Genomic DNA, 56,929 nt, shown 5'->3' on the forward strand with positions numbered 1-56,929 from the left:
ACGCGGGTCGGCGTCGAGTGCGGCGGCTTCGACGTGGCTGCGTGTATCGTTCCAAAGAATGCAGGGCCGCAAGACCTTGTCGCTCGCATCGATCAGCGTGGCGCCGTGCATCTGGCCGGAAAGGCCGATGCCCTTGACTGCGGCGAACTCCTTTGGATGTTTTGCCTTGAGCCCGGCGACGGCCTCCTCGGTCGCGCGCACCCAGTGAGCCGGTTCCTGTTCCGACCAGCCGGAATGCGGGCGCGAGACGTCGAGCGCACCGTTGGCCGAACCGACGATTTTCTGGTCCCCGTCGATCAGCATCGCCTTGACGCCGGAGGTACCGAGATCGAGACCGAGATACATGTGGCATTCTCCCTTTGCCGTTACGGCAGATTGTCCTTCAGGAATATGTCGAGGCGGATGCGTTCCTGCGCTTCGATGACGGCGAGCCCGTCCGCCTTGGCCTTCAGCACCCGGATGGCGCTGCGCACCTCATGACCGGCATTCTGATTGAGAATCGCATCAACCGTGTTGTCGATGAGCGCCGCCCGCGTGTGGGCGGTCAGTTCGTGGGCAATGACTGTCAGCGTCCGATCGACGGCCTTCTCCTTCAGCGCCCGGATAAGGCCGCGATTGCCGGCGCCGAGACTATAGATACCGATAATGTCGGCCTTCCCGAGTGCCTCTGCGACGAGCATATGGGCGATCTCCGGATCGTCGCGGCCTTCCAGAACCGGAAGGATCGCAAGATCGGGAAACTCCTCTGTCATGACCGAGGTAAACCCTTCCAGCCGCTCGCGATGGTCGCGCACCAGCATGGAGCCGGCGAGCACGGCGATCTTGCCCTTTCGCGGCCCGAGGAACCGGCCGAGCAGACGGGCCGCCGTGCGGCCTGCCGCGATATTGTCGACGCCGGCGTAGTGATGGCGCAGCGATCCGGTAAGATCGGACACCAGCGTGACGATGGGAAAGCCCGCATGCACCAGCCTGTCGACGACGGCACGCACGTCGGGCGCATCGGTCGCAACCATTGCGATGCCGCAAGGCTTTCCGCGGGAAAGCCCTTCGAGCACGGCGACGAGAGCGGCCGAATCGAAGGCAGGCACCTCGATGGTGCGAATATCGGTGCGTTCGGCCGGCGAGCGGAGGATCGCCTGCCGGATTTCGGCATTGAGCCCGTGCATGAAGGAATTGTCGCTGGCCGGCAGGATGAAGACCAGCGGATAGGTGCGACCCTTGGCGAGATTGGCGGCGGCGACGTCCCTGACATAACCGAGTTCGCGGATTGCGCTCTCGACCTTCTCCCGCGTGACATGACGCACGCCAGGGCGCTGATTGAGAACCCGGTCGACAGTCGCGAGACTGACGCCCGCCGCAGCGGCGATATCGTGAACAGTTGGCCTCATCGTTCCTCCTGACGAGACCATTAGCGCCAAATTTGATGTACGTAAATCAAAAAAACCAGCGGGGCGATTTCCGCATTATTTCTCCGGCATCGCCGGCCCGCTAGCGTCGATTCGATCAGCGATCCCCCATCTGATGACACAGAGGCTGGGAAACCACAACAAAAAGGCCCTCCGGAGAGGGCCTTTTCGAGGGACGGGGCCGGAGGTCAGTGGCCGCCGCCACCTCCTCCGCCGCCTTGCGGCGCGGGTTTCTTGATCATGGCGACACCGAGGATCATCGCAACGAACAGCGCGGTCAGGATCAGGAATACATCGCTGAAGGAAAGGATGACCGCCTGCTTGGTGGCGAGGCCGACCATCTGCTTGATTGCGACTGACGTGCCGTCCATGCCGTAACTGTTGAAATTGGCGGCCATATTGTTCATCTGGTCGATCGCCGCCGAATTGCCCCAGTCGATATTCTCCCGCAGCCGCTCGTAATGCACATCCTGCCGGCTGGTGAGCACGGTATTTATGACCGCGAGGCCGACGGCGCCGCCAAGATTTCTGGTCAGGTTGAACAGGCCGGACGCGCCGCGAATGCGCGACGGCGGCATCGTGCCGAGCGCGATATTGTTGATCGGCACCATGCACATCATCAGCCCGAAGCCGCGCAGGATCTGCGGGATGAACAGCTCGTAGAAATCCCAATCCGCCGTCAGGTGGATCATGATGTATGTGCCGGCGGCGAAGCTGATGAATCCGATCACCATCATCAGGCGCAGGTCCATCTTGGTCGAAAGCCGCCCGGCAATCGGCGCGGTGAAGAACATCGCAAGCCCGGAGACGAACATCGTCTCGCCGATCATCAATGAATCATAGCCGCGGATACGCCCGAGATAGACGGGGTAGATATAGGTAAGGCCGTAGAGCCCGATGCCCATGACGAAGGAAAACACCGAGCCGAAGGAGAAATTCCTGTTCGCAAAGGCCTTGAGGTCGACGACGGGAAACTCCACCGTGAAGGCGCGATAGAAAAAGACGATGGCCGCGACGCCGGAGGCGACGGCAGCCAGCGCAATGGAATTGTCGTTGAACCAATCGTTCGAGTTGCCCTCTTCGAGCACATATTCCAGCGCGCCGAGAAAGACCCCCATCGAGATCAGCCCCCACCAGTCGAACTTTTTGAAGAGCGACAGTTCCGGCTTGTCGAAGTCGATGAAGTTCCAGGTAACCAGCGTGACGATGATGCCCGGAACGATATTGACGAGGAACAGCCAGTGCCAGGAGAAGGCGTGGCTGAGATAGCCGCCGACGGTCGGGCCGATGGTCGGCGCAAGCGTGGCAATCAGGCCGATGATCGGCGAGACGATGCTGCGCTTCGACGGCGGGAAGATGGTGAAGGCGGCCGCGAAGACCGATGGGATCATGCCGCCGCCGATGAAACCCTGGATGGCGCGGTAGACGATCATCTGGTCGATATTCGTCGCCGTCGCCGCAAGCGCACTCGCCATAGTAAAGCCGGCGGCCGAGATCGCGAAGAGGTAGCGCGTCGAGATGATGCGCGCCAGTGTTCCCGAAAGCGGGATCATGATCACTTCCGCGATCAGATAGGCGGTCTGCACCCAGCCGATTTCGTCGGAACCGGCCGACAGGCCGGCCTGGATTTCGGCGAGCGAAGCAGAGACGATCTGGATGTCGAGGATCGACATGAACATACCGAGCACCATCGCGAAGAAGGCGATGAGCTTTCTCGGATCCATGCGATCCGCGGCGTGGGCAGGCGCCGCCGGCATCGTTCCCGCTGTTGCTGTCGCGCTCCCGGCCATCGGACCACCTCCGCCTTTCCTTTTGCTGGAATTGCTCAGAAGGTTTACTTGTTCGGTGCCGTGCGGGTATCGACGTCGACGACGACGCTGAGGCCCGCGCGCAGACGCCCACTGTCGAGCGCATCCTGCGGCAGCGCGATGCGCACCGGCACACGCTGGATCACCTTGGTGAAGTTGCCCGTGGCGTTCTCCGGCGGCAGCAGCGAAAAGACCGAACCGGAAGCCGGCGAGATCGATTCGACAGTGCCGACGATCGGATGGTCGTCATAGGCATCGACATGGACGTTGACCTTCGAGCCAGGAACGAGATGCTGAATCTGCGTTTCCTTGAAATTGGCGTCGATATAAAGTTGGCGCACCGGAACGAGCGCCATCAGGCGCTGGCCGGGCGAGACCAGATCGCCTTCCTGGACGGAACGATTGCCGACGATGCCGTCGTAGGGCGCTTTGAGCACGGTGAAGGAGAGGTCGCGGGCGGCCTTGTCGCGCTGGATTTCCAGTGTGCGGACGGAACCTTCCGCCTCCCTGCGCTGAGCTTCGAGGATGGCGATATTGGCTTGCGCCGCCACGATATTGGCGTCGCCGCCCGCAAGATTGGCCTTGGCCTGATCGAGTGCGGTATTGGCATCATCGAGATCCGCGGTGGTGCCGACCGACTTTGCCTGCAGATCGCTCTGGCGCTTCTGCTTGATTTCCGCGCCACGAACCGTGGCTTCGAGGGCAGTCTTCTGAGCCTGGGCCTGCACGAGGCTCGCCTTGGCGCCTTCAATCTGCGCATCAATACGGCTTAGCGAAAGCTGCTCGGTCGCAATCTGGGCATTCGCCTGATCGAGGGCATTCTGGTAGTCGCCGTTATCAAGGGTGGCGAGAACGTCGCCTGCCTTGACTTCCTGGTTGGCGACAACATTCACCTTCGCGACATAGCCGGTCACCTTCGGTGAGATGGTCGCGATATCGCCTTCGATATAGGCGTCGTCGGTCGACACCATGAACCGGCCGTTCATCCACCATTCGTATCCATACCAGCCGCCGCCCACAAGCAGGGCAAGCACGACGATCGGCAGCACCGGGCTGCGGCGCTTCTTCGCCGCAGGAGGAGCAACCGGGGCTTGGGCCGGCGCCGATTGTGCAGGAGCAGCCGGCTTTTCCAGGGCTTCCGCCGTCGGAGCCTCGGCAACGACCGCGACCTTTGCCTCTTCGACCTCGGCGTTTTCGCTGACGATACGCGCGACGTTGCTCTTCTGGTTGCTCGACATGGCCACTTTACCGATCTTGGAGTAATAATCGAACTGAACGGTTCGGTTCAGTTGACATAAACCTGTTTTATCGTCATATCAAGATGTATAGAACCAATCGGTTCGATTTCTTTAAAGAAAGTACGAAACCGTGAACACGGTTAAGGAGATATGACGCTAAAGCCCGACCATGCCGCCGTCTTCAGCCCACCCGTTGGAGGAGGCCGATTTGCCGCTGGCGAAGATCCGGCAAAACGCCAGCAAATCCTCGCCGGCGCCAAGCGCGTCTTCATGAAGATGGGTTTCGACGCCGCCAGTATGAACGACGTGACGCGCGAAGCCGGAGTCTCCAAGGGCACGCTCTACGTCTATTTCACCAACAAGGAAGAACTGTTTTCGGCAATGATCGAGAACGAGCGCGCCGCTTTCATGGCGGCCGTGCGCACGGCGCTTGCCGAGCATGACGACCCCGAATCCGGCCTGTACGAATTCGGGATGAGCTTCGTCACCCACATGACCGATGAAAAGGTCATCAGCGCGATGCGCACCGTTCTCGGCGTTCGCGACCGCATGCCGGTGCTCTGTCAACGCTTCTTCAAAGGCCCGGTAAACCTGCGCACCATCATGCGCGACTTTTTGGAACAGCATATCGCCGAAGGCCGACTCGAGATCGACGACATCGATCTTGCCGCCGGCCAGTTTCTCGACCTTGCCAGCGGCAGCTTCTTCAAGCTCCGCCTGTTCGGCAGCATGGAAGAACCGCCGACTCGCGAGGAAATCGACCGCGTCATCCGCGGTGCGATCAAGGTCTTCATGGCAGCCTACGGCGTGCGCCGGCACGCGACTGCCTAACCCCGCATCCTTGACTGCCGCTCTCCTTCGGCCAAAACTCCGCAAGAACGATCAAACCCGGCTGCCGGCTTACCTCTAAGGAAGAAGCCGCAACCAGGGGAATGAAGATGAACGCCATCGCACGGGCGATCTGGTTCATAGAGAGCCATTTCGAAAGCGATATATCGCTGGAAGAGATATCGGACGCAGCCGGATTGTCGCGCTACCATCTGTCGCGCGTCTTCGGGCTCGTGACCGGCCACTCGATCAGCAGCTACATGAGAGGGCGGCGCCTCAGCCGCGCCGTGCCCGCATTGGTCAGCGGCTCATCCACCATTCTCGAGGTTGCGCTTTGCGCGGGCTACGGCTCACACGAAGCTTTCACCCGTGCCTTCCGCGACCAGTTCGGCATGACGCCGGATGCTGTGCGCAGACAGGGACACGCCCGCAACCTTGTTTTACTGGAGCCGATCCGAATGGACACCGACCACCTCAACGATCTCGAACCACCCCGTTTCGAAACTCTTCAACCAATGCTCTTTGCCGGTCTGCAGGAGATCTACCCTTATGGCGACAATGCCGCCATCCCCTCGCTTTGGCAGGAGTTCAATACCCATTTGGGGCATATTCCCGGCCAGAAAGGCAATGTCGCCTATGGCATCTGCCGGCATATGGGCGAGGAGGAGAAATTCCGCTACATGGCCGCAGCCGAAATTTCCGATGCCGGCGACCTGCCCGCGGATTTTACGACGCTCAAGCTTCCGGGACAGCGCTACGCCGTCTTCACCCATCGCGGCCATGTCTCCGGCATTTCCCTGACCATGCACCGGATTTTCGGCACATGGTGGCCAACGTCGGGCCTGGAACATGGCGAGACACCTGACATGTTCGAACGTTACGACGAGCGCTTCGATCCCTATACCGGCATGGGCGTCACCGAAATCTGGCTGCCGATTAGAGCATGATGCCGAAACGTGTAAGCGGTTTTCGGACGAAATCATGCCCTAACTCTTTAATTGGAAACAGGATTCAAATTTAAGGCCGACCCGGCCTTAAATCATCCGGTTCTAGGGAATAAAAGTCATATCAGTTTCGTATACCGGCTTGTGGCGCTTGTCTGGCAGGCAGGCGCCATTACATTGCGCGTCGTTTCATCATGTGACGCAAAGAGGGTATAGGCTGATGCAGGAAATCATGACGCTCATTCAGGACCCGGCCGCCTGGGTGGCGCTCATCACACTGGTGGTGATGGAAGTCGTTCTCGGGATCGACAACCTGATCTTCATTTCCATTCTCACCAACAAACTGCCACCCGAGCATCGCGAGAAAGCCCGCCGGATCGGCATCGGCCTTGCCCTCGTCATGCGTCTGGCGCTGCTCGGTACCGTCGCCTGGATCGTGCAACTGACCGAACCGCTGTTTACGGCCTTCGGGCACGGCTTCTCCTGGAAGGACCTGATCCTTATCGCCGGCGGCCTGTTCCTCGTCTGGAAGGCCACCAAGGAAATTCACCACACGGTCGACCCGGTGGATCATCAGGAGGATTTCATCGCGAAGTCCGTCACGACGGGCTTTGCGTCGGCCATCGGCCAGATCCTGCTGCTTGACCTGGTCTTCTCCGTCGACAGCATCATCACCGCCGTCGGCATGACGCCGCATCTGCCGATCATGGTGATCGCCGTTATCGCCGCCGTCACCGTCATGCTGGTCGCCGCGACCCCGCTCGCCAACTTCATCGAGAGAAATCCAACGATCGTCATGCTGGCGCTCGCCTTCCTACTGATGATCGGCACGACGCTGATCGCCGAAGGCATGGGCTTCCACGTGCCGAAGGGTTACGTCTACGCCGCCATGGCCTTCTCTGCGCTGGTCGAGGTGCTGAACATGTTCGCGCGCAACGCCCGCAAGCGGAAACGCGAAGGAGCGCATTGAGCTGATACGGGAGGGCGCGTCGCATTGGCGCACCCTCTCAACGCCGGCAAGCCGTTGCGGACGCGGTTTTTCTTGACGCGCCCGGTTGAATATGGCCTAAGGCCAGCCGAACGGACGATCGGCGAATGGTGCGGGCGAATGCCCTTTTTCGGCCGGTTTGCCGATGAAGATATCTGCATCCTTCCGGCCGAACCTCGCTTTCCCGTGAAAGCAGTCCGGCATTCATTGACGGGCACATACAATGACAAATTCCGGGACAGCTTCCGGCGTCCGCGTCCGCATCGCTCCCTCGCCGACCGGCGAGCCGCATGTCGGCACCGCTTATATCGCTCTCTTCAACTACCTCTTCGCCAAGAAGCACGGTGGCGAGTTCATCCTGCGCATCGAAGATACCGATGCGACACGCTCGACCCCGGAATTCGAGACGAAGGTGCTGGACGCGCTGAAATGGTGCGGGCTGGAATGGAAGGAGGGCCCCGATATCGGCGGCCCCTACGGTCCTTATCGCCAGTCCGACCGAAAGCCGATGTACCAGCCCTATGCACAGGAGCTGCTGGACAATGGCCATGCCTTCCGCTGTTTCTGCACGCCCGCGCGCCTCGAACAAATGCGCGAGGCGCAGCGCGCCGCCGGCAAGCCGCCGAAATATGATGGCCACTGCCTCAACCTGACGGCAGAAGAGGTGACGTCACGCATGGCGGCGGGCGAAGCCTCGGTCGTCCGCATGAAGATCCCGACCGAAGGTTCCTGCGACTTCACCGACGGCGTTTACGGCGACGTGTCCATTCCGTGGGATTCCGTCGACATGCAGGTCCTGATCAAGGCCGACGGCATGCCGACCTATCACATGGCCAATGTCATCGACGACCATCTGATGAAGATCACCCATGTGGCGCGTGGCGAGGAATGGCTGGCTTCGGTGCCGAAGCACATCCTGCTCTATCGCTATTTCGGCTGGGAGCAGCCGGTCTTCATGCATCTGTCGCTGATGCGCAATGCCGACAAGTCGAAGCTGTCGAAGCGCAAGAACCCGACCTCGATCTCCTATTATTCCGCGCTCGGTTATATCCCCGAAGCGCTGATGAACTTCCTCGGCCTGTTCTTCATGCAGATCGCCGAGGGCGAAGAGCTTCTGACGATGGAAGAACTGTCCGAAAAGTTCGATCCGGACAATCTCTCCAAAGCAGGCGCGATCTTCGATATCCAGAAGCTCGATTGGCTGAACGGCCGCTGGATCCGTGAAAAGCTCTCCGAAGAGGAATTCCGGGCGCGCGTCCTGACTTGGGCGATGGAAAACGACCGCCTGATGGCGGGTCTGCGCCTGTCGCAGACCCGCATTTCCAAGCTCGGCGAGCTACCCGATCTCGCCAGCTTCCTGCTGAAGTCCGATCTCGGCCTGCAGCCGTCCGACTTCGCCAAGATCAAATCACCGCCGGAAGAGATCCTGGAGATCCTCAACACTGTCCAGCCGGACCTCGAAAAGATCCTGGAATGGAATGTCGAAACGATCGAGGCGGAGCTGCGCGCCGTCGCTGATCGCTTGGGCAAGAAGCTGAAGGTCGTGGTGGCACCGCTCTTCGTCGCCGTCTCCGGCTCGTCGCGTTCGCTGCCGCTCTTCGATTCCATGGCGCTCCTCGGCCGCTCTGTCGTGCGCCAGCGCCTGAAGCTCGCGGCCCAGGCGGTCGCCGCCCTCGTCGGCTCGAAATGACAGTGGAAGCCCCCTCCCCCTTGTGGGGAGGGGTTGGGGAGAGGCTTTTCCCAGAAAACCCCTCCCCTCCGCTTCTCTCCGACCCTCCCCACAAGGGCGAGGGTTAGCGCAGAGCCAGACGCCGCGCTTCAAACGCTGATTTTTAGAATTCATGCCCATCGACGAGGCAAAAGACATGAGTGACAAGACCGAAAACACCCTCTCCTCCGACGCGACCGAGGTGCGCGCCCAGAAGCTGAAGCTGCTGCGCGAGCAGATCGGCGAGGTCTATCCGGCGCATTTCCACCGGACGCTGACCAATGCCGAGCTTGGCGCCAAGTATGAATCTCTGGAAGCCGACGTCGAGACGCAGGATGTTGTGACCGTCGCCGGCCGCGTCTATTCCTCGCGCAACTCCGGTATGTTCATGGATATCCATGACGCTTCCGGCAAGATCCAGATCTTCAGCCACAAGGACACGACGCCGGAAGAGGCCCGCGGCCTGCTGCCGATGATCGATATCGGCGACATCATCGGCGTCACCGGCATCGTGCGCCGCACCAAGCGCGGCGAGCTGACGATCAACGCCCAGAAGATCGAAATGCTGACGAAGTCGCTGCTGCCGATGCCCGAGAAGTGGCACGGTCTCTCCGACATCGAGCTGCGTTACCGCAAGCGCCATCTCGACATCATGACCAATGAGGATTCGAAGCTGCGCTTCCAGCAGCGCTCGAAGATCGTCTCCGGCATCCGCCGCTTCATGGAAAATGACGGCTTCATGGAAGTCGAGACGCCGATGCTGCAATCGATCTATGGCGGCGCCACCGCCGAGCCGTTCAAGACGCATCACAACACGCTGAAGCTCGACATGTATCTGCGCATCGCGCCGGAACTGTTCCTGAAGCGCACGCTGGTCTCGGGCCTGACCGACAAGGTCTTCGAGATCAACCGCAACTTCCGCAACGAGGGGGTCTCTACCCGGCACAATCCCGAATTCACCATGATGGAGTGTTACTGGGCCTATGCGGATTACGAGGATATGATGGACCTCGTCGAGCGGCTGTTCGAGACCCTGGCGCTCTCCATTCACGACACGACGGAATTCGACTTCGGCGACAAGCGGTTGTCCTTCAAGGGGCCGTTCAAGCGCGTGCCGATGCCTGCTGCCGTCAAGGAAGCCACTGGCATCGATTTCCTCGCCATCAAGACCGATGAGGAAGCGCGCACCGCCGCCAAGGCCGCCGGCTTCGCCGTCGAGAAGGATTGGACCTGGGGCGAGTGCCTTGCCTTCATCTTCGAAGAAAAGGTTGAATCCACCCTGATCCAGCCGTCGCACGTCACGCATTTCCCGAAGGACATCTCGCCCTTCGCCAAGGAAGTGCCGGGCGAACCGCGTTTGGTCGAGCGCTTCGAGACCTATTGCAACGCCTGGGAACTCGGCAACGCTTTCTCGGAACTCAACGATCCCGAGGAACAGCGGCGCCGCATGGTCGAGCAGTTGGAACAGGCGCATGCCCGCGGCGAAAAGGAAAAGCAGCTGGACGACGAATTCCTCGACGCGATCGACCAGGGCATGCCGCCGGCCGGTGGCCTCGGCATCGGCGTCGACCGCCTGATCATGCTTCTGACCAACGCTCCGTCGATCCGCGACGTCATTCTCTTCCCGGCCCGCCGCAACAAGGCCGACTGACAGACAGAACGTGAGAAAAACGAAGCGGAGTGCCGGCCGGCGCTCCGCTTTTTCATGCCGGTGATTCAGCGGGTCTCGGCGCCTTCCGCCGGAGGCTCTTCGGCCGGAGCCTCCGCTACCACATCGGCACTCGCGCCTTCTCTGGCTGGCGCAGGTTCATGAGCAGGCGCGGCTTCGCTTTCGGCCGCCGGCGCTGCGCCGTGCGCGCCGCCCGCAGCCTTCGTTTCCTTGGCCTTTTCGCCGTTCTTCGTCGAGCCCACAGCGACCGGGTCGACGCAATCCTCAGGATCCTTGAAGGCGCTGCTGATCGTGGCGATTTCGTCGAGAGGCAACTCTATCCGCTCGCCGAAGAACAGTCCGTTTTCGCTGGCCTTGCCGTCATAGTAGCGCGCCGTATAGGGCTTGTCGTCGAGGCCGGGAACGGCCTTGTCGGGATGCGGGATATAGACGACGTCGGCGCCGATCGCCCGGCCGCGAATGTCGGAGCGGAGGGTCGGACCGTTCTCGTCGAGCACCACCACCTGCACCAGATCCGGCTTCTGCGCGGCATAAACGGCCTGGGCGACCCGAAGCGCAGTCTTGACGCGTGTCATCCCGTCGGTCGGTTCGGTCTTGATGTACTTGCGCACCCAGACGTGATCCTGCTTCCGGATCGTCACCAGGTTGACGTCGCTGCATTCCAGCCCGTAGCCGCCACCGGCCACACCCATCAGTCTGTCCTTGCCGACATAGACGGCCGCACCGCCGGAAACGCCCGCCAGAAGCGCGACTCCGCCGATGATCATTGCCAATTTCCGGGAAGGCCGGAACATACGCAGTAAGGCCTTCACGCCAACTGCTCCGCCATCTCAAACTCCAACGCAGGACAGGTGCCGAGAATGCTAGGGAAATGACGTTTCCGAAAGTTTAAGTGAACAAGCCAAGCCCGCCCCATTTTGAAAAAGTCCAAAAAAGGTCCGCCTTTTTCAACCGCTTGCCACGGCGCATCCCGCCATGCTCTATACGCCCATGGCCTTCACGCTCCGCCAGATCCAATATTTCGTGGCCGTCGCCGAACAAGGTTCGGTGACACGCGCCGCACAGAACCTGTCGATCTCGCAATCCTCGGTGACGGAAGCGCTGAAAGAGCTGGAAACCGATCTTGGCGTCGAACTCTTCGAGCGCCACCCGCGCGGCCTGACGATCACCCACAACGGACATCAGTTTCTCCGTCACGCGACCAAGATTCTCGCCTCCGTCTCCGATGCGCGGACCAGCTTCTCCGGCCAGCAGAGCACCCTCTCCGGCACATTGAATATCGGCGTCACCTCGCTTGTTGCCGGCTACGTGCTCTCCGATCTGCTGGCGCGATACCGGCGCGCCTGCCCGGGCATCGAAGTCAGCGCCATCGAGGACAATGGCGGCTACCTCGAACATCTCCTGGTCGGCGGCGAACTCGACGTGGCGGTGATGGTGATATCCAATCTGCGTGACCGCATGGCGCTGCAGGCGGAAATTCTCGAAACCTCGCCCTATCGCCTCTGGCTGCCGATGGGCCATCCGCTGGTGTCTGCCGATATCATCTCGGTCGCCGATATCGCCCGCGAACCGCTGATCATGCTGACGGTCGACGAAATCGAGGAGAACACCGGTAAGCTGCTCTCCGCACTCGGCGCCCGCCCGCATGTCGCCTTCCGCACCCGTTCGGTGGAAGCGGTGCGCAGTCTGGTGGCCACGGGCGCCGGCGTGGCGCTGCTTCCCGATCTCGTCTACCGCCCGTGGTCGCTCGAGGGCGACCGCATCGAGAGCCGCGATGTCTCCGGCTCGCTGCCGGTCGTCCAGGTCGGCATGGTCTGGCGCAAGGGCTCCAGCCTTCCGCAGGCGGCGCGCGACTTCGTCGGTATTGCCGAAAGCATGCGCTCCGGCCGCATGCGCTGATATCGGAATTTCCGATATCGACTTTCTGATAAATGAATTTGCGAAAGCGGCTTTTTGGGATCACCTTCTTCTCAGGGAACGAACGCCACAAAAAGTGGCACCAAACCGGGAGACGGATGATGACGAATCTCTTGAAATCCTGCACGGCAGCACTCGCTTGCCTGGGCTTCGCGACGCAGGGGATTGCGGCCGAGCCATTGAAGGCGCTGGGCAAGGGCGAGGGTGCGGTCAGCATCGTCGCCTGGGCCGGCTATATCGAGCGCGGAGAAACCGACAAGAATTACGACTGGGTCACCGACTTCGAAAAAGAGACCAGCTGCAAGGTTTCCGTCAAGACCGCCGCCACGTCCGATGAAATGGTGTCGCTGATGAACGAGGGCGGCTTCGATCTCGTCACCGCATCGGGCGACGCGTCACTCCGCCTCATTGCCGGCAAGCGTGTCCAGCCGATCAATACCGATCTGATCCCGAGCTTCAAAAATGTCGACAAGCGCCTGCAGGACGGCCCATGGTACACGGTCGGCGGCGTGCATTACGGCGTGCCCTATCTCTGGGGACCGAATGTGCTGATGTACAATACCGATGCCTTCAAAGACAAGGCGCCGACCAGCTGGGGCGTCGTCTTCGAGGAGCAGACCCTGCCGGACGGCAAGTCGAACAAGGGCCGCGTCCAGGCCTACGACGGCGCGATCTATATCGCCGATGCGGCCATGTATCTGATGGCCCACAAGCCGGATCTCGGCATCAAGGACCCGTACGAACTGACCGAAGACCAATACAAGGCCGCCCTTGACCTGCTGCGCGGCCAGCGCAAACTCGTCTCGCGCTACTGGCACGACGCGATGATCCAGATCGACGATTTCAAGAACGAAGGCGTCGTCGCCTCCGGCTCCTGGCCCTTCCAAGTCAACCTGCTGCAGGCCGACAAGCAGAAGATCGCCTCCACCTTCCCGGATGAAGGCGTCACCGGCTGGGCCGACACGACAATGCTGCACGCCGACAGCGAACATCCGAACTGCGCCTACATGTGGATGGAACATTCCCTTCAGGCCAAGGTCCAGGGCGACGCCGCAGCCTGGTTCGGCGCCGTGCCCTCCGTTCCCGCTGCCTGCAAGGGCAATGAACTGATGGGCGATACCGGCTGCGCCACCAACGGCTTCGATCACTTTGACAAGATCAAGTTCTGGAAGACCCCGGTCGCCAAATGCGCAACGCAGAGCGAATGCGTGCCCTATCACCGCTGGGTGTCGGATTACATCGGCGTGATCGGCGGGCGGTGAGCCGATCCGATCGTATGCGTAAAATCCCCCCTAACTCTTCTCACAAAGGGAGGGGGTAAGCGTGGCACCGCCAAATCCTGCCGAAACGCCAAGGTATTTGCGAAGGGGTACGGCAGGTTAAACCCCGCCCAGTTGTGGGGAGGGGTCTGGGGCGGGTCTCATTGGCCAGGCCCTTTCTAAACATGCAAGACCCGGAGCCTTCCAATGACCCCAGCCGTCCGTTTCCAACAGGTATCGCGCCATTTCGGCCAGGTGCGCGCCGTCGACGGCGTCGATCTGGAGATCGCGCCGGGCGAGTTCTTCGCCATGCTCGGGCCGTCCGGTTCCGGCAAGACGACGTGCCTCAGATTGATAGCCGGTTTCGAACAGCCGACATCAGGCCACATCCAGATCTTCGGCGACACGGCCGACGGCGTTCCGCCCTATCGCCGCAACGTCAACACCGTATTCCAGGATTATGCACTCTTCCCGCATCTGAACATTCTCGACAACGTCGCTTATGGGCTGATGGTTAAGGGCGTCGGCAAAGCGGAGCGGATGAAGGCGGCGGGCGATGCCCTCGAACTCGTCAAACTGCCGGGTTATGGCGGCCGCCGCCCCGGCCAGCTCTCCGGCGGCCAGCGGCAGCGCGTGGCGCTCGCCCGCGCCCTCGTCAACAAGCCAAAAGTGCTGCTGCTCGACGAGCCGCTCGGTGCGCTGGACCTGAAGCTGCGTGAGCAGATGCAGGAGGAGTTGAAGAGCCTGCAGCGCGCCCTCGGCATCACCTTTGTCTTCGTCACCCATGATCAGGGCGAAGCGCTGTCGATGGCCGATCGCGTCGCGGTCTTCAACAATGGCAATATCGTCCAGCACGGCACGCCGCAGGATATCTATCGCTGCCCGAAGACCCGCTTCGTCGCCGACTTCGTCGGCTCGTCCAATGTGATCGCACCTGATTTGATGGCCGCGCTCGGCGGCGAGAAACGCTGGGCGAGCCTGCGCCCCGAAGCGATCCGGCTGACAAGCGACGGCATCGAGGCGAAGGTCGAGCATGCGAGCTTCCTCGGCGCCGCCACCCGTCTCAGCGTCGACCTCAGAGGCAGCCGGCTGCATGTCACGCTGCCGGCAGGCGCGCTCGTGCCGAATGTCGGCGCCGGCATCCGCCTCGCCTGGCAGCCCGCCGATATCCACTACATGGACGATGCTGCATGACGGCACTCATCATCTCCGACGGCAAGACATCGATCCTTCCGGGACGCAGCGGCGTCTTCGGCCAGCTGTCGGATACCTTCTGGCGGCACCCGAAGCTCTTACTCTTTCTGATGCTGACACCGCCCCTGCTCTGGCTCGGCATCATCTATATCGGCTCGCTGGTCGCCCTGCTTCTGCAGAGTTTCTTCTCGATCGACGATTTTTCCGGACTGGTGAACTACGAATTCACCCTTGCGACCTACGCCCAGCTTCTGAGCCCGACGAATTTCGACATCATCATCCGCACTGTCGTCATGGCCGCACTGGTGACTGTCGCTTCCGCGCTGATCGCCTTTCCGATCGCCTACTACGCGGCGCGTTACGCTCGGGGCAAGTGGAAGGCACTCTTCTATCTCGGCGTCATGCTGCCCCTCTGGTCGAGTTATCTCGTCAAGATCTACGCCTGGAAGCTGATCCTTGCCAAGGAAGGCATCCTCACCTGGATCTTCGAGAAGCTCCATCTCGCCTGGCTGCTCGACGGCATCCTGAACCTACCGGTCGTCGGCGGCAATTCGCTTTCGGTCAGCTATCTCGGCACCTTCATTGTCTTCGTCTATGTCTGGCTGCCCTATATGATCCTGCCGACGCAGGCAGCCCTCGAGCGTGTGCCCAGCAACCTGATCGAGGCTTCCGCGGATCTCGGCGCCACGCCGAGCCAGACTTTCCGCACCGTGCTGTTGCCCTTGGCGCTGCCGGGCATCGTCGCCGGGTCGATCTTCACCTTTTCGCTGACCTTGGGCGATTACATCATCCCGCAGATCATCGGCTCGTCCCGGCTGTTCATCGGCCAGGCCGTCTATGCCCAGCAGGGAACGGCCGGCAACGTGCCGCTGGCGGCCGCCTTTTCCGTCGTGCCGATCGTCATCATGGCGTTCTATCTGACGCTCGCCAAACGCATGGGGGCCTTCGATGCGCTCTGACCTCAAGACATCGCCGCTGCCTCTGAAGATCGCCGCCGCCGGCGGCCTGCTTTTCCTGCACCTGCCAATCCTCTTGATCTTCGTCTATGCCTTCACGACGGAAGAGAAGAGCTACCAGTGGCCGCCGCCCGGCCTGACGCTGCAATGGTTCGCCGTTGCCTGGAACCGGCCGGACGTCTGGTCGGCGCTCGGCCTTTCCGTGCAGGTCGCCATCATCGCCACCGCGATCGCGCTCATCCTCGGCACGCTCTGTGCGGCGGCCGTCAGCCAGACGAATTTCTTCGGCCGCGAGGCGATCTCACTGCTGGTCATCCTGCCGATCGCCCTTCCCGGCATCATCACCGGCATTGCGCTGCGCTCCGCCTTCAGTCTCTTCGACATCCCGTTCTCGGTCTGGACCATCGTGCTAGGCCACGCCACTTTCTGCGTGGTGGTCGTCTACAACAACGCCGTCGCCCGCTTCCGCCGCACCTCCGGCTCGCTGATCGAAGCCTCGATGGATCTTGGCGCCGACGGCTTCCAGACCTTCCGCCATGTCATCCTGCCCAATATCGGCACCGCACTTCTGGCCGGTGGCATGCTCGCTTTTGCCCTTTCCTTCGACGAGGTCATCGTCACCACCTTCACCGGCGGCCAGCAATCGACCCTGCCGATCTGGATGCTCGAAGAGCTCATCCGCCCGCGCCAGCGCCCCGTCACCAATGTGGTCGCCATGGTCGTGGTGCTCGTCACCTTCCTGCCGATCCTGGCAGCCTATTACCTCACCCGCGACGGCGACCAGATCGCCGGCGCCGGCAAATAACAGGGAGAACATCATGGATACGCAAATGCTGATCGGTTCCCGTTTCGAAAAAGGCACGGAGACGGAAGAGCACATCCTGAACCCGAAGACCGGCGAGACGGTGACCGACCTTCCCGAGGCCTCGCTGTCTCAGGTCGACGCCGCCGTCGATGCCGCCGAAAAAGCCTTCAAGAGCTGGTCACAGACGACACCTTCCGAACGCTCGAGTTACCTGCTGAAGATCGCCGACGCCATCGAGAAGGATGCCGCCGGTTTCGCCGCGCTGGAAGCGCTGAACTGCGGCAAGCCGATCAATTCAGTGCTGAACGATGAAATCCCGGCGATCGTCGATTGTTACCGCTTCTTCGCCGGCGCCGTGCGCAACCTGCACGGACCGGCCGCGGGCGAATACCTGCCCGGTCACACCTCGATGATCCGCCGTGATCCAATCGGCATCGTCGGCTCGATCGCGCCGTGGAACTATCCGTTGATGATGATGGCCTGGAAACTGGCGCCGGCAATCGCCGGCGGCAATACCGTCGTCTTCAAGCCTTCTGAGCAGACGCCGCTGACCGCGCTGAAGATGGCGAGGCTGCTTTCCGACATCCTTCCCGAAGGCGTCGTCAACGTCATCCTCGGCCGCGGCGAAAGCGTCGGCAATGCGCTGATCAACCATGCCAAGGTCAACATGGTCTCGATAACAGGCGATGTCGCCACCGGCAAGAAGGTGCTGCAGGCCGCCGCCAAGACCGTCAAGCGCACTCATCTGGAACTCGGCGGCAAGGCCCCGGTCATCGTCTTCGACGATGCCGATATCGATGCCGTCGTCGCTGGCATCCGCACATTCGGCTATTACAATGCCGGTCAGGACTGCACCGCGGCCTGCCGCATCTATGCCGACGCCAAGGTCTACGACAATTTCGTTGCCGATCTCTCTTCGGCCGTCGCCAGCATCCGCTTCAACCAGGCCGACGATACCGAAAACGAGATCGGTCCGCTGATCTCCAGGCGCCAACGTGACCGCGTCGAAAGCTTCGTCGCCCGCGCTTCCGAGCACAAGCACATGGAAATCACCACAGGCGGCAAGGGCTCCGGCGACAAGGGCTTCTTCTTCACCCCGACCGTCATATCAGGCGCCCTGCAGGACGACGAGATCGTCCGCCGTGAGGTCTTCGGCCCGGTCGTCTCGGTCACCCGCTTCTCTGAAGTAGATGACGCCATCGCCTGGGCGAACGACAGCGATTACGGCCTCGCCTCCTCGGTCTGGACCAGGGATATCGGCCGCGGCATGAAGACCGCCGCCCGCCTGCAATATGGCTGCACCTGGATCAACACCCATTTCATGCTGGTCAACGAGATGCCGCATGGCGGCCTCAAACAGTCGGGCTACGGCAAGGACATGTCGGTCTATGCGCTGGAGGATTATACCGCCGTGCGTCACGTGATGATCAATCATGGCTGACCGTGAAACCGGCAGGATATAGAACGCCGACAGCAGATAACGCCGTCCAATTTCGCGCGACGTGGAACAATTTCCCGGTTGCCGCGTCTTTTCAGACAAATGCAAAGGATGATGTGTCATGCTGAAATGGGCTCTGATATTCTTCGTTATTTCGATCATCGCCGGCTTCTTCGGCTTCTCCGGCGTTTCCGCCGCCACCGCGACCATCGCCCGCGTGCTCTTCGGTATCGCGCTGGTGATCTTCCTGATCTTCCTGGTTCTGGCGCTGATGGCCGGCCAGGCGGTCTTGTAAGCGAGCGCCGCACAAGCCGGAGCAATTCCGCGGCTCGGGAAAGCCGCGGAGCTTGTGGCCAATTGGCTACATCATTGCCCTCAGCCAGGGATGAAGGCTGCTACCCCGCTTTCTCAGCAGGCTGTCGATCGATATCGACCCCGCCCCCGAAGCCACCAGGACGAACATGCCGCCGGCAATCGCCAGATCCTTCTCGAAATGCAGGAGCTCGTTCTGGCTGTCAAAATTCGTGTGAAAGAGCAAGGCGGTCGCCAGACAGAAGAAGGCCAGCGCCAATGCGCCAAGCCGGCTGAGGAAACCCGCGGCAACGGAAAGGCCGGCGGCGAGCTGAAGTGCTATGACAGCAAATGCAACCGGCGCGGCAAGTCCCAGTTTTGCGAAAGTGTCGACGGTCGCGCTGATATCTGATGCGAGCACCGAACCTTCATGCAGGAAGATCAGCGACAGGAGCAGCCTGCCAAGGAGAAGAATGAAATCGGCCAGTTGAGACCAGCTTGAGGCGCTATCCATCACACCCTCCGATTTGCAGAGAACAGGCGGCTTGGCGGCCTGTTCTCGCGTTTATGTATTGGTCAGTTGCCACCTTTGGCAGCGATGGCATTTTGCAGGTCTTCGAGTTCTTCGCAGCCGCTTGGGCAAAGTTGCTTCAGCGATGATACCTGCTCCTCCGCCTTTGCCATCTCGCCCGTTTCGACATAGAGCTCGCCGAGATATTCACGCGCAGCCTTGTGATCGGGTTGAAGCTCAAGTGCTTTGGTGTAGTAGGTCAGCGACGTTCTGTAGTCGCCGGTCTTGCGCAGCCTATACCCCATGAGATTATAGACATCTGCCTGTTGGTTGTCTTCGGCAAGACCGCGAAGCTCCGCCAGGGCGCCGGCATAATCCTTGGCATCGATCTTGGCGCGCACCGACGTCAAATCGGGAGCTTCCGTCGATTCCATATTGTCGACAGCAAAAGCGGGAAGCGCCGTCACCGCGGAGAAACCGGCGGATATGGCGCAGAGCCAGATGAATCCGAGAATTAGATATTTCATCATGATGATCTCCATTCGGCCTTTCAGGCCTGGACTGTCGGCGTAAAGCCGTAGGCGCTTCCGTCCTTGACGAAGGTGCCCGAGCCGGGGAAGGGGAAATGCGAGCCGCAAATGGCGATATTGTCGGCAATGATGCGGTCGATGAGACGGCGGCGCGTGTCGATGGCCGCCGGCCCATCCTGATCATAACTGCCCTGCCAGTCGGGGTGCGGCGCAAGCAGCGCCGGCACGTACATGATATCTGCCGAGACAAGCAGTTGCTTGCTGCCGGAGGCGACAAGATAGGTCGAATGACCCGGTGTATGGCCTGGCGCTGCAAGAAGCCGAACTCCGGGCGCAACCTCGGCACCATCGTCCACCAGTTTCCAGTTCTTCCATTTCGGGAAGACCTCGGCGAGGCGTTTGCCTGCGGGTCTGCGGCCTTCCGCAAGTTTCTCGACCCGACCAGGTTCCGTCCACCAGTTATATTCGATGGCATTGACGATGAGTTCGGCGTTCGGAAAGACGGGATCGTTCGTTCCCTTTTCCATCAATCCCCAGACGTGATCCGGGTGGAAATGTGAGATCATGATCGTATCGATTCTCTTATAATCGATGCCGGCGGCTGCCATATTCGCCGGCAGATGTGTGGCATTTGCCTGCCACTGACCGACGCCCGAGCCGGCATCCATCATGATCAGCCGGTTGCCGAGTTTCAGGACGACCACCGTCAGCGGGATCGGCATAAATTCGGTCGTAAGCCCTGCCTTGGAAAGCGCTTCCTTGGTATCCTCGATCGAGGCATTCTTGATAAAGGTCGGGTCATGCGGTTTTTTCCAGATTCCGTCGTAGACCGCCGTGACCTCGACATCGCCGACTTGATATTTGTAGAAGCCGACGGTCGGCTCCAGCGTTGTTGCGGCGAGCGCCGACCGGACGAATTCGAGCTTCGACGACAGCCCGACTGCAGCTGCCGCGGCAGCCGATCCAAGGACGGCGCGACGTGACATGGTAAACATGGATATGCCTCCTCTTGTCGATGAGATTTCAGCTGGCGAGGACCGCAATTGTTCGGATGCCCTCGCTGACGAACTAGATCGCCAGCCGGACTCACTTATTCCCGATCTCGAGCGTCATTTGTTCAAGCGCTTGAAAAGACATCGTCATTTCTATCGTCCGCGGCCGGCTATCCGGCCGCGTGCAAATAAATTGGCTTCGGTTGGAATAAAACTGCGTGCCGGTCAGTCTAGACGGCAAGGGACCGCACTCCATGCCTGCGGATCTCGCTCTTAAATTCGGCTACTATTGAGGCAGGGAGGATGATGACAAACGCTCAGATCACCTATCCCATCGGATCAAACGAGTGGTTGCCGCTGGCGTGGCGACATTGGAAGGACCGTCTTCGACCATCGCCGCTGGCCGTGCTTCTCGACAGCGCAGCGCGGTTGTTCCACCCCATGGTCTCGGAAAAGGCGAGCGGCGAGCGGGTTGCTTCGGCGGCCGATGCGACCGCGCAGCATGAACTCATGCAGCGCTTTCAGAACATTGTCGTTCCGCACCTTGACGCTGCCTATAATTTTGCCCGGTTCCTCAGCCGCGACGCGGATGCGGCACAAGATATCGTCCAAGATGCATTCCTGCGTGCTTTCCGCAACTTCGATAGCTATCGCGGTGGCGATCCGCGCGCCTGGCTCTTTGCCATCGTGAGGAACTGCTGCCATGCCTGGCGCCAGCAGGATCGCCGCAAGGCGCGGTTCGAGCGGCATCTGAGTGATGGCGACGACGACGAAACAGGTGAGAACGAGATCGCCTCGGAGGAGGATTCGCCGGAGGCGGCGACGATCCGGCGAAGCGAACAGCAGCGCGTACGCGCTGTTATTAGCCGGCTCCCCGAGGCAATGCGGGAAATCCTCGTCTTGCGGGAGCTTGAGGATCTCTCCTACCGGCAGATCGCCGAAATCATCGACGCGCCGATTGGCACCGTCATGTCGAGGCTTGCCAGGGCGCGGCGTGAGTTTGGTGAAGCCTGGCACACATGCGACAAAGGCGAGACTGCAGGATGAGCGACGCGCACCAAAAAGGCTGCCCGGAATGGCGTGTCATGCTGCATGGCTTTGTCGATGGCGAACTCGATTCGGTCCACGCGGCACAATTCGAGGATCATCTTGCTACCTGTACGGATTGCAGGGCGGAGATGGAAAGAGTTCAGGCCGTGAGAGAGATCATCGACCAAGATGGCGTCAAATGGCGACCGTCCGAAGCGCTGCGTTCACATGTCCTGTCGATGCTGTCGTTTGAACAGGCGACGACATCCGGCCTGCCGTTGCCACGCCAGGTGCCCGGCTGGCGCCGCGCCCTGGTTTTCATCCGGCAATGGAGCTTCGTCCCTTCACTCGCAGCGTTGGCTGCCGGCGCCTTCCTGTTCGTCAACGCACCGTCTCAGACCGCGCTTCTGCAGGAACAGATCCTTTCAAGCCATATCAGGTCGATGATGGCCGACCATCTGACCGACGTGCTGACCTCGGATCAGCATACGGTAAAACCGTGGTTCAACGGTAAGCTCGATTTTTCGCCGCCGGTCAGCGACCTCTCCAAGGACGGCTTTCCCCTGATCGGCGGGCGTGTCGACTATCTCGGTGGGCGCGCCGTTGCGGCCCTCGTCTACCGGCGCCACGGCCATGTCATCAACCTGTTCGTTTGGCCCGCAGGATCGGCCGCAGAGACGACAGCCGTGCATGACGGCTACAATATGGAGCAATGGTCGGATGGCGGGCTCATTTTCTCAGCGATTTCGGATGTCGCCGCCGGCGACCTGGCCGAGTTCGAGGCGCTCTTCAGGAAGGCGGCAAGGGGTTAAAGCAGGCTTGCCCCGACATTGATCGCCAGCGCCAGGATCGTCGTGTTGAAAAGGAACGACAGCACGGCATGCAGCAGCGTCAGCTTGCGCATGCTGGTCGAACTGACCGCAACATCCGCGGTCTGCGCGGCAACGCCGATGGTGAAGGAGAAATAGAGGAAGTCCCAGTAGCCGGGCTCTTCGATTCCGTCGGGAAATTTGAGGCCGCTCTCTTCGTCCGTCCCGCCATAAAAGTAATGGGCATAGTGGATGGTGAAAAGCGTATGCAGAAAAATCCAGGAGATCAGGATCGTCAGCACCGCGGCACCCGCCCGCGTTAGCGCGACGTCAGGTGGTGCCTCCTTGATCGAATGAAGCTCGGTGCCGATGCCGGCGATGCTCGCAAGCGCAGCACCGATCGAAAGGGCCAGCAAAACGGTATCGGAAAAATCGAGATCGGCGGAGCGTTTCCGGATCGTTTCGACCGTCGCCCGCAGCATCTTGCGCCAGCTGAGCGCGACAAAAACAATGGCGCTGACATTCCAGCCGAACAGGATATTGCCGGCGCTGACCTCCCGCGAGGTCAGAAACAGGAAGACCACCAGTCCGGCAACAGCGGCGATGATGAAGCTTGCGTGCTTGCGGGCAAGTGCGAGTGCCACAAGCGAACTTGCCGGTTCCTCATCCGCCATATCGGTCTCCGACAGCATATGTCATTGATAAGAGCATGAAAAAAGCGCGGTTGCCAGCCGGCATCCGCGCCTTCGATTGTTGGCGTGCTCTATCAGGCGGCGGCGAGCTGCAGTTCCTTCTGCACCATGGTGCGCAGCGTCGACAGGTCCTTGGCGAAAGCGCGGATGCCTTCCGCGAGCTTTTCCGTCGCCATCGCATCTTCGTTCATCATCCAGCGGAAGGTCTTTTCGTCGACCGAGACCTTTGCATCGGGCTTGCGGCTTTCCGGCGAGAGCTTGCGCTCCAGTTTGCCGTTATCCTTGGAAAGTTCGTCGAGCAGCGCCGGGCTGATGGTCAGCCGGTCGCAGCCGGCAAGGGCTTCAATTTCGCCGGCGTTGCGGAAGGAGGCGCCCATGACGATCGTCTTGATATCGTTCGCCTTGTAGTAATTGTAGATCTCGCGGACGGAGATGACGCCCGGATCTTCCTCGGCGGTGTAGTCCTTGCCGGTCGACTTCTTGTACCAGTCGAGGATGCGGCCGACGAAGGGCGAGATCAGGAACACCTTGGCGTCGGCGCAAGCAATCGCCTGGGCCTTGCTGAACAGAAGCGTCAGATTGCAGTCGATACCTTCCTTCTGCAGCACTTCCGCGGCGCGAATGCCTTCCCAGGTGGAAGCGAGCTTGATGAGGATGCGATCCCGATCGATGCCGCGATCCTTGTAGGCGGCGATGATCGAACGTGCCTTGGCAAGCGAAGCCTCGGTATCGAAGGAGAGATCGGCGTCGACCTCGGTCGAGACGCGGCCTGGGACGAGCTTCACCAGCGCGGCGCCGACGGAGATGGCGAGGCGATCGGCGACGGCCGAGGAAACGGATTCCGGATTGCCGCCCTGCTTCTTGCCCCAGGCGACGGCTTCCTTGATGGCGTCGGCAAACATCGGCGTGCCGAGCGCCTTCAGCACGATGCTCGGGTTCGTCGTGCAATCGACCGGCTTCAGGCGCGCGACGGCTTCGATGTCACCGGTATCGGCGACGACGGTGGTGATCTCGCGAAGTTGGTCAAGCTTGGATGTCATGATCAATAATCCTTGTTTGAACTCGGGCTGCAGGGTCGGCGCGTTCCGCCCGGCAAGGGTGATCTTGGGACAGACGGCCTGCATTCAGCGGCGAACAACGGGCGCATCCGTCACGGATAATTCATAAACGTGAAGCACACTGGCCATGTTCCTGATGCAGTCAAACGGATTCTCGAACGCAAGCAGGGCGGCCTGCGGCTCGGAGTCCGGTCGTGACTTTCGGCATGCCCGCACTATGTCCTCCTCGGACGGGACAGGGACGACTTCGTGTCGCGAGGACTATCGCCGTTCGCGCAAGGAAAAGTCAAGGACATTTGTGCATTCCGATTGACATAAGTGTCACACCCGTCATTATCCCGGCGACAAACGCACAGGCGCAGCCTTTCGTCCCACCAGGGATTTAGGCGAAAATCCTGCGGGAGGAGACGTGGTCAAGCTCAAACGCGGCACCCATACCGCCTATTCCGAGGCATCCTCGCTGCGGCTGAGGGCCGCATGGCTCTATTACAATGAAGGCCTGACCCAGAAAGACGTCGCCGAACAGCTCGGCATCAGCCGGACAACGGTGATCCGCCTGCTCGACGAGTCGATGAAACGCAGCGAGGTCCAGATCTGGATCAATGATTCGATCGGCGATTGCGTCGAGCGTTCGGTCAAGCTGGAGCGTGCCTATGGCCTCGACGAGGCGATCGTCGTGCCTGCGCCGGTTCATTGCGACGTCGATTCGCTGGCAAAAAACGTCGGTCTGGCGCTTGGCCAGTTCCTCTCCGAAGCCATTCCTGACGACTATACGATCGGTGTCGGCTGGGGCCGCACCATGACCGCCTCGCTGGCAAGCTTCCGGCCGCCACGCCGCGCCAATTGTAAGGTCGTCTCGCTGCTCGGCGGTATCGTTGCCGTGCACCAGACGAATCCGATCGATTACACCTGGCGGCTGGCAAATCAGCTCGGCGCCGAATGCTACATGTTCCTGGCGCCGCTTCTCGTCGATTCGATCGAAACCAAACGCAATCTGATCGACAAATGCGGGTTGGACACGATCTACCGTCTAGCCGAAAATCTCGATCTCGCGATCGTCAGCTGCGGTGATATCGGGCCGCACTCGACCTCGCTATCGGAAGGCTGGATATCGAAGGCCGAGCTGCAGGAACTGATCAATGCCGGCTGCGTCTGCGACACCATGTTCAACTTCCTCGACAAGGACGGCAATTCGGTCGACCACTCGATCAACCAGCGCGTGATGTCCGTCGACCTCGATATGTTGAAAGAGGCCAAGCACATCGTGCTTTCCTCCGGCGGCGCCCACCGGGCCACCGCCATCCGCGCCACGATCAAGCGCATCGGCTGCAACACCCTGATCACCGATGAAGGTGCCGCGCAGGCGTTGCTTGATCTGGCCGAACAGGCCTGAAGCGCGCCGTGATCTTTCAGATTGGCTTGCCGTGCCCCATGCCGTGCTTTTTGCACGGCATGCTTTACGCATGCGCCGATTCCCAGCCGAGCATCGCCCGTTTGCGGGTGAGGCCCCAGTGGTAGCCCGTCAGCGCACCGTTCTTGCCGAGCGCCCGGTGGCAAGGCACCACGAAGGAGATCGGATTTGCCCCGACCGCAGCGCCCACGGCGCGCTGCGCCGTCGGCCGGCCGATATCGTTGGCGATGTCGGAATAGGTGACCGCCTTGCCGAACGGTATCTTCATGAGGCTCTGCCAGACACGCACCTGGAAGTCCGTGCCGATCAGCACGACGCGGAGCGGCTGCTCGGACGACCATTTTCCGGGTTGGAAGATGCGGGCGGCATAGGGCATCGTCGCCTGCAGGTCTTCGATGTATTCGGCATTCGGCCATCGACAGGTCATGTCCTCGAGGCAAGCCCTTTCACCGCCGGAATCGCTGAAGGCAAGGCCGGCAAGACCGCGATCGGTCACCATGATCAGCGCCACGCCGAAGGGGCAGATGTGAAAACCGTAGCGGATGGTGAGGCCGCCGCCTTTTGCCTTCCATTCGCCGGGTGACATCGCCTCATGGGTCACGAAAAGGTCGTGCAGGCGGCTCGGCCCGGAGAGGCCGACTTCGATCGACGTCTCGAGCAACGGCATGTCTTCCTTGCGCAGCAGCCGCTTGGCGTGGTCGAGCGTCACCGCCTGCAGAAAACCTTTCGGCGAGAGGCCAGCCCAGCGGGTGAAGGTCTTCTGCAGCTGCGTCGGCGACTGGTTGAGCCTAGCGGCGATCGCCTCCAGCGACGGCTGGTCGCGATAATCCTCGGTGATAAGTTCGATGACCCGACGGACGATATCGTAATCAGGGCCGTCAGGCGTGATGTCGGTCTGCAGGTTCGCGATCATATCCATGGTCTTTCTCCTTGTAACAAGGAGATAATCAATAGGCGGAGCGTAAACCACCCGATTCTTGCGCGCTCGCCTGATACGCTCAGATACGCTGCTTGACGGTGGCGAGCGCGCCCTTGAAGGCCTTGGCGAAACTTTCGCGGTCGTCAGGATTGAGGAAGGAGCCGATATCCGTGCGCCGGCCCTCGCCGAAAATATGCATGGAGAGGATGCCGATCTCCTGGTGCCTTCGGACGAGGAACCGCGCCCAGAACGGGTTGAAATGATGCTCCACCATCCGCCCCGATGGGGCAAACTTGCGCACCGATACGTCCGTGCGCGACACGGTGACCTGTTCGCGCACCCGTCCGGAGCGGTAATTCAGCCAGAAGGCGCCGTAAAGAAGCGCGAAATCCAATCCGAAGAAGAAGCCGATCGGCCAGGCGCCGGTGGCGATGAAGAACATCCCATAGAGGAAGCAGACGGCGCCGGACAGAATGAGCAGCATCTTGAAGCCCCGGCGGCCGAGCGACCGGTGGGGGAAGAGCTCGGCGGCGAAAACAGGCTGCTCGTTGGAGCTGTTGGCGTTGCTTTCCGTCATGACCGCTGAGTATAGAGTTTCTATGGCGAATCCGAAACTCAAATCCCTGCCGCAAGGCACGAATGTGATCACCCGCCGCAAACCGGCGGCGGCGGTCAAGACCGCCTATTCGCCGGCTGAACGCGAGGAAATCTTCCGTCGCTTTTCGGTGCAGCGGCCCGAGCCGCGGGGCGAGCTGGAGCACACCAACCCCTTCACCCTTGTCGTGGCGGTGGCTCTCTCCGCCCAGGCCACCGATGCCGGTGTCAACAAGGCGACGCGGGCGCTCTTCAAGGCGGCCGATACGCCGCAGAAAATGCTCGATCTCGGCGAGGACAAGCTTCGCGATTACATCAAGACGATCGGCCTTTACCGCAACAAGGCGAAAAACGTCATCGCGCTCTCGCAAATGCTGGTCGACGACTTCGCCGGCAAGGTGCCGGAAACGCGCGAGGAACTGGTTCGCCTGCCCGGCGTCGGCCGCAAGACTGCCAATGTCGTGCTGTCCATGGCCTTTGGCCAGGCCACCATGGCCGTCGACACCCACATCTTCCGGATCGCCAATCGCATCAGGCTTGCTCCCGGCAAGACGCCTGATGAGGTCGAAGCGCGCCTGATGAAAGTGGTACCGAAACACTACCTCTACCATGCTCATCACTGGCTGATCCTGCACGGGCGCTACACCTGCAAGGCACGCCGCCCCGAATGCGAGCGCTGCGTCATCGCCGATATTTGCAAATCGCCGGAGAAAAGCTCGGACGTGCCGGCCCCTCTCGTCGAACTGCCGCCGCAAGCGATCGGCGAGGCTGTCGAGTAGAACAGTGATCGCCTGCTCATCACTCCGCCGTTCGGCGTCCGCCACGATGATCGACCTCATCACGCCAATCCCACCGCGCGCCAAGTTCGCGCTAATGTACGAGACTTCAGCCTTAGCTGGCTGAGCCTCAGGCGCGGAAACCGGCGTCCTTTGCGGAAATCAGCTTGTGCAGATGCACCATCATGCCCGCCGCAAAGAGGGGCGTGAGCAGGTTGACCACGGGGATCGCCAGAAAGAGGGCGATCACCAGCCCGCCGAGAAAGACCGTCGGCGCATGTTTGGTGCGGAAGAGCCGTGCCTCATGAGGCGGACGGAAGCGCATGGCGGCGAATTCGAAGAATTCTCGTCCGAGCAGGTAGCCGTTCACCAGAAAGAAAGCGACCAGATTGACGCCGGGAATGAACAGCAGCAACAAGGCCACGATATTGCCAAGGATCACCACTCCGAGGAATTTGATCGAGCTCGCCATCGCCGGGCCGAGCGGCATGGCGGCGCCCGGCGCGTCGGCGGGATAGTCACGTTTTTCGATAACGTCGGCGACATCGTCGAGGAAAAGGCCTGCGATCAGCGCCGTGACCGGAGAAAGCAGCAGCGCCAGCACGAGCGCAAGGCCGATCCCGGCCAGGATTGCGAAGATCAGAGCAAACCATCCGGCCCAATCCGGCATATCGGGAAAGAAGCTGGTGAGCCAGGGAAAGAGAAAGGCCATGAAGGCCCCGCGTAGCGCGAACCAGAGGCCGACGAGCACGAGAAGCGTCAGGCCGAGCACTTTCCAGAAGACCGAGCGTGTCTCCGGCGCGAACAGATTGGCGAGCGAAAGGCGTGCGGCATCAAGAATCATTTCTTCAGCGTCTCCGGTTACGCAGAAGATGTAGGAAAGGCGAATGCTACCGACAAGAGAGAATAAAATTGCATGCTGTAATAGAAACTTGTCGCAATATTAGAACGAATATAATATTATCAGACGCAGAAATACGAGCCTGAGAAGCAGCTTCCGAAAATAGTTGCAAAGACAAAGGGGCGCGTTAGCGCATCCACGGAACGCCTCTGAGGAAATACGGGGAGGCTGATGTGGAAGACTTTGTGCACAAACTCAGGCAATACGTAAAAAGCGGCACACCGGCCGAGCGTCGCATTGCGAAATATTTCTCCGAGCACCTGAACGACCTGCCGTTTGAGACGGCAGCATCTGTCGCCGACAGGCTGGATCTCTCGCCGATGACCGTCGGGCGCTTCCTGCGCGCGCTCGGCTACCAGGGTTTGGACAGCGTCAAGGTGGAAATTCGCGAGACCGTGACCACATCGCCGGCGCAGCTGCAGAGCGCCATGAGCGAACTGCACGCGGACGCCGCGGAGGGCAAGCCGCTTGCCGTGCTGGTTGCCGAGCAGATCCAGGCCCTACATCACATCTATCATCTGACGGCGCAGCCGCTTTGGGCCGAAGCCGTCCGCCTGATCAGCACGGCCCGCGAAGTATCGATCGCCACGCATGCGCGGCTCGCAAGCCTTGCCAATCATTTCTGCCAGCGGCTGACGCAAGCCCGTGATGGTGTTCGCACGCTCGATGCCACCGACAACCGTTTTGCCGAACTCTTCGCCAGGCAGGCCGTCGACGACGCTTTGCTCGTCATCATCGACTGCCGCCGTTTCGCCAAGGCACGGCTGCTTGCCAGAACCGCCCGGCGCTACGGCTACAAGGTCGTGCTGATTTCGCCTCAGCAAGCAGACTGGATGGCAGATCAGTCAAACGTCATGCTGTCCTTGCCGCCGGCACGCGCCCCTGATCTCGACAATCTTCCGCCGCTGATCGCGCTGCTCGATTGCCTGTCCGAATCCGTCATTCTCGAAGTCGGAGAGGAGGCAACCCTCCGCCGCCGCCGCATGCTGGAATTTGCGACCGTGCTCGGTGAAACCGCAAACCACTAGATGTGAGCTTTCAGAACATCGCTTCCAGTTCGGCACGGTGCCGATGCATGGCCAGAAGACGGCGGTAGTCGCGGTCGTAAAGCGCCTGTTTCGCCTTGTCGGGAAGCCGTTCGTCGCCGCCCGGATACATCGCCTCGCCGGCTGCCGCCAGATCCTCATGCAGGCCGCAGGCCACGGATGCCGCAATCGCCGTGCCGAGCAGCACCGCCTCGTTCATCTTCGGCACCACGACCTTACAGCCGGTGGCGTCGCTATAGAGTTCCATCAGCACCGGGTTCTTGACGTGTCCGCCGGCGATATGCAGCGTATCGGGCACGTAGCCATATTCCTTCATCGTCTCCAGGATATGGCGGATGCCGAGAGCGATCGCCACCGCCGACCGCCAATAGAGCGCGCAGAGCCCGTCGAAGGAGGTGTCGAGCGTCAGCCCGCTGATCACACCGACGGCATGCGGATCGGCAAGCGGCGAGCGATTGCCGTGAAAATCCGGCAGCACAAAAATCCGCTCGCCGAAAACATCGCCCTCCTCTGCCCGCAATTCGGCGATGCGCGCGACGATCTTCCGGTGCAGCGCCGCCGTCGGCTCACCGCCGGCCGCATGCATGCGCACGATATGGTCGAGCAGCGCACCGGTCGCAGATTGCCCGGCCTCGACCAGCCAGGACTGCGGGAAGACAACCTCGTAATAAGGCCCCCACATGCCGTGACTCGGCTTGCACTCCTGCGAGAAGGCGACGATGCAGCTCGATGTCCCGGCGATCAGTGCCAGCTGGCGCTCGCGTGCTACGGGATCGGCGGCATAACCGCCGAGCGCCCCGAGTGCCCCGGCATAGGCGTCGATCATTCCCGCGGAGACATGGCACTCCGTTGTCAGCCCCAGCGCCTCGGCCGCATCAGCCGTCAGCCGGCCTATACTGCCGCCGACCGGCACAGTCTCGTCCGGCAGCCCGCCGCGGGCCTGAAGATCGTCGAGCCCGATCCGCTGCAGGAAATCCTGCTGCCATCCCTTTTCGAGATGGGCGAGATAGTTCCATTTTGCCGTCAGCGTGCAACGAGAACGAGCAGTCGACCCAGTTGATTTCCAGGTCATGAAATCGGCGAGATCGAAGAAATAGCCCGCCTTTTCCCACGTTGCCGGCAGCTTCTTCTTCAGCCACATCAGTTTCGGCATTTCCATTTCCGGCGACATGACGTGGCCGGAATGTTCGAGCACCCTGTGCTCCGTCGCCGTGCAGAAGTCGGCTTCCTTCAGCGCCCGATGATCGAGCCACACGATGGTGTCGAAACGCCGCTCGCCTGTTGTGGACACACTGATCTGCCGGCCTTCGACGTCGCGGACGACAAGCGAACAGGTCGCGTCGAAGCCGATTGCTCCGACCGAGGCGGCAGCGATACCGGATTGCTCCATTGCCCTGCGCACCGCCGTACAGGCGGCCGACCAGATGTCTTCGGAATCGTGCTCAGCGTGGTTTTCACGCGGCCGGTTCATGACGATCGGATGTTCGGCCTTGGCCAGCAGACGGCCGCTGGCATCGAAGACGCCGGCGCGCGCACTGCCGGTGCCGACATCCACCGCAACCACATGATCACGCATCAAATCGCAGTCCCGTCCAGCTTATGGTTGCGGACAAGGTGTATCAAATCCGGCATGGCGTCAAACACCACATCAGGCGAAAGTCGGTCGAGTTCGGCGCGGTATCCAGCGAAATTCGCATGCGATCCGCCGGTGAAGGCAAAGACCGTCATGCCCGCCGCCTTGGCGGCGGCAATGCCAGCCGGACTGTCCTCGATGACAAGGCAGGATCCGGGCTCGACATGCATCTGCCGCGCCGCGTGGAGGAAGAGATCGGGGGCCGGTTTGCCGCGCTTGACCATTGTCGCGCTGAAGATGTCGGGCAGTTTGTCGAGAAGTCCGGTGACAGAAAGCGACAGCCGGATTCGCTCCATCTGGCTTGAAGAAGCGACACAACAGGGAATGCCGAGCCCGTCTATCGTCGCCGCGATGCCGTCTATCGGCTTCAGCTCGGTGCGGAACCGAGCGTAGAGATCGGTGCGGATGCGCTCGAGGAATTCCTCGCCGGCGTGAATATTGAACTCGATTTCGAGCGTATCGATGAGGGTTGCCAGGCTGCGGCCGAGGAAGCGCTCATAGGCCTGGTCTTCGGTGATTGAAACCCCGAGATCGCTCATCGCCCGGACGAGTACGCTGATCGAGATCGGTTCGCTGTCGACGAGCACGCCGTCGCAATCGAAAATGACCAGCCGTGGTTCAGCATCAGCCATGAAAGACCCAACCTGACTTCAATTCGGACGCATGATTGTCCCGCTTCGTCCGCAAGACGTGATTGGATGGCCAGCCGATGCCGCCACCCGCATTCCCTTACACTGCGAGCTTGCCGTCGAGATAGAGCTGCAGCGTTTCCCGCGTGCCCTTTTCCCACAAGGTTTTAAGAGCACGAGCGAAACGTTTTCGGAAAAGGTCCGATTTCGCCACCTCGCCGAAAATATCATCGAAGACGAGGAAGGCCGACGGATCGTCCTTTGCCTTCAGCGCCGCCGCGTGCAGGCGCTCGGCGCTGGCGTCGTTGAAGACGATTTCCTTGCCGCTGTCGGTCTTGCCGGCGAAATAACGGCACCAGAGCGCCGAGACCAGCGCCAGGCCAATGACATCCCTGCCCTGGCGCAGATTGTCGAGCGTCGACGGCAGGATGAATTTCGGCTGGCGGTTCGAGCCATCCTGCGCCAGACGCGGGATGGTGTCGGCGATCTTCGGATTGAGAAGCCGATGCTCGATGAGAGCAAAATAATCCGTCAGCGAGGTATTCGGCACCGGCGGCACGATCGGAATGATCTCGTCCTTCTCGAGCTTGGCCAGGAAAGCCCGGATCAGCGGATCTTCCATCGCATCGTGCACGAAATGAATGTCCATCAGCGCCGCCGGATAGGCGATCGCGGCATGTCCGCCGTTGAGGATGCGGATCTTCATATGCTCGTAAGGCGTGACATCCGGAACGAAGGTGACGCCAACCTTTTCCAGGGCCGGGCGGCCGGCCGTGAACTTGTCTTCGAGCACCCACTGCTTGAATTCTTCGCAATAAACCGGCCAGTTGTCCTCGATACCGAAATTGTCCCTGAGGAAATCGATCTCCCGCTGGCCGGTCGCCGGCGTAATGCGGTCGACCATCGCGTTTGGGAAGGCGACGTTGGCCCTGATCCAGTCGGCAAGGCCGAGATCCGAAAGGGCTGCCGTGCCGATCACGGCATTGGCGGTGACGACGCCGTTATGGGGGATGTTGTCGCAGGACATCACGGTGAAGGGTCCGATGCCCTTGTCCTTGCGCGCCTTCAGGCCGGCAACGATCAGACCGAAGACCGTCTTCGGCGCACCGGGATTTTGTCCATCGGCGGCGATAGCAGGATGGGCCGGATTGAATGTGCCTGAAGCATCGATAAAATATCCGCCTTCGGTGATGGTCAGCGAGACGATGCGGATCTCGGGATCGGCAAGCCTGGCGATGACGGCGGCGGGATTGCCGACCGGCAGAATGTCGATCATCGGGCCGGTGACCCGCGCCGCCGTCTTGTTGTTGTCCTGCTCCACCACCGTCGTCAGGAAATCCTGCGCCGCAAGCTTCTCGCGCATGGCGGCATCCGATAGCAGAACGCCGGCACCGATAATTGCCCAGTCGTGATCGGCGCCCTGATTGAAGAGATCGTCGAGATAGATCGCCTGATGCGCGCGGTGGAAATTGCCGACGCCGAAGTGCACGATGCCGGCTTTCAGCGACGCCCTGTCATAGGAAGGGATTGCGGCAGTGCGCGCCGCGTCCGAAAGCGTTGCCAGCGATAATTTGCACGTCATGTTTCAGTCCTCTTGAAGGTCTTGCCGAGACGGCCGGGCGCCATCGCCCAGCTCGCATGCCTGCCCCCAGCCGGCCGCCTGCTCAGATCGCAAGGCCGCCCTCGTTGAATTTGTGAATGCGCGAACGGTCCGGCGTCAGATAGACCGTATCGCCCGCTTGCGCGGCAAAATCGCCGGTGCCGCGCGCCGTCAGCATGCCGATCCCCTCGACATCGATATGCAGGAACGTATCGGAGCCGAGATGCTCGGCGACCACGACCCTGCCCTTCCAATCGCCGCTCTCCATCGACAGCAGCATGTGTTCGGGACGGATGCCGAGCGTATGCGCGCCGAGCTCGGCGGCGTTCTGGCCCTTGATGAAATTCATCTTCGGCGAGCCGATGAAGCCGGCGACGAAAAGATTGCGCGGGCGGCTGTAGAGTTCGAGCGGCGAGCCGACCTGCTCGATATTGCCCCTGTTCAGCACGACGATCTTGTCGGCCATGGTCATGGCCTCGACCTGGTCATGGGTGACATAGATCATCGTCGTCTTCAGCTGCTGGTGCAACTCGCTGATTTCGAGGCGCATGTTGACGCGCAGCGCCGCGTCGAGGTTCGACAATGGTTCGTCGAAGAGGAAGGCCGAAGGCTGGCGCACGATGGCGCGGCCGATGGCGACGCGCTGGCGCTGACCGCCGGAAAGCTGGCGCGGCTTGCGCTCGAGATAGTCGGTCAGGTTCAACACGCGGGCGGCGTCGGTCACCTTGCGGTCGATTTCCGCCTTGTCGACGCCCGCCATCTTCAGCGGAAAGGCGATGTTGTTGCGCACGCTCATATGCGGATAAAGCGCATAGGACTGGAACACCATGGCAAGGCCACGTTCCGACGGCGCTTTTTCCGTGGCGTCCTTGCCGTCGATGACGATCTTGCCGCCGGACACGTCCTCGAGACCGGCGATCAATCTCAGCAGCGTGGACTTGCCGCAGCCGGATGGACCGACGAAGACGACGAATTCGCCGTCGTTGATATCGAGATCGATCGAAGGGATGACCTTGGCTTCGCCGAAGACCTTGGAAACCTTCTGAAGGGTAATGCTGCCCATGTTTGTCTCCCTTTTCTTATTTCACTGCGCCGAAGGTAAGGCCGCGGACGAGTTGCTTCTGGCTGAACCAGCCGAGGATCAGGATCGGCGCGATCGCCATGGTCGAGGCCGCCGAGAGCTTGGCGTAGAACAGGCCTTCCGGGCTGGAATAGGAGGCGATGAAGGCCGTCAAGGGCGCCGCCTTCGAAGCGGTGAGGTTAAGCGTCCAGAACGCCTCGTTCCAGGCAAGGATGATGTTCAGAAGCAGCGTCGAGGCAATGCCGGGCACCGCCATCGGCGTCAGCACGTAGACGATCTCCTTCATCAGCGACGCGCCGTCCATGCGGGCTGCTTCGAGGATCTCGCCGGGGATTTCCTTGAAATAGGTGTAGAGCATCCAGACGATGATCGGCAGGTTGATCAGCGTCAGCACGATCACTAGCCCGGTGCGCGTGTCGAGCAGGCCCGAATTGCGGAACATCAGATAGATCGGGATCAGCGCGCCCACAGGCGGCATCATCTTGGTCGAGAGCATCCACATCAGCACATCCTTGGTCCGCTTGGTGGGCGCGAAGGCCATCGCCCAGGCGGCCGGAATGGCGATGACCAGTCCGATCAGCGTCGAGCCGAAGGAAATGACCACCGAGTTCATGAAGTGGCTGAGATAGTTCGAGCGGCTCTGCACTTCCGCATAGTTCTCCGTCGTCCAGTGGAAGAACAGGAACTGCGGCGGCGAGGCGATGGCGTCGGCTTCCGATTTGAAGCTGGTCAGGAAGGTCCAGAGGATCGGGAAGAAGATCAGGATGCCGAGCGTCCAGGCAATCGCAGTCATGATGACCTTGCGCTGAGTTGTGACTTTTCTGGCCATCTCAAGCCTCCAGATTCTTGCCGACGAGGCGGACGAGGAAGATCGCGACGATATTGGCAAGCACGACCGCGACGATGCCGCCTGCCGAAGCGCCGCCGATATCAAACTGCAGGAGCGCCTGCGCATAGACGAGATAGGTGAGATTGGTGCTGTCGGTGCCCGGCCCGCCATTGGTGGTGACGAGGATTTCGGCGAAGACCGAAAGCAGGAAGATCGTCTGGATCAGGATCACCACGGTGATGGCGCGCGCCATGTGCGGCAGGATGATGTAAATGAATTTCGAGATCGCGCCGGCGCCGTCCATTTCAGCCGCCTCCTTCTGCTCCTCGTCGAGCGACTGCAGCGCCGTCAACAGGATGAGGGTGGCGAAGGGCAGCCATTGCCAGGCGACGATGAGGATGACGGAAACCAGCGGCGCATTCGCCAGCCAGTCGATCGGCTGCAGGCCGAGCGCCTTCGCAAGATGCGCAAACAGGCCGTTGACCGGGTTCATGAACATGTTCTTCCAGACGAGTGCAGCCACTGTCGGCATGACGAAGAACGGCGCGATGACAAGGATGCGCACGATGCCCTGGCCGTACATCGGCTGGTCGAGCAGCAGTGCAAAGGCGATGCCGCCGACGACGGTGACGACAAGAACGCCGGCAACAAGCAGCAGCGTATTGATCAGCGCGGCGATGAAGGCCGGATCGGAGAGGAAATATTCGTAGTTCAGCAGGCCGACAAAGCTCTCCATGCCGGGGCTGAGCAGATTGTAGTTCAGCAGCGAGAAATAGATCGTCATCGCGAGCGGGACGATCATCCACGCAAAGAGGAACAGCACGGAGGGCGCAATCATCAGGCGCGCCGCGGAGCGAGTATGTGTTGTTGCCATGGCAATCACCGATCTGATCTGATGCAGGGAGCGGCCGCAAGGCAGCTTTAATCTGGAAAAGAGGCCGCCGATGCGGTTGGGCAATCGGCGGCCCAGAGAGGCGGATTGTCAAGGATCCGCCTCTTCTCAGGAGGTTTATTTAATGTAGCCGGCCTTGGTCATTTCCCGGGTTGCCAGCTGCTGTGCGCTCTTTAACGCCTGATCGACCGAAATCTGGCCGGCAAGGGCTGCCGAGAACTGCTGGCCCACAGCCGTGCCGATACCCTGGAATTCCGGGATCGCCACGAACTGAACGCCGACATAGGGGACCGGCTTGACGGTCGGCTTGGTCGGATCGGCCGAGTTGATCGAGTCGAGCGTCATCTTGGCGAACGAAGCCGCCTTCTGGTAATCCGCATTCGCATAGAGCGACTTGCGGGTGCCCGGAGGTGCGTTCAGCCAGCCTTCCTTCTCGGCGACGAGATTGGTGTATTCCTTGCTCGTAGCCCAGGCGACGAACTTCTCGGCAGCTTCGACCTTCTGCGAGCCTGCCGGGACGGCGAGGCTCCAGGCCCAGAGCCAGTTGCCACGCTTGCCGAGGCCCTTGTCCGGGGCGAGCGCAAAGCCGACCTTATCGGCGACCTGCGACTGCTTCGGATCGGCGACGAAGGAAGCGGCAACCGTTGCGTCGATCCACATGCCGCACTTGCCGGTCTGGAAGAGCGCCAGGTTCTCGTTGAAGCCGTTGGAGGAGGCGCCCGGAGGGCCGGCATCCTTCATCAGCTTGACGTAGAAGTCCAACGTGTCCTTCCACTCAGGCTGATCGAACTGCGGCTTCCACTTCTCGTCGAACCAGCGCGCGCCGAAGGAATTAGACATGGCCGTGAGGAACGCCATGTTCTCGCCCCAGCCGGCCTTTCCACGCAGGCAGATGCCGTAGATTTCCTTGTCCTTGTTGGTGACCTTGCGGGCTGCGTCCGCGATGAAATCCCAGGTCGGGGCGTCGGGCATCTTCAGCCCGGCGGCGTCGAACAGGTCCTTGCGGTACATCACCATCGAGCTTTCGCCGTAGAATGGCGCCGCATAGAGCTTGCCGTCCACGGTCAGGCCGCTGCGGATCGCCGGCAGCAGGTCGTCGACGTCATAATTGGCGCCGAGATTGTCGAGCGGCAGCAGCCAGCCCTGTTTTGCCCAGATCGGAACTTCATAGGTGCCGATCGTCAGAACGTCGTACTGGCCGCCCTTGGTCGCGATGTCGGTCGTGACCTTCTGGCGCAGCACGTTCTCTTCGAGGGTGACCCATTCGAGGTCGATGCCGGGATTCTTCGCCTTGAAATCATCCGTCAGCTTCTGCATCCGGATCATGTCGCCGTTGTTGACGGTCGCGATTGTCAGCGTCTCGGCCGAAGCCATGCCGGCAAACGCCAGTGCTGAGCAGGCGCCCAGCAGGAAAGTTCTCAATGTCATATCTTCCTCCCAGAAGACGAGATGTGAGCATTCGCTTTGCTCATGAGCAATTACTCACCACTCCATGAAAAAAGTCAATCGGCAATCGTTGCTGCGATGCCGAAGACAACGGTCTTCCTTTTGATTTAATTGCGATATTTTTTGCTCAGCTTTTGAGCAAAAATTCGGCCGTCTCTTCGTCGGTGATCAGCGCGTTGATTTGATGGCCGACGACGGCGGCTCTGATCGCCTTGAATTTGCGTTTGCCTTTGGCGAGCCCGATGACCATCGATGCCTCGCGGGACGGGATCGGCGCCGAGGCGACGCGCTCGTTGATCGGGTTGTCGAGCAGCTTGCCGTCGACATCGAAGATCCAGCCGCAGATTTCACCGACGGCGCCCCCACGCATAAGCTCCATCATTTCGTCCTTCTCGAGAAAGCCGTCGACGCAGAGGGGCCCGTCGATGCCGAGCTCGCCGATGCCGACGAAGGTGACGTCTGCCTGCGCGCTCATGTCGAGCGTCGAGCGCACCAGTTGCTGGCCATGCAGCAGCTCCCGTTCTTCGGCCGAGGTGACGAGCACCGGCAGCGGCATCGGATAGTGCCGCGCCTTGACCGCATCCGCCATGCTGAAGATGACGTTGTAATAGGCGGCCGAACCGTCCGGCGCGATATTGCCGGTCAACGAGACGATCCGGTGATTGGGACATTCGATCGCCGGAAGCTGATCGACCGCCGCCTTCAGCGTGCGGCCGGTGCCGACCGCCAGCACGATCGGTTCCGGCCGCTTCAGCCAGCGCTCGATCTCGGCCGCACCCGCCTCGGCGATGCCGACGGTGGTCGATGAGGAACCCGCATCGCTCGGCACCACTTCCACATGTTTCAGCCCGAATTTTCGCCGCAGCTGGTTCGCAAGCTCGAGGCAGGCAGCGATCGGATGGTCGAGCCGCACTTTGATCAGACGCTCGGCGACCGCAAGCGACACCAGCCGCTGCGCCGATTGCCGCGAGATGCCCATCGCGGCAGCGATTTCATCCTGCGTGCGTCCGGCGACGTAATAAAGCCAGCCGGCACGGGCTGCATCGTCGAGCCGTGCAGGGGTCTCTGATCTTTTTGCCATCTACTGCCTACCGCGCAAAATGAGCCGGCTTGCCGCCGCCGGCTTGATGTGAGTCTCTATGCGCCAGATCAAAACAAAATTCCCGAAAATGTCGAGCCTGTTGACGCCACCGCTCAGGCGAACCATTGCATGACGAAATAAATCGACGCCTTGGCGAGACCGTAAATCACACTGCCGGCAATGACGAGCGACACGGTCGTCATGATAAAGCCGATGAGCGCGAAGAGCCCGTCACGGCCCATAATGCCGAAAGCGAACACCGAAATGGTGATTGCCGGCAGGATGTTGCCGAGCGGAACCGGCAGAACGAGCACGATCGAAAGCAGCAGACAGGCAAGGCCGGCGAAATATTCCGCCGGCGGCTCGGCGAAGATCGCAAGCCGCGGCTTCAGCATGCGCTCCGCCCAGGCGAGCCAGCGGTGGATGCGGCCGACAATGGTCTCGAAGTCTTCCCGCCGCATCGAACGGTTTGCGATCGCCTTCGGCAGCCAGGGTTTCAGCCCGAAGGTCAATTGCACCGCCAGAAAAACCAATGGCGCGCCGAGCACGGCCGAGGTGCCGGGCGGGGTGGGAAAGGCGTTCGGCAGCGCGAAGATCAGCATCAGCGCACTGATCGCTCTGTCACCCATCGTCTCGAACAGATCGCCGATCGAAATCCACTCCCGGCTTCGGTCGCCTGCCAGCTGCCGCAGGACCGCTGAGAGGCGGCGGCCTTTGGGACGTGGCGGACGGGGTCTTCTGCGTCTGTTGGAATCGGCGTTTTCGATGCTCATGATACCGGTAGATGATGGAAGTGCAGGGTCCGAGTTTGGCCGCGCAATATGCCAATTGAATGACTTAAGGGACAGGAAATCAATGAGAAGACCTGTCGGCGGCTATTTGCGTTCGACCATCGCTCCTTTGCGCCGCAAGCCCATGGCAGGCAGATGCATCAAGGCTTGTAATTCTTGGCCAACAGTGCGAGCAGACGCTGAAGGCCAGAGAAACGGCAGGCAGGCAATGATTATTTCATTCGATATCGGCGGCTCCGCCATCAAGGGCGGCATCGCCCGCTCCGAGACAGACATCGTCCCCCTCGGCCGCCGGCCGACGCCGAAGGATGATTTTGCCGCTTTCGTCGAGACCCTGCGCGACATCATCGCCGAAATCGGCGAACAGCCGAGCCGCGTTGCTCTGTCGATCGCCGGCGTCGTCGATCCCGATACCCAGCGGCTGACCTGCGCCAACATTCCCTGCATCCACGGCCGCACGCTCGCAGCCGACCTCGAAGCCGAACTTGCTCTGCCTGTTTTGATCGCCAATGACGCTGACTGTTTCGCCATGGCTGAAGCCGGTCTCGGCGCCGGCCGCGGCCACCGTATCGTGTTCGGCGCCATCCTCGGCACCGGCGTCGGCGGCGGCCTGGTCGCCGACGGGCGCCTTGTCAACGAATCCGGAGGCTTTGCCGGCGAATGGGGTCATGGCCCGATCATCGCATCGACGGCCGGCAATCCGCCCGTCGCCATTCCCGCCTATGCCTGCGGCTGCGGCCAGAAGGGCTGTGTCGACACCGTCGGCGGCGCCCGCGGCCTCGAGCGCCTGCACAAGACGCTGCATGATCTCGACCGTGCGAGCGAAGAGATCATCGATCAGTGGCGGCGCGGCGAGGAGAAGGCGACGCGCACCATCGATGTCTATGTCGATCTCGTCGCCTCGCCGCTCGCCCTGACGGTCAACATAACAGGCGCGACCATCGTGCCGGTCGGCGGCGGACTTTCCAATGTCGCGCCGCTGCTCGCCGAGCTCGACCAGGCGGTGCGCACCCGCATCCTGCGCAAGTTCGACCGTCCGCTGGTGGTGCCGAGCGAATGCCGCATCGAACCCGGCCTGATCGGCGCAGCGCTGCTGGGTCTGAAAGCCGATGCCGCTGCCTAAAGCACCGGCCACATCCGCACGATCGCTGCGAACCGGTTCCAGTCTTTGCGTTCCAACGGCGTCCATCCGGCTTCGGCGACTGCCGAAAGGCGCGGGAAGACCAGCCGGTTGAAGTAGGCGCGAGAAAGGAAATTTTCGGTCCAGATGCAGGCCTGAACCCCACGCATCCTGTCCCGCAATGCTTCCGACAACTCGCCCTCGGCCTCGTAAGCATAGGTATGTTCCGGCGGTGCGTGGCCCGCCCAGCTCGCACCTGGCTCATCCCAGGCTTCCGCCTGCGCCATGTCGAGATAATAGGCTTGGCCCGGCGTCATCACCACATCATAGCCTTGCTGCGCCAGCGCGAGGCCGACAGCGGACTTTTCCCAAGCCATCAGCAAAGTGCCGTCGCGGTCGATGCCGCCACCATGTGAAACCTCGTTCCAGCCGGCGAGCTTCTTGCCGCGCTCCCACAACATGGCCTTGATCCGTTTCAGGAAATAGGATTGCAGCTCGGCCGTGCCGGCAATTTTCTCCCGCTCCATCAGCGCCTTGCAAAGCGGCGACGAAAGCCAGGCGCCACTTGCGACCTCGTCGCCGCCGATATGAATATATTTACCGGGGAAGAGCGTGATCATCTCGTCGAACACCTTGCCGAGAAATTCATAGGTGAATTCGACCGCCGGATTGAGGGCATTGTTGGGATAACCCTGGACGGCGCGATAGCTGTCCGGCGCCTCCTGCCCGTCGACGAGCGCGGGCAGCGAGAACAGCGTCGCGGTGCTGTGGCCGGGAACGTCGATTTCCGGCACTACCTCGATATGCAGCGCGGCGGCATGCGCGACGATCCGCCTGACGTCCTCCTGCGTGTAATGGCCGGAGCGCGGTTCCGCCCCGTCACCAAGCTGCGGCACGAGCACCTCGTCCGGGCCATGCCGCGCGCCGATCTCCGTAAGCTGGGGATAGGCCTTGATCTCCAGCCGCCAGGCTTCGTCGTCGGTCAGATGCCAATGGAAGATGTTGAGCTTGTTCCAGGCGAGGATATCGATCAGCCGCATGACGTCAGCCACCGGATGGAATTGTCTGGCCACATCGAGATGGCAGCCGCGCCAGTCATAACGCGGCTGGTCGGCGATCGTGCCGAAATCAGGAAATCTGAAGCTCTCCCGATCGGCATGCGCGCCGTGTATAAGATGCGCGAGACTGATCAGGCCATAGTGCCGACCCGTCGCATCCGCGCTGGAGAGCACGACCTCATGCGCGGTAAATCGTATTTCATAGGCGAGCGCAGCGATCGATGATTCGGTGACGAAACGAATAGCGCGCCCGCCCTTTACGCCGCAGAGCGAGAACGGCACGTTTTCGGCCGGATAGAGCCGCTGGTAAAGCGAAAGAACCAGGGACAATGCCTTGACCGCTTCGGGTCGTGTGCTCTCGGCCGGATAAAGAACGACCGGCAGCTCTCCCGCCTTCAGCGCGAGCGCCAGCGGCCAGGGCAGCAGCGAATAAGGCTCCTCCACCCGGCCCGGCGGCAGAAGTGGCGGCGAAATGCCGCCATCCCGGCCTTCGAGAAGGAGATCGCCGAAACCGACGGGAACATGGCGCCCGTCGGCAAGTGTCAGATAGGCCGATTTGACCCCTGATGTCACATGTTTCGGTTCTCGGGTCAGCCCCTCGACGGTGAACCGCCAGTGGCCGCCCGGCGGCACGCTCAGCCCGTCTGGCGGCCGGAACTCATGCAGATGCGCGACTTGTCGCTTCAGGCTGCCACCATCGCAGACATATTTGTCGGCAACCCGCGTCTCCGACGTATAGGCGAGCGAGAAGCCGGAAAGCGGCTCGGCTGAAAGATTAAAGAGCGTGAAAGTCAAGCGCCCCAAACTGCTTTCGACGGGGCGCCAGCTTGTTTCCAGACGATAATCGGCCATGGTCGCGCCTCCGCTGTCAATGGACGGCCGAGATCACGTTAGCGCCCCGGCGTGCTTTCAAAAGCTTAGCTTTTTCCAGGCAGCAATGGAATCGGCGCGAGTCGAGGCGAAGCGGACAATGATGAGAATTCGCGAGATTGCGACTTGCAAGGAAAACGGCGCGGCTTTCGCCGCGCCGTCCTCACTCGGCTGCCAACGCCGGCGGATCTCTGTCATCCGCCTCTTCCTGGATGGCGTCGGCATCCCGGCCTGGCTCGTCCTTTGCCTTCGGCTCGCGGCCGAAGAAAAGGGCGTAACCGGCGGGCAGAACCAGAATGGTGAGCACTGTCGCAACCAGGATGCCGCCCATCATTGCGAAGGCGAGCGGACCCCAGAAGACGCCGCGCGAGATCGGGATCAGCGCCAGCACGGCGGTCAGCGCCGTCAGCATGATCGGCCGGAAACGCCGAACGGCCGCACCGACGATCGCTTCCTGCCGGTGCATGCCGGCCTTGATGTCCTGGTCGATCTGGTCGACCAGGATGATCGAATTGCGCATGATGATGCCGAGCAGCGCGATGACGCCGAGGATCGCCACGAAGCCGAAAGGCGCGCCGCTGATCAGCAGGGCGGCCGCCGCCCCGATGATGCCGAGCGGCCCGGTGGCGAGCACCAGCATCGCTTTGCCGAAATGCTGCAGCTGCACCATCAGCAGCACGATGATGACGGCGAGCATGATCGGCGCCTTGGCGGCGATCGACATCTGGCTTTCCGCCGCATCCTCGGCGCCGCCCTGGATCTCGACATTATAGCCGGCCGGCAGACTGTCGCGCAGGTCCTTCATGTCGGCATACATCTTCATCACGACGTCGTTCGGTTGCACGCCGTCGGGCAGCGTCGCGCGCACGGTGATCGTCGGCAGCCGGTCGCGCCGCCATTCGATGCCCTGCTCCATCACTGGCACGACCTTGGCGACCTGCGAGACCGGCACGAAGCCGCCGAAATCCGTCGGGACATAGACGGAATTCACCGCCGACAGCAGCGAGCGGCTGGCGTCCGGCTCGCGGACGACGATCGAGACCGTCTCCTCGCCGTCACGGAAATCGTCGAGCGGCGCCCCGGACATGGCGGTTTGCAGCATCTGACGCACGCGCTGCGAGGTCACACCAAGCGCCCGGGCGCGATCCTGGTCGATCACCAGTTTCATCGCCGGCACCGGCTCCAGCCAGTCGTCGTGGATGGCTCCGAGCATCGGGTTGGCCGTAAACCGCGCCTTCACCTGATCGGCGATCGCTCGCACCTCCTGGCGGTCAGGTCCCATGATGCGCATCTGCACCGGCCAGCCAGTGGGCGGACCAAGGAACAGGCGGTCGACCTTGCCGCGGATCGATGGGAAGTCTTCGGCAAGAATGGTGCGCAGCTTGACGATCAAGCGTTCGCGCGCCGGTTCGTCCTTGGCCATGACGAGCAGCTGGGCGAAATTCGGATTGCGCAGCTGCTGATCGAGCGGCAGGAAGAAGCGCGGTGCGCCTTCGCCGATATAGGTGGCGATGAACCGCTTGTCGGGATCATCCATCATCTTCGCTTCGAGCGCCTTTGCCTGCACCTCGACTTCTTTAATGCTGGTGCCCTCGGGCAGCCACAGATCGACGAGAATCTCAGGCCGCGACGACTGCGGGAAGAAATTCTGCGGAATGAACTGGAAGGCCCAGAGGCTGGTAACGAAGGTCCCGAGCGTCAACAGCAGGACGATGACCCGATGGCGAACCGCCCAGCCGACCGTACCGCGCAGCCGGCGGTAAAAGCGGGTGTCGAAAGCATCGTGATGCTCGCCGGCATGATGGCGCTGCTTGAGGATCATGTAGCCGAGCCACGGCGTGAAATAGACCGCGACGAACCACGAGGTAACAAGCGCGATGCCGACGACGTAGAACAGCGAGCGCACATATTCGCCCGCGGTCGATGCGGCGAAACCGACGGGAATGAAACCGGCCGTGGTGATGAGAGTGCCAGTCAGCATCGGGAAGGCGGTCGAGGAATAGGCAAAACTTGCCGCCTCGATCTTGACCAGCCCCTCCTCCAGCTTTCGCTCCATCATTTCGACGACGATCATCGCGTCGTCGACCAGCAGGCCGAGCGCAATGATCAGCGCTCCGAGCGAGATGCGCTGCAGGTCGATGCCGAGTTCGTACATCAGCGCGAAAGTGGCGGCGAGCACGAGCGGAATGGCGATGGCAATGACGAGGCCAGAGCGCCAGCCGATCGACAGGAACGAGACAACAAGCACGATGACAAGAGCTTCGCCGAGCGCATGCATGAATTCGCTGATCGCGTCCGTCACCACGTCGGGCTGGTTGGCGATCTGGTCGACCGCAACACCGTAAGGCAGTGCTTCTTCGAAGCGCTGATAGGTTGCCTCGACGCCCTTGCCGACGTCGGTGACGTTGAAGCCTTTGGCCATGACGACGCCGACCTGAACGCTGTCATGGCCGTTGAAACGGTACTTGCGCTGGTAGGGATCCTCGAGCCCGGAACTGACGGTCGCGATATCGCCAAGGCGGGTCACCTGGCCGCCGGCGCGAAGGCTGAGATCGCGGATATCGGCCACCTTCTTCATGTCGCCTTCGACCGAAATGCGGACCGAGCGCAGACCGGTATCGACCGAGCCTGCCGGATCGACATTGTTCTGGCCCTTGATGGCGTTCTGCAGGTCGAGGATCGTCAGGCCGCGCTCGGCAAGCGCCTTGGACGAGACGTCGATATAGATTTTTTCCGGCTGATCGCCGATGATGACGGCCTTCTCGACGCCCGGCGTCGTCAGCAGCATGTCGCGCGCCTGGATCGCGAATTTCTTCAGTTCCGGATAGGAATAACCCTCACCGCTGATCGAATGCAGCGTGATGAAAGTATCGCCGAATTCGTCGTTGAAATAGGGACCGAGCAGGCCCTGCGGCAGTTCGCTGGAGATGTCACCGACCTTCTTGCGTACCTGGTAGAAGGCATCCGCCACGTCCTTCGAATTCGTGTCGCCCTTGACCTGCAGGGTGATGATCGCACTGCCCGCCCGCGTATAGGACTTGACCCAGTCGATATGCGGCGTCTCCTGCAGCTTGCGTTCGATCTTGTTGACGACCTGATCTTCCATTTCCTGGATGGAAGCGCCTGGCCAGATCGCCTGGACGACCATGACGCGGAAGGTGAATTCGGGATCTTCGCGCTGGCCCATGCGCATCAGGCCGAGCACACCGGTGATGATGATCAGTCCGAAGAGGAAGCGCGCGATGCTCGGATGTCCGATCGCCCAGCGCGATAGATTGAAGGGCCGCTTCTCGGTGTTTGCGTCCATGGTCTTGTTTCCTTTCGACGCGGTCAGCGCACGGTCTGATCCGTATCAACCAGGGCCGATTGCTGATCCGGCACCTTCACCTTCAGGTTCTCGCTCATGAATTGGGTGCCGGCGGCAACGACGAGATCGCCGCTATCGAGGCCTTCGGTCACATGCACGCCGTCGCCGGTGAAATCGGCGACCTTGATATCGCGGCCATGTACCATCGTCGTGTCGCGGTCGACCGTCCAGACCATTTGCCTGCCGTCCTTCTCCGCCAGCGCGGTGAGCGGGATCGAGACATAGCCGTTATCGTTGTTGACATCGGCTTCGATCGTCGCGGTCATGCCGAGCAACACGCGAGGATCGTTCGGCAGGCTCACGCGAACTGCAAAGGTGCGCGACTGCTGGTCGGCGCTGCCGGAAACCTCCCGCACCTTGCCGTCGAGCACCAGCCTGTCGTCCGCCCAGAAACTGGCCTTGACGGTTTTGCCGGGCTTGAATTCGGCAATGTCGTTTTCCGGAACCGCGATCTGCACTACCTTCTCGCCGTCGACGGCAACGGTGACGACGGGGCTGCCGGAGCCGACGACCTGGCCGATATCGGCATTGATCGATGTCACGATGCCGTTCTGCCCGGCCTTGAGCTCGGTATAGCTCACCTGGTTCTTCGCCTGGTCCAGCGCCGAGAGCGCTGCGTCGCGCTGCGAGATCGCCTGGTCATGGCTGAGCGCGGCCTGTTCGAGCTGCGACTTCGGGGCGACGCTCTTGTCGAACAGCTGCTCGGCGCGCTTGTTGGCGAGATCGGCGGTTTCGACGCCCCTTTCCGCGGCTGCGAGATTGGCCTCCGCCGTCTTGACCGCGAGCTGATAGTCGGTGGCGTCGACGCGGGCGAGAACGTCGCCGGGCGTCACCCGATCACCAATATCGACGAGACGCTCGGTGATCTTGCCCGCCACCCGAAAGCCGAGGTTCATCTCCGTGCGCGCCTTGACCGACCCTGAATAATCGAGCTTGCGAGTATCATCGGCCTTGGCGATCTCGACGACCTTCACCGGCCGGATGACTTCCTTGACCTCAGCTTTTTCCTCCGAGCAGGCGGAAAGGCCGATGCCGATGGCGCCGACGAGCGCGAGGCTGGCAACGGACGGCATGCGATTGCTGAGGGTCTTGAGCGAAAACATCTTCCGCACTCCTGGAATGTTTCGGGGGATCGACGACGGCTGCCGTCGGTTATTTCTTGAGCGCCCTGATGACGTAGTCGATCAGTTCGTCGACGCTTGCGCGGTTGGTTTTGGCAAGACATTGCGCCACCATCTGCGGATGACAGAGATTGATCGTCGCCGCGCCGAAACAGCGCGAAGCGACGACCGGGTCCTGCTCGGCGAATTCGCCGGCTGCGATGCCTTCGGCGATGATTTCGGCGATGAGATCATGGACGCGATCGATATGTTTTTCGATGACATGCCAGTCGCGCTCGATCGCGACCACGATCATCTCGTGCACCTTCATCTCGTCGAGCATCGTATCCATCGTCCATTGATACTGGGTCTCGACATAGAGGCGCAGCCGCTCGCTGGCGCTGAGCGGCTGGTGGCGGATGTCATAAGCAAGCTGATAGCAGGTCGCGAGCATGCGCCCACAAAGCGCCTGATGGATCTCCACCTTGGAGGCGAAGAAACGATAGATATTGGCGGGAGACATGCCGAGATCGCGGGCGATGTCGGCCACCGTCGTCTTGCTGTAGCCGTAGTGACGGAACAGCCGCTCGGCCGCGTCGAGAATGCGCGTGACATTCTCCTGCCGCGTGACGTCGAGCGTATTTTCCGCGATGTCGTTCATGAGTTTTGGTGCCTCGGGTTACGACTGACGATTTTCGAATTTCGTCATTCATAAAATATCAGGCGTCATTTGTCAATGCCGCCTGCGTTGCACGAGCGGCTGAGCCTGATGAATTCGAAACGATGTGACGATGAGCGTCGGCCACAATTGAAAGTGCCGCGACGTCAGACGCGCGGCACTTCGTCGGCGACAGCAGAAAAATCAGGCGAGCTTGACGTCGAGCGTGATCGGAACGGCGGCGAGCGCCTTGGAAATCGGGCAGCCGGCCTTCGCCTTGTTGGCGAGCTCGGTGAAGGTCGCCTCATCGGCACCGGGGATGCGGCCGGAAAGTGAGAGATGGATGGCAGTGACGGCGAAGCCACCCTCGACGCTTTCGAGCGTCACCTTGGCCGAGGTTTCCATATGCTCGGCGGTGAAACCGGCTTCGCCGAGGATGAGCGACAGCGCCATGGTGAAGCAGCCGGCATGGGCAGCACCGATCAGCTCTTCCGGATTGGTGCCGGGAATACCTTCGAAGCGGCTGGCAAAGCCGTAGGGATAGTCTGTCAGGGCGCCGCTCTGAGTCGAGATCAGGCCCTTGCCGTCCTTGAGGCCGCCGCTCCAATGAGCCGAAGCCGTGCGATTGATCTGCATGCCGTCCTCCTGTTTCGATGGTTTTGAGGAAGCGGCAGGGCGCCGCTCCATGCCTGAGGGAGATTGGATAGGCTCCCCGCGAGACAATATAACGCTCTATCCTGAGAAGACGACAGGCTCGTAAAAATCGGCGGAATAGAAAGCTCTTTCAGGCGGGATGCTGCTGCACGCTGAGACCGCCGTCGATCGTCAGGCAGGTGGCGTTCATGAACGGGCATTCGTCGGAGATCATGAACACCGCCGCCATGGCGATCTCTTCCGGCGTTGCGATCCGCCCGCCGGGATGCAGCTTCATCGTCTCGGCCTTGGCGGCCTCCGGATCGGGGAAGCTGTTCCAATAGTCGATCACCTTCTGCGTCGAGACATAGCCCGGCGCCAGAGCGTTGACCCGGATATTGCGGGGCGCGTACTCCAGCCCCAGGGATTTCGTCATGCCGAGCAGCGCATGTTTGGCCAGCGGATAGGGAAAGGTGTGCGGAATGATCGTGAAGGCGTGCGTGGAGGCAATGTTGAGGATGACGCCGCCGCCGCGTTCGATAAACCCGGGTAGCACCGCCTTGCAGCAATTCCATGCTCCCTTCAGATTGATATCGAAGCAGCGGTTCCACTCCTCGTCGGTCGTATGGAGCGGTTCGGCAAAGACATTGACCCCGGCATTGTTGACGAGCGCATTCAATGGGCCGATCTCGTCGTTCGCATGAGCAACCGCCCTGGTGATCGTCCCGGCATCGGTTATGTCGGCCGGCAGATAACCAACCTGGCCGCCGGTGCTTGCGAGTTCTGCCGCTGCCTGCGCCAGCAGCGCTCCATCGCGATCGACGAGATAGACCGCAGCATTCTCCCTGAGGAATGCCCTGGCGATCGCAAGGCCGATACCCTGCGCAGCGCCGGTGATCAGAATATTTTTGCCCTGCAGGCGATCGCTCATCTATCTCCCCTCCGATGGAAGCGGCAGCGCCGACAGATCGATCGTCATCTTGCCGGCAAAGGCTTCAACCGGCGCAAGCGGCGTCAGCCCGCCGAATTCGGGCAGGTGATGGCCGTTTGGAAGGTGGCTCATCGGCTCGAGACAGAAGAAGTCGTTCCGGTCGGTCGGCATATAGAGCATGAAGCGGTCAAGCGCACCCTCGGCTTTCAGCGCCGCCTGAATTCCTAGCTCCGGCCAGGCGATTGTCGCCCGCCTGTTCCAGCCCTCGAAGGCATTGTTCATCCATTTCTGCGGCAACAGTTTGCCGGACCTGAAATCGAAATCGTCAGGCACAGGGCCGGGCACATCGGGAAGATGGTCGGGCCGCTCGTTCCAGTAGCGGTCGGCCGCAATCGTCAGCTTCGTCTCCGGCGTCCGAACAAAGAAAGGATGTTGACCCAATCCGAAGGGAAGCGTGGTTTCGCCCCGGTTTTCCACGGAAAGCGTCAGCACCAGGCTATCGCCGGCGACACGGATCTGCTGCCGGGTCAGATAGGCATAAGGTGAAACCTTGTCGGCGATGCGGGAAAAGGAGAACTTCGCATGCTCCACGCTGGCCTCGTCCAGCTGCCAGAAGCCGAGCCAGCCGTCGCCGTGCCGATAGAGCGGATCGGAAGTATTCGGCTGGAAGGTATAGGCACGTCCGGCAAAGGACATGGCATTGCCTTCCACACGATTGCCGAACGGCACCATCGCAAAATTCGCCATAACACCATCCGGCCCGCCGGCCGCGACGAGAAAGGGCGTCTCCCGATAGGTCGCGGCGGTGACGGCAGCACCCCGGCGGCTGACCCGAACGGCGAGGTCGCCGTGCCTCAGTTCGATTTCGTCCCCTGCCCGCTCATGGCTCATCCGCGTCGCCCCGCAGCCGAAGATCTCAAATTGTCGAGCAACACGGCGATCAGCAGGATCAGCCCGCGCACGACATACTGATAGAATGCCTGAATATTCAGCAGGTTCATAACGTTTTCGGCAATGCCCATAATCAGCACCCCGACGATGACACCGCTCATTGCCGCCCGGCCGCCGGCCAGCGAAACGCCGCCGAGGACGCAGGCCGAAATCACCGAGAGTTCGAGCCCCGTCGCCGCATTCGGCTGGCCGGAAGTGATGCGCGAGGCAAGCAGGATGCCGGCAATGCCGCAGACGAGACCCTGCAGCGCAAAGATCCAGATCCGCATGGTGACGACGTTGACGCCGGCAAGCCGCGAAGCTTCGGGATTGCCGCCGATCGCCAGCGTGTTCTTGCCGAAAACGGTGCGGTTGAGCACGAAGCCGAAGAAGAAGAAAAGGATGAGCATGATCCAGATCGGCGTCGGCACGGTGAGGAATCGCGACAACGCAAGCTGGTAGAAAGCCGGATCGTTGATGCCGACCGCGCGGCCGTCCGAAGCGATCAGCGCCAGGCCGCGCACGATCTGCATGGTCGCAAGCGTCGTGATCAGCGCATTGATGCGGAACCGGGCGATGACGATGCCATTGACGAAACCGACGACGGCGCCGCAGAGCAGGGCGGCCAGCAGACCGACGGGAATGGAGCCTGTCGCGTTCGAGACCATCACCGCGGCCATGCCGGAGAAAGCGACGATCGATCCGACCGAAAGATCGAAATCGCGGGACGCCAGGCAGAACATCATTGTGCAGGCGACGATGCCGATCGTGACGACCGATTGCAGCAGCCCCAGCATGTTCCGCTCGGTCAGGAAATTCGGAACGAAGAGGGAGACGATCACGAAGGCGGCGGCGAAAATCACCACCAGCCCCTGTTCGCCCAGAAGGATTTTTTTCAACGAAGTCATCGCCCATGTTCCCAGTCTTAAATGATGCCCGCGGCCTTCTTGTCAGGGAGTGCCGCCGTCAGGATGCTGCGCTCGTCGAAATCCGGGCGGGCGACATTGGCTGCCACCCTGCCCTGACACATCACCATGATGCGATCGGAGATGCCCATGACCTCGGGCAGCTCGCTTGAGATCACCACGATCGCCATGCCGCCGGCCGCCAGCTCATAAAGGATTTCATAGATTTCCGACTTCGCCCCGACGTCGATGCCGCGCGTAGGCTCGTCGATCACGAGAACCTTGATGCCCTGCTCGGAGAGCCAGCGGCCAAGGATGACTTTCTGCTGGTTGCCGCCGGAGAGATTGATGATGTCCTGCTTGCGCGACGGCGTGCGCACCCGCAGCCGGGCAATGAACTGATCGGCCAGCGCCGCCTCCTTCTTCGGGTTCAATATGCCGAAGGGCGAAAAATGCCGGCGCGACGAGATCGCGATATTCTCTTCGATCGATCGGCCCTGGACGATGCCGTCGAACTTGCGGTCCTCCGGGCAGAGCACCATGCCGGCGCTGATAGCCGCTTTCGGATTGCTCGGCGAAACCGCAATGCCGTCGATCGTAACCTCGCCCTGATGTCTGTTGTCGGCGCCGTAAAGCAGTCGCGCCATCTCGCTGCGGCCGGCGCCGATCAGGCCGAAGAAGCCGAGAATCTCGCCTTGGCGGACGGAAAAACTGATTGGCATACGCAGCCGCGGCCCCGACAGGCCCTTGACCTCGAGCCTGACGCCGCCGAGCGGGCGCTCACGCCATCCCCAGACATTGCTGATCTCGCGCCCGACCATTTCGGCAATGATCTGCTCGCGCGTCGTTTCGCCGATCCGAGGATGATGGGCGGCAAGCCTGCCGTCGCGCAGCACGGTCAGGCTGTCGCAAAGCCGAAAAATCTCGTCGAGGCGGTGCGAGACGTAGAGAATGACCGTTCCCTTCGCCTTCAGCCTATCAATGAGCGAAAACAGAATTTCGCTTTCGCGCGAGGAAAGCGAGGAGGTCGGCTCGTCGAGCGCGATCACCCGCGCCTCGAGCATCACCGCCTTGGCGATCTCGACCATCTGCCGCGCCCCTATCGAAAGCGAGGCGACCTTGGCCGACGGATCGACATCGATGCCGATCTCTTCGAGTTTCGATCGCACCGTCTCGATCAGTGTTTTGGCATTAATCACTCCGCCCTTCCCGGGGAAGCGGCCAAGCCAGAGGTTTTCGGCCACCGTCAGCTCCGGAACGAGCTGCAGTTCCTGATGAATGACGATGACGCCGGCATGGAAGGCGTCGCGCACCGAGGCATAATTCTGTTCTTCGCCATCGATGAGAATGTTGCCGGCATCGGCGGCCTGATCGCCTGACAATACGCGGATCAGCGTCGATTTGCCCGCGCCGTTCTCACCCATCAGGCCATGGACGGCGCCCTTCTCGACCGCGAAGGAGACGTCCGACAGCGCCTGCACGCCGGGATAACCCTTGGAGATATGTTTGAATTCGAGAAACGCCATCGCCGCTCCGCCGACAAGGATCCAGCGGCACGCGGAGCGGCCGCCGGAGGTTGATCATTTTGGAAGCATGATCACTCGATGCCAAGATCCTTGCGGACCTTCTCGTAATCGCCGCGCAGCGCCAGCGAACCGGAGGTCAGCGTCAGCTTTTCAGGCTCCTTGTCGTTGGCGATCCAGTCGTACATGTTGAGCGCCGTTTCATAACCGTGACGCTTCGGCGAGATGATGACGGTGCCGAAGAAGCCCGTCGCGACCGGCTTCTTGAACTCATTGATCGCCGATTCCGCGCCGCCGATGCCGACGCCGATCACGTTGGTAGCCGGAATACCGACCGATTCCGAGGCGCGGACGGCGCCGAGAACGGCTTCGTCGTTGAGGCCGAAAGCCACCCAGTATTTCACGTCGGCATGCTTGTTGAGGACGGTGGTCGCCGCGTTGAGTGCTGCCTCGGTATCCGTCTTCGCCTGCGGCGCATCATAGATGTTCTCGGCCGGGAACCCGGCAGACTTCAGGACCGAGATCGCACCTTCGACGCGATCGACAGCGGTCGGCAGCTGATCGTAGGAAACCCGGATCGCGCCGACGTTCTTCATGTCCCAGCCGCGCTTCTTGATTTCGTCGACGATCGCCTGTCCGACGGTCTCGCCGATCTTGGTGGCCGAAATGCCCATGTGCGGCACGTCTTCCAGCGGCTTGCCGTCGGCACTGACGAGGCGATCGTCGACCGTCATCAGCTTCAACTGGTTGGCTTCGGCCTTGGCGACGATGCCGGGACCGAGTTTGACGTCGGGCGTGCAGATGATGAAACCCTGCGCGCCCTGCGCGCCGAGATTGTCGATCGCCGACTGGACCTTCTCGCCATCTTCAGCGCCGATCTTGACGACGGTGAAGCCTTTTTCCTTGGCGGCCTGGTCGGCGAATTTCCATTCGTCCTGGAACCAGGGCTCTTCCGGCTGCTTGACGATGAAACCGATCTTGACGTCTGCGGAAAATGCCGAGCCGGCTGTCAGAATGGCGAAAGTGCCAGCCAGAATAGCTGCTTTGAACAAGCGCATGTCTCTCTCCCTAAACTCTAAAATCGAGCAACTGCCTCCCAGGCAGCGCCCAATGAATTATGTTAAATCATCATACCAGTCAATTGCCAATGTATGATGATTGGAATAATAGGATAGGAACGGGAGTCGGATGGAGCGTCGCAAACTGCATCGAATTCGGATAATCAGGTTCGGTTGCAGCCCGGGAGAGAGCGTGGAGAGGTGAAGTTGGAATCGACTGAGGAACATGGCCGAACGGAAAGCTCCCGCAGCGAACGCCGACCGCGGGTACGCCGCAACGTGACGGCAGCGATCGCTCAGCACATCTGCGCGGACCGCTATCCCTCGGGCTCACCGTTGCCCCGCGAGAACGACCTTTGCGAACTCTACGGCGTCAGCCGCACGGTGATCCGCGAATCATTGAAAGTCTTGGAATCAAAGGGGCTCGTACGCGGCAAGCCGCGGGTCGGGACGACCGTTTGCGACCGGGATGAATGGAACATCCTGGACGCCGAGGTGCTCGACTGGATGGGGCCTTACATCAAAGACTTCGACCTTTTGGGATGCATTCTCGAAGCCCGGCGCACCATAGAACCGGCAGCCGCCGAATATGCCGCCGAACGTGCCGGCGCCCAGGAGATCGCCGATCTCGATAAGGCCTGGCGGCAGATGCGCGACAGCGCAGGCGATCCGGAAAGCTTCACCGACGCCGACGTGATGTTTCATACGGTGCTGCTGACCGCCAGCCACAACCAGGTGTTCCGGCGTTTGTCCAGCGCCATCCATGCTGCCCTGAAATATGCGCTGCATGCCTCCAACATCGCCGTCGAAAACCGGGAGGATGCGGTGCTCGTTCACGGCGAGCTGGTCGAGGCATTGCGGATGCGAGACAAGGCCGGCGCCCGCGAATGCGCCAATCGCATGCTCGACCTTGCGGTCCGTGACCTTGCCGCCGCAGAGAAGGCGATCGGCAGGACGAAATGATCAATCACGAAAAGCCGTGAACGCGCTGTCCCATCGCAAATCCGAGAAGAGATTAAGACCTAAGATGAAGATCACCAAACTCACCACCTATATCGTTCCGCCGCGCTGGCTGTTCCTGAAGGTCGAGACCGATGAGGGCATCGTCGGCTGGGGTGAACCGGTCGTCGAGGGGCGCGCGCTGACGGTCGAGGCCGCCGTCCACGAATTGGAAGATTACCTGATCGGCAAGGATCCCTTCCTGATCGAGGATCATTGGACGGTGATGTATCGCGGCGGTTTCTATCGCGGCGGCGCTGCCCATATGAGCGCGATCTCGGGCATCGACCAGGCGCTCTGGGACATCAAAGGCAAGGCGCTCGGCCAGCCGATCCATTCCCTGCTCGGCGGCCAGTTGCGCGACCGCATCAAGGTTTACTCCTGGATCGGCGGCGACCGTCCTTCCGACGTCGCCAACAATGCCAGGGACGTGGTCGCGCGCGGCTTCAAGGCGATCAAGCTCAACGGCTGCGAGGAAATGCAGATCGTCGACACCAACGAGAAGGTGGAAAGGGCGGTCGAGACCATCGCCGCCATCCGCGAGGCGATCGGTCCGCATATCGGCATCGGCGTCGATTTCCACGGCCGCGTGCACAAGCCGATGGCCAAGGTGCTCGCCAAGGAGCTCGAGCCCTACAAGCTGATGTTCATCGAGGAGCCGGTGCTGTCGGAGAACAAGGAAGCGTTGCGCGATATCGTCAACCATACCTCGACACCGATCGCGCTCGGCGAACGGCTCTTTTCGCGCTGGGATTTCAAGCAGGTCCTTTCGGACGGCTATGTCGACATCATTCAACCGGATCTTTCCCACGCCGGCGGCATTACCGAATGCCGCAAGATCGCGGCCATGGCCGAAGCCTATGATGTGGCGCTCGCACCGCATTGCCCGCTCGGCCCGATTGCGCTCGCTGCCTGCCTGCAGGTCGATGCCGTCAGCTACAATGCCTTCATCCAGGAACAGAGCCTCGGCATCCATTACAACACCGGCAACGACATCCTCGACTACATCTCCAACAAGGAGGTGTTCCGCTATGCCGACGGTTTCGTCTCGATCCCGCAGGGGCCGGGCCTCGGCGTCGAGGTCGACGAGGCCTATGTCATCGTGCGCGCCAAGGAGGGACATCGCTGGCGCAACCCGATCTGGCGGCATGCCGATGGCAGCTTTGCCGAGTGGTGAGAGAGCGAAGGGTCGCGCAAGCGGCCCTTTTTCATTCGCAGTGTAGGATATAAGCCGTCTCTTGCGTCATAATGGAAGCTCAAGAGGAGGTTCCCATGGCCAGAGCAATCGCAATCATCGTCGCCCGCATCATCTTCAGTTTCATCTTCTTCATGGCCGCCGGCTTCAAGTTCGCCGATATCGGCGCCACGGCGAGCTACATTGCCGCCGCCGGCTTCCCGATGGCGACCTTCCTCACCTGGGTCGCAGCCTTTTTCGAGATCGCCTTGGCCGTTGCCTTCATATCGGGCGCCTTCTTCATCGAGGCGAGCCTGCTGGCAGGCATCTACGTGATCTTCCTTGCCTTCGCCTTCCACGGACCGTCCCACTGGCAACAGAACCAGGCCGAATTCGGCTTCTTCGTCGATCACTTCACCTTCCTCGCCGGCCTGCTCTTCGCCGCCGTCCATGGGCCGGAGAAATGGGCATTGCGGCAAACGCTCCTGAGATAGTCAGCCATCCGCTGCTTCCGGAACCAACGGCCGCGCCGAACATTGCCTATCGGCAGAAGCTCAAGGAGGCAGCCATGGAGCTTGAGGGAAAGATCGCATTGGTGACGGGTGCCGGTTCCGGTATCGGCAAGGCGGCCGCGTTAAGGCTCGCTGCCGAGGGAGCAAGGGTTGCAGCACTGAGCCGCACCGCCGACGAGGTCGAAAAGACTTGCGCCGAAATCAACGCCGCCGGCGGTCAGGCGATCGCCCTGACGGCCGATACCAGCGACGAAGCGCAAATGCGAACCGCGGTGAAGAAGCTGACGGACACCTTCGGCGGCCTCGACATTGTCATTGCCAATGCAGGGATCAACGGAGTTTGGGCGCCGATCGACGATCTGAAACCGGATGAATGGGACAGGACCATCGCC

Annotated in this window: 55 protein-coding genes (2 of these 55 running past the window's edge); 22 read left to right on the forward strand and 33 right to left on the reverse strand. The window is 61.2% G+C overall.

Going from position 1 to position 56,929, the window contains the following annotated elements; translation table 11 throughout:
• The 4 genes from xylB to Tal182_RS19875 all read right to left on the reverse strand — a co-directional run.
• Positions 1-345: the 5' portion of a xylulokinase gene (gene xylB, locus Tal182_RS19860; RefSeq protein WP_085860500.1), read on the reverse strand. Its footprint begins 1,110 nt before the window's first position; 345 of the gene's 1,455 nt are visible here — the first part of the coding sequence; it begins with the start codon at positions 343-345; its stop codon lies beyond the left edge, outside the window.
• A 20-nt stretch (positions 346-365) separates the two neighbouring features.
• The gene (locus tag Tal182_RS19865) at positions 366-1,388 is read right to left on the reverse strand and encodes a LacI family DNA-binding transcriptional regulator (RefSeq protein WP_064811381.1); all 1,023 of its coding nucleotides are present in this window, start codon (positions 1,386-1,388) and stop codon (positions 366-368) included.
• Between the two features lie 206 nt (positions 1,389-1,594).
• Complete coding sequence (locus tag Tal182_RS19870) at positions 1,595-3,196, reverse strand: DHA2 family efflux MFS transporter permease subunit (RefSeq protein WP_064805062.1); 1,602 nt, start codon at positions 3,194-3,196, stop codon at positions 1,595-1,597.
• 44 nt (positions 3,197-3,240) lie between these two features.
• Complete coding sequence (locus Tal182_RS19875) at positions 3,241-4,452, reverse strand: HlyD family secretion protein (protein ID WP_085860501.1); 1,212 nt, start codon at positions 4,450-4,452, stop codon at positions 3,241-3,243.
• Positions 4,453-4,602: 150 nt separating this feature from the next.
• Between Tal182_RS19875 and Tal182_RS19880 the strand changes: the two genes are divergently transcribed.
• The 5 genes from Tal182_RS19880 to lysS all read left to right on the forward strand — a co-directional run bounded on the left by Tal182_RS19880 (position 4,603) and on the right by lysS (position 10,571).
• Complete coding sequence (locus Tal182_RS19880; protein ID WP_064811384.1) at positions 4,603-5,283, forward strand: TetR/AcrR family transcriptional regulator; 681 nt, start codon at positions 4,603-4,605, stop codon at positions 5,281-5,283.
• Positions 5,284-5,390: 107 nt separating this feature from the next.
• Positions 5,391-6,227 carry an AraC family transcriptional regulator gene (locus Tal182_RS19885; RefSeq protein WP_085860998.1) on the forward strand — a complete coding sequence of 279 codons (837 nt, stop codon included), beginning with the start codon at positions 5,391-5,393 and terminating at the stop codon, positions 6,225-6,227.
• Positions 6,228-6,444: 217 nt separating this feature from the next.
• A complete protein-coding gene (locus tag Tal182_RS19890; protein ID WP_064805067.1) occupies positions 6,445-7,194 on the forward strand; it encodes a TerC family protein in 750 nt (249 codons plus the stop codon).
• 241 nt (positions 7,195-7,435) lie between these two features.
• Positions 7,436-8,902 (forward strand): glutamate--tRNA ligase, encoded by a 1,467-nt coding sequence (gene gltX / locus Tal182_RS19895; protein WP_085860502.1) that lies wholly within the window; start codon positions 7,436-7,438, stop codon positions 8,900-8,902.
• 175 nt (positions 8,903-9,077) lie between these two features.
• Positions 9,078-10,571 (forward strand): lysine--tRNA ligase, encoded by a 1,494-nt coding sequence (gene lysS / locus Tal182_RS19900; protein WP_085860503.1) that lies wholly within the window; start codon positions 9,078-9,080, stop codon positions 10,569-10,571.
• Positions 10,572-10,636: 65 nt separating this feature from the next.
• On the opposite strand, the gene Tal182_RS19905 is transcribed toward lysS, so the two are convergent.
• Positions 10,637-11,401 (reverse strand): hypothetical protein, encoded by a 765-nt coding sequence (locus Tal182_RS19905; protein ID WP_085860504.1) that lies wholly within the window; start codon positions 11,399-11,401, stop codon positions 10,637-10,639.
• 178 nt (positions 11,402-11,579) lie between these two features.
• Between Tal182_RS19905 and Tal182_RS19910 the strand changes: the two genes are divergently transcribed.
• The 7 genes from Tal182_RS19910 to Tal182_RS19940 all read left to right on the forward strand — a co-directional run bounded on the left by Tal182_RS19910 (position 11,580) and on the right by Tal182_RS19940 (position 18,453).
• Positions 11,580-12,488: a LysR family transcriptional regulator gene (locus tag Tal182_RS19910; RefSeq protein ID WP_085860999.1), complete on the forward strand. Its 909-nt coding sequence runs from the start codon at positions 11,580-11,582 to the stop codon at positions 12,486-12,488.
• 119 nt (positions 12,489-12,607) lie between these two features.
• Positions 12,608-13,768, forward strand: coding sequence for an ABC transporter substrate-binding protein (locus Tal182_RS19915; protein WP_085861000.1), 1,161 nt, complete (start codon positions 12,608-12,610; stop codon positions 13,766-13,768).
• Between the two features lie 204 nt (positions 13,769-13,972).
• Positions 13,973-14,959 (forward strand): ABC transporter ATP-binding protein, encoded by a 987-nt coding sequence (locus Tal182_RS19920; protein WP_085860505.1) that lies wholly within the window; start codon positions 13,973-13,975, stop codon positions 14,957-14,959.
• Entirely contained in the window at positions 14,956-15,918 is a 963-nt protein-coding gene (locus Tal182_RS19925; protein ID WP_085860506.1) for an ABC transporter permease, read from the forward strand. Before Tal182_RS19920 ends, Tal182_RS19925 begins: the two co-directional genes overlap by 4 nt.
• The gene (locus tag Tal182_RS19930; protein WP_085860507.1) at positions 15,908-16,720 is read left to right on the forward strand and encodes an ABC transporter permease; all 813 of its coding nucleotides are present in this window, start codon (positions 15,908-15,910) and stop codon (positions 16,718-16,720) included. The genes Tal182_RS19925 and Tal182_RS19930 overlap by 11 nt, the downstream gene beginning before the upstream one ends.
• Before the next feature lie 13 nt (positions 16,721-16,733).
• A complete protein-coding gene (locus tag Tal182_RS19935) occupies positions 16,734-18,161 on the forward strand; it encodes a gamma-aminobutyraldehyde dehydrogenase (protein WP_064805079.1) in 1,428 nt (475 codons plus the stop codon).
• A gap of 118 nt (positions 18,162-18,279) precedes the next feature.
• Positions 18,280-18,453 carry a DUF1328 domain-containing protein gene (locus Tal182_RS19940; RefSeq protein ID WP_004678026.1) on the forward strand — a complete coding sequence of 58 codons (174 nt, stop codon included), beginning with the start codon at positions 18,280-18,282 and terminating at the stop codon, positions 18,451-18,453.
• 66 nt (positions 18,454-18,519) lie between these two features.
• Here Tal182_RS19940 and Tal182_RS19945 read toward each other — a convergent pair whose 3' ends face one another.
• From Tal182_RS19945 to Tal182_RS19955, 3 genes are all read right to left on the reverse strand, one after another.
• Entirely contained in the window at positions 18,520-18,963 is a 444-nt protein-coding gene (locus Tal182_RS19945; protein ID WP_085860508.1) for a DoxX family protein, read from the reverse strand.
• A 62-nt stretch (positions 18,964-19,025) separates the two neighbouring features.
• Positions 19,026-19,490, reverse strand: a complete 465-nt coding sequence (locus Tal182_RS19950) for a tetratricopeptide repeat protein (RefSeq protein WP_206426540.1) — start codon at positions 19,488-19,490, stop codon at positions 19,026-19,028.
• A 20-nt stretch (positions 19,491-19,510) separates the two neighbouring features.
• Complete coding sequence (locus Tal182_RS19955) at positions 19,511-20,485, reverse strand: MBL fold metallo-hydrolase (protein WP_085860509.1); 975 nt, start codon at positions 20,483-20,485, stop codon at positions 19,511-19,513.
• A 300-nt stretch (positions 20,486-20,785) separates the two neighbouring features.
• Between Tal182_RS19955 and Tal182_RS19960 the strand changes: the two genes are divergently transcribed.
• Complete coding sequence (locus Tal182_RS19960; RefSeq protein WP_085860510.1) at positions 20,786-21,529, forward strand: sigma-70 family RNA polymerase sigma factor; 744 nt, start codon at positions 20,786-20,788, stop codon at positions 21,527-21,529.
• The gene (locus tag Tal182_RS19965; RefSeq protein ID WP_085860511.1) at positions 21,526-22,323 is read left to right on the forward strand and encodes an anti-sigma factor; all 798 of its coding nucleotides are present in this window, start codon (positions 21,526-21,528) and stop codon (positions 22,321-22,323) included. Before Tal182_RS19960 ends, Tal182_RS19965 begins: the two co-directional genes overlap by 4 nt.
• Here the strand turns inward: Tal182_RS19965 and Tal182_RS19970 are convergent.
• Positions 22,320-22,994 (reverse strand): DUF1345 domain-containing protein, encoded by a 675-nt coding sequence (locus tag Tal182_RS19970; RefSeq protein WP_085860512.1) that lies wholly within the window; start codon positions 22,992-22,994, stop codon positions 22,320-22,322. The genes Tal182_RS19965 and Tal182_RS19970 overlap by 4 nt on opposite strands.
• Positions 22,995-23,086: 92 nt before the next feature.
• Positions 23,087-24,052, reverse strand: a complete 966-nt coding sequence (gene tal, locus Tal182_RS19975; RefSeq protein ID WP_085861002.1) for a transaldolase — start codon at positions 24,050-24,052, stop codon at positions 23,087-23,089.
• Positions 24,053-24,479: 427 nt separating this feature from the next.
• On the opposite strand from tal, the gene Tal182_RS19980 reads away from it, so the two are divergent.
• On the forward strand, positions 24,480-25,463 hold the full coding sequence (locus Tal182_RS19980; RefSeq protein ID WP_085860513.1) for a sugar-binding transcriptional regulator: 984 nt from the start codon (positions 24,480-24,482) through the stop codon (positions 25,461-25,463).
• A gap of 64 nt (positions 25,464-25,527) precedes the next feature.
• On the opposite strand, the gene Tal182_RS19985 is transcribed toward Tal182_RS19980, so the two are convergent.
• Both Tal182_RS19985 and Tal182_RS19990 read right to left on the reverse strand, forming a co-directional pair.
• Positions 25,528-26,400 carry a bifunctional helix-turn-helix domain-containing protein/methylated-DNA--[protein]-cysteine S-methyltransferase gene (locus Tal182_RS19985; RefSeq protein WP_085860514.1) on the reverse strand — a complete coding sequence of 291 codons (873 nt, stop codon included), beginning with the start codon at positions 26,398-26,400 and terminating at the stop codon, positions 25,528-25,530.
• A gap of 79 nt (positions 26,401-26,479) precedes the next feature.
• Entirely contained in the window at positions 26,480-26,977 is a 498-nt protein-coding gene (locus Tal182_RS19990) for a DUF2244 domain-containing protein (protein WP_085860515.1), read from the reverse strand.
• Here Tal182_RS19990 and nth point away from each other — a divergent pair.
• Positions 26,976-27,773 carry an endonuclease III gene (nth, locus tag Tal182_RS19995; RefSeq protein WP_170965854.1) on the forward strand — a complete coding sequence of 266 codons (798 nt, stop codon included), beginning with the start codon at positions 26,976-26,978 and terminating at the stop codon, positions 27,771-27,773. The genes Tal182_RS19990 and nth overlap by 2 nt on opposite strands.
• Before the next feature lie 127 nt (positions 27,774-27,900).
• Here nth and Tal182_RS20000 read toward each other — a convergent pair whose 3' ends face one another.
• Positions 27,901-28,614, reverse strand: coding sequence for a sulfate transporter family protein (locus tag Tal182_RS20000; RefSeq protein WP_085860517.1), 714 nt, complete (start codon positions 28,612-28,614; stop codon positions 27,901-27,903).
• A gap of 230 nt (positions 28,615-28,844) precedes the next feature.
• Here Tal182_RS20000 and Tal182_RS20005 point away from each other — a divergent pair, with 230 nt between their 5' ends.
• Complete coding sequence (locus Tal182_RS20005) at positions 28,845-29,699, forward strand: MurR/RpiR family transcriptional regulator (protein ID WP_085860518.1); 855 nt, start codon at positions 28,845-28,847, stop codon at positions 29,697-29,699.
• 10 nt (positions 29,700-29,709) lie between these two features.
• Here Tal182_RS20005 and Tal182_RS20010 read toward each other — a convergent pair whose 3' ends face one another.
• The 9 genes from Tal182_RS20010 to Tal182_RS20050 form a co-directional block, all read right to left on the reverse strand.
• Positions 29,710-31,293 (reverse strand): FGGY-family carbohydrate kinase, encoded by a 1,584-nt coding sequence (locus Tal182_RS20010; RefSeq protein ID WP_085860519.1) that lies wholly within the window; start codon positions 31,291-31,293, stop codon positions 29,710-29,712.
• A complete protein-coding gene (locus tag Tal182_RS20015; RefSeq protein ID WP_085860520.1) occupies positions 31,293-31,982 on the reverse strand; it encodes an HAD family hydrolase in 690 nt (229 codons plus the stop codon). Before Tal182_RS20015 ends, Tal182_RS20010 begins: the two co-directional genes overlap by 1 nt.
• Positions 31,983-32,079: 97 nt before the next feature.
• Positions 32,080-33,561, reverse strand: coding sequence for a mannitol dehydrogenase family protein (locus Tal182_RS20020; RefSeq protein ID WP_085860521.1), 1,482 nt, complete (start codon positions 33,559-33,561; stop codon positions 32,080-32,082).
• Positions 33,562-33,643: 82 nt separating this feature from the next.
• Complete coding sequence (locus tag Tal182_RS20025) at positions 33,644-34,642, reverse strand: ABC transporter ATP-binding protein (protein ID WP_085860522.1); 999 nt, start codon at positions 34,640-34,642, stop codon at positions 33,644-33,646.
• A 16-nt stretch (positions 34,643-34,658) separates the two neighbouring features.
• The gene (locus tag Tal182_RS20030; RefSeq protein ID WP_085860523.1) at positions 34,659-35,489 is read right to left on the reverse strand and encodes a carbohydrate ABC transporter permease; all 831 of its coding nucleotides are present in this window, start codon (positions 35,487-35,489) and stop codon (positions 34,659-34,661) included.
• Between the two features lies 1 nt (position 35,490).
• Complete coding sequence (locus Tal182_RS20035; RefSeq protein ID WP_020922334.1) at positions 35,491-36,363, reverse strand: sugar ABC transporter permease; 873 nt, start codon at positions 36,361-36,363, stop codon at positions 35,491-35,493.
• Positions 36,364-36,498: 135 nt separating this feature from the next.
• Complete coding sequence (locus tag Tal182_RS20040; protein WP_011426894.1) at positions 36,499-37,809, reverse strand: sugar ABC transporter substrate-binding protein; 1,311 nt, start codon at positions 37,807-37,809, stop codon at positions 36,499-36,501.
• Positions 37,810-37,954: 145 nt separating this feature from the next.
• Positions 37,955-38,908, reverse strand: a complete 954-nt coding sequence (locus tag Tal182_RS20045; RefSeq protein WP_064805109.1) for a sugar-binding transcriptional regulator — start codon at positions 38,906-38,908, stop codon at positions 37,955-37,957.
• Positions 38,909-39,021: 113 nt separating this feature from the next.
• Entirely contained in the window at positions 39,022-39,600 is a 579-nt protein-coding gene (locus tag Tal182_RS20050) for an exopolysaccharide biosynthesis protein (RefSeq protein ID WP_170965855.1), read from the reverse strand.
• A 307-nt stretch (positions 39,601-39,907) separates the two neighbouring features.
• On the opposite strand from Tal182_RS20050, the gene Tal182_RS20055 reads away from it, so the two are divergent.
• Positions 39,908-40,822, forward strand: coding sequence for an ROK family protein (locus Tal182_RS20055; RefSeq protein ID WP_085860524.1), 915 nt, complete (start codon positions 39,908-39,910; stop codon positions 40,820-40,822).
• On the opposite strand, the gene Tal182_RS20060 is transcribed toward Tal182_RS20055, so the two are convergent.
• The 11 genes from Tal182_RS20060 to Tal182_RS20105 all read right to left on the reverse strand — a co-directional run bounded on the left by Tal182_RS20060 (position 40,819) and on the right by Tal182_RS20105 (position 53,852).
• A complete protein-coding gene (locus Tal182_RS20060; RefSeq protein WP_085860525.1) occupies positions 40,819-42,729 on the reverse strand; it encodes a family 20 glycosylhydrolase in 1,911 nt (636 codons plus the stop codon). The genes Tal182_RS20055 and Tal182_RS20060 overlap by 4 nt on opposite strands.
• 57 nt (positions 42,730-42,786) lie before the next feature.
• Positions 42,787-42,945, reverse strand: a complete 159-nt coding sequence (locus Tal182_RS32350; RefSeq protein ID WP_164517808.1) for a hypothetical protein — start codon at positions 42,943-42,945, stop codon at positions 42,787-42,789.
• On the reverse strand, positions 42,911-46,054 hold the full coding sequence (locus Tal182_RS20065) for an efflux RND transporter permease subunit (protein ID WP_085860526.1): 3,144 nt from the start codon (positions 46,052-46,054) through the stop codon (positions 42,911-42,913). The genes Tal182_RS32350 and Tal182_RS20065 overlap by 35 nt, the downstream gene beginning before the upstream one ends.
• 23 nt (positions 46,055-46,077) lie before the next feature.
• The gene (locus Tal182_RS20070; protein ID WP_085860527.1) at positions 46,078-47,217 is read right to left on the reverse strand and encodes an efflux RND transporter periplasmic adaptor subunit; all 1,140 of its coding nucleotides are present in this window, start codon (positions 47,215-47,217) and stop codon (positions 46,078-46,080) included.
• A gap of 49 nt (positions 47,218-47,266) precedes the next feature.
• Positions 47,267-47,875 (reverse strand): TetR family transcriptional regulator, encoded by a 609-nt coding sequence (locus Tal182_RS20075; protein ID WP_085860528.1) that lies wholly within the window; start codon positions 47,873-47,875, stop codon positions 47,267-47,269.
• Positions 47,876-48,076: 201 nt separating this feature from the next.
• Positions 48,077-48,508: an OsmC family protein gene (locus Tal182_RS20080; RefSeq protein WP_011426902.1), complete on the reverse strand. Its 432-nt coding sequence runs from the start codon at positions 48,506-48,508 to the stop codon at positions 48,077-48,079.
• Positions 48,509-48,656: 148 nt separating this feature from the next.
• Complete coding sequence (locus Tal182_RS20085) at positions 48,657-49,436, reverse strand: SDR family oxidoreductase (RefSeq protein WP_085860529.1); 780 nt, start codon at positions 49,434-49,436, stop codon at positions 48,657-48,659.
• A complete protein-coding gene (locus Tal182_RS20090) occupies positions 49,437-50,327 on the reverse strand; it encodes an aldose 1-epimerase (RefSeq protein WP_085860530.1) in 891 nt (296 codons plus the stop codon). It lies immediately after the preceding gene.
• A complete protein-coding gene (gene araH / locus Tal182_RS20095; RefSeq protein WP_064805126.1) occupies positions 50,324-51,274 on the reverse strand; it encodes an L-arabinose ABC transporter permease AraH in 951 nt (316 codons plus the stop codon). Before araH ends, Tal182_RS20090 begins: the two co-directional genes overlap by 4 nt.
• Positions 51,275-51,291: 17 nt before the next feature.
• The gene (gene araG / locus Tal182_RS20100) at positions 51,292-52,797 is read right to left on the reverse strand and encodes an L-arabinose ABC transporter ATP-binding protein AraG (RefSeq protein ID WP_085860531.1); all 1,506 of its coding nucleotides are present in this window, start codon (positions 52,795-52,797) and stop codon (positions 51,292-51,294) included.
• A gap of 71 nt (positions 52,798-52,868) precedes the next feature.
• The gene (locus Tal182_RS20105) at positions 52,869-53,852 is read right to left on the reverse strand and encodes an arabinose ABC transporter substrate-binding protein (RefSeq protein ID WP_085860532.1); all 984 of its coding nucleotides are present in this window, start codon (positions 53,850-53,852) and stop codon (positions 52,869-52,871) included.
• 207 nt (positions 53,853-54,059) lie between these two features.
• Here Tal182_RS20105 and Tal182_RS20110 point away from each other — a divergent pair, with 207 nt between their 5' ends.
• The 4 genes from Tal182_RS20110 to Tal182_RS20125 form a co-directional block, all read left to right on the forward strand.
• A complete protein-coding gene (locus Tal182_RS20110) occupies positions 54,060-54,815 on the forward strand; it encodes a FadR/GntR family transcriptional regulator (protein WP_085860533.1) in 756 nt (251 codons plus the stop codon).
• Positions 54,816-54,879: 64 nt separating this feature from the next.
• A complete protein-coding gene (gene dgoD, locus Tal182_RS20115) occupies positions 54,880-56,028 on the forward strand; it encodes a galactonate dehydratase (protein ID WP_085860534.1) in 1,149 nt (382 codons plus the stop codon).
• 95 nt (positions 56,029-56,123) lie between these two features.
• On the forward strand, positions 56,124-56,519 hold the full coding sequence (locus Tal182_RS20120) for a DoxX family protein (protein ID WP_085860535.1): 396 nt from the start codon (positions 56,124-56,126) through the stop codon (positions 56,517-56,519).
• Between the two features lie 74 nt (positions 56,520-56,593).
• Positions 56,594-56,929, forward strand: partial view of an SDR family NAD(P)-dependent oxidoreductase gene (locus tag Tal182_RS20125; protein WP_085860536.1) — the 5' end (the start) only. 444 nt of this gene lie beyond the right edge of the window; only the first 336 of its 780 coding nucleotides appear in the window; its start codon is at positions 56,594-56,596; the stop codon falls past the right edge of the window.

The sequence above is a fragment of the Rhizobium sp. TAL182 genome, from assembly GCF_002117725.1.
Classification (GTDB): Bacteria; Pseudomonadota; Alphaproteobacteria; order Rhizobiales; family Rhizobiaceae; genus Rhizobium; species Rhizobium esperanzae.

Excerpts from the sequence above, each read along its gene's own strand:
- Tal182_RS32350 (WP_164517808.1), bottom strand. The coding sequence starts at position 42,945 with ATGACAGAGATCCGCCGGCGTTGGCAGCCGAGTGAGGACGGCGCGGCG.
- Tal182_RS19965 (WP_085860511.1), top strand. The coding sequence starts at position 21,526 with ATGAGCGACGCGCACCAAAAAGGCTGCCCGGAATGGCGTGTCATGCTG.
- Tal182_RS19885 (WP_085860998.1), top strand. The coding sequence starts at position 5,391 with ATGAACGCCATCGCACGGGCGATCTGGTTCATAGAGAGCCATTTCGAA.
- Tal182_RS20020 (WP_085860521.1), bottom strand. The coding sequence starts at position 33,561 with ATGACGTGCAAATTATCGCTGGCAACGCTTTCGGACGCGGCGCGCACT.
- Tal182_RS19945 (WP_085860508.1), bottom strand. The coding sequence starts at position 18,963 with ATGGATAGCGCCTCAAGCTGGTCTCAACTGGCCGATTTCATTCTTCTC.
- Tal182_RS20040 (WP_011426894.1), bottom strand. The coding sequence starts at position 37,809 with ATGACATTGAGAACTTTCCTGCTGGGCGCCTGCTCAGCACTGGCGTTT.
- Tal182_RS19910 (WP_085860999.1), top strand. The coding sequence starts at position 11,580 with ATGGCCTTCACGCTCCGCCAGATCCAATATTTCGTGGCCGTCGCCGAA.
- Tal182_RS19875 (WP_085860501.1), bottom strand. The coding sequence starts at position 4,452 with ATGTCGAGCAACCAGAAGAGCAACGTCGCGCGTATCGTCAGCGAAAAC.
- Tal182_RS20045 (WP_064805109.1), bottom strand. The coding sequence starts at position 38,908 with ATGGCAAAAAGATCAGAGACCCCTGCACGGCTCGACGATGCAGCCCGT.
- Tal182_RS19960 (WP_085860510.1), top strand. The coding sequence starts at position 20,786 with ATGATGACAAACGCTCAGATCACCTATCCCATCGGATCAAACGAGTGG.
- Tal182_RS19950 (WP_206426540.1), bottom strand. The coding sequence starts at position 19,490 with ATGATGAAATATCTAATTCTCGGATTCATCTGGCTCTGCGCCATATCC.
- Tal182_RS19870 (WP_064805062.1), bottom strand. The coding sequence starts at position 3,196 with ATGGCCGGGAGCGCGACAGCAACAGCGGGAACGATGCCGGCGGCGCCT.
- Tal182_RS20030 (WP_085860523.1), bottom strand. The coding sequence starts at position 35,489 with ATGGCCAGAAAAGTCACAACTCAGCGCAAGGTCATCATGACTGCGATT.
- Tal182_RS19935 (WP_064805079.1), top strand. The coding sequence starts at position 16,734 with ATGGATACGCAAATGCTGATCGGTTCCCGTTTCGAAAAAGGCACGGAG.
- lysS (WP_085860503.1), top strand. The coding sequence starts at position 9,078 with ATGAGTGACAAGACCGAAAACACCCTCTCCTCCGACGCGACCGAGGTG.
- Tal182_RS20120 (WP_085860535.1), top strand. The coding sequence starts at position 56,124 with ATGGCCAGAGCAATCGCAATCATCGTCGCCCGCATCATCTTCAGTTTC.
- Tal182_RS19955 (WP_085860509.1), bottom strand. The coding sequence starts at position 20,485 with ATGTTTACCATGTCACGTCGCGCCGTCCTTGGATCGGCTGCCGCGGCA.
- Tal182_RS20070 (WP_085860527.1), bottom strand. The coding sequence starts at position 47,217 with ATGTTTTCGCTCAAGACCCTCAGCAATCGCATGCCGTCCGTTGCCAGC.
- nth (WP_170965854.1), top strand. The coding sequence starts at position 26,976 with ATGACCGCTGAGTATAGAGTTTCTATGGCGAATCCGAAACTCAAATCC.
- Tal182_RS19880 (WP_064811384.1), top strand. The coding sequence starts at position 4,603 with ATGACGCTAAAGCCCGACCATGCCGCCGTCTTCAGCCCACCCGTTGGA.
- Tal182_RS19990 (WP_085860515.1), bottom strand. The coding sequence starts at position 26,977 with ATGACGGAAAGCAACGCCAACAGCTCCAACGAGCAGCCTGTTTTCGCC.
- Tal182_RS19925 (WP_085860506.1), top strand. The coding sequence starts at position 14,956 with ATGACGGCACTCATCATCTCCGACGGCAAGACATCGATCCTTCCGGGA.
- Tal182_RS20065 (WP_085860526.1), bottom strand. The coding sequence starts at position 46,054 with ATGGACGCAAACACCGAGAAGCGGCCCTTCAATCTATCGCGCTGGGCG.
- Tal182_RS19970 (WP_085860512.1), bottom strand. The coding sequence starts at position 22,994 with ATGGCGGATGAGGAACCGGCAAGTTCGCTTGTGGCACTCGCACTTGCC.
- Tal182_RS20075 (WP_085860528.1), bottom strand. The coding sequence starts at position 47,875 with ATGAACGACATCGCGGAAAATACGCTCGACGTCACGCGGCAGGAGAAT.
- araG (WP_085860531.1), bottom strand. The coding sequence starts at position 52,797 with ATGGCGTTTCTCGAATTCAAACATATCTCCAAGGGTTATCCCGGCGTG.
- Tal182_RS20055 (WP_085860524.1), top strand. The coding sequence starts at position 39,908 with ATGATTATTTCATTCGATATCGGCGGCTCCGCCATCAAGGGCGGCATC.
- Tal182_RS20085 (WP_085860529.1), bottom strand. The coding sequence starts at position 49,436 with ATGAGCGATCGCCTGCAGGGCAAAAATATTCTGATCACCGGCGCTGCG.
- Tal182_RS20035 (WP_020922334.1), bottom strand. The coding sequence starts at position 36,363 with ATGGCAACAACACATACTCGCTCCGCGGCGCGCCTGATGATTGCGCCC.
- Tal182_RS19920 (WP_085860505.1), top strand. The coding sequence starts at position 13,973 with ATGACCCCAGCCGTCCGTTTCCAACAGGTATCGCGCCATTTCGGCCAG.
- Tal182_RS20000 (WP_085860517.1), bottom strand. The coding sequence starts at position 28,614 with ATGATTCTTGATGCCGCACGCCTTTCGCTCGCCAATCTGTTCGCGCCG.
- Tal182_RS19865 (WP_064811381.1), bottom strand. The coding sequence starts at position 1,388 with ATGAGGCCAACTGTTCACGATATCGCCGCTGCGGCGGGCGTCAGTCTC.
- Tal182_RS20010 (WP_085860519.1), bottom strand. The coding sequence starts at position 31,293 with ATGCGTGATCATGTGGTTGCGGTGGATGTCGGCACCGGCAGTGCGCGC.
- Tal182_RS19915 (WP_085861000.1), top strand. The coding sequence starts at position 12,608 with ATGACGAATCTCTTGAAATCCTGCACGGCAGCACTCGCTTGCCTGGGC.
- dgoD (WP_085860534.1), top strand. The coding sequence starts at position 54,880 with ATGAAGATCACCAAACTCACCACCTATATCGTTCCGCCGCGCTGGCTG.
- Tal182_RS20060 (WP_085860525.1), bottom strand. The coding sequence starts at position 42,729 with ATGGCCGATTATCGTCTGGAAACAAGCTGGCGCCCCGTCGAAAGCAGT.
- Tal182_RS19890 (WP_064805067.1), top strand. The coding sequence starts at position 6,445 with ATGCAGGAAATCATGACGCTCATTCAGGACCCGGCCGCCTGGGTGGCG.
- araH (WP_064805126.1), bottom strand. The coding sequence starts at position 51,274 with ATGACTTCGTTGAAAAAAATCCTTCTGGGCGAACAGGGGCTGGTGGTG.
- Tal182_RS19940 (WP_004678026.1), top strand. The coding sequence starts at position 18,280 with ATGCTGAAATGGGCTCTGATATTCTTCGTTATTTCGATCATCGCCGGC.
- Tal182_RS20080 (WP_011426902.1), bottom strand. The coding sequence starts at position 48,508 with ATGCAGATCAATCGCACGGCTTCGGCTCATTGGAGCGGCGGCCTCAAG.
- tal (WP_085861002.1), bottom strand. The coding sequence starts at position 24,052 with ATGACATCCAAGCTTGACCAACTTCGCGAGATCACCACCGTCGTCGCC.
- gltX (WP_085860502.1), top strand. The coding sequence starts at position 7,436 with ATGACAAATTCCGGGACAGCTTCCGGCGTCCGCGTCCGCATCGCTCCC.
- Tal182_RS20015 (WP_085860520.1), bottom strand. The coding sequence starts at position 31,982 with ATGGCTGATGCTGAACCACGGCTGGTCATTTTCGATTGCGACGGCGTG.
- Tal182_RS20090 (WP_085860530.1), bottom strand. The coding sequence starts at position 50,327 with ATGAGCCATGAGCGGGCAGGGGACGAAATCGAACTGAGGCACGGCGAC.
- Tal182_RS20105 (WP_085860532.1), bottom strand. The coding sequence starts at position 53,852 with ATGCGCTTGTTCAAAGCAGCTATTCTGGCTGGCACTTTCGCCATTCTG.
- Tal182_RS19930 (WP_085860507.1), top strand. The coding sequence starts at position 15,908 with ATGCGCTCTGACCTCAAGACATCGCCGCTGCCTCTGAAGATCGCCGCC.
- Tal182_RS20025 (WP_085860522.1), bottom strand. The coding sequence starts at position 34,642 with ATGGGCAGCATTACCCTTCAGAAGGTTTCCAAGGTCTTCGGCGAAGCC.
- Tal182_RS19985 (WP_085860514.1), bottom strand. The coding sequence starts at position 26,400 with ATGGATATGATCGCGAACCTGCAGACCGACATCACGCCTGACGGCCCT.